The 55,284-nt window shown below is 63.2% G+C and carries 56 protein-coding genes and 1 pseudogene (1 of these 57 only partly in view); 28 read left to right on the top strand and 29 right to left on the bottom strand.

Going from position 1 to position 55,284, the window contains the following annotated elements:
* The 4 genes from ABE456_RS15910 to ABE456_RS15895 form a co-directional block, all read right to left on the bottom strand.
* Positions 1-224, bottom strand: partial view of an ABC transporter ATP-binding protein gene (locus tag ABE456_RS15910; RefSeq protein ID WP_346644766.1) — the start only. The gene continues 1,609 nt to the left of window position 1, outside the view; the window shows 224 of its 1,833 coding nt (coding positions 1-224); it begins with the start codon at positions 222-224; its stop codon lies beyond the left edge, outside the window.
* Between the two features lie 63 nt (positions 225-287).
* Positions 288-845 (bottom strand): peptidylprolyl isomerase, encoded by a 558-nt coding sequence (locus ABE456_RS15905; RefSeq protein ID WP_346644765.1) that lies wholly within the window; start codon positions 843-845, stop codon positions 288-290.
* Positions 839-1,651, bottom strand: coding sequence for an alpha/beta hydrolase (locus tag ABE456_RS15900; RefSeq protein WP_346644764.1), 813 nt, complete (start codon positions 1,649-1,651; stop codon positions 839-841). The genes ABE456_RS15905 and ABE456_RS15900 overlap by 7 nt, the downstream gene beginning before the upstream one ends.
* A 13-nt stretch (positions 1,652-1,664) precedes the next feature.
* On the bottom strand, positions 1,665-2,588 hold the full coding sequence (locus ABE456_RS15895) for a LysR family transcriptional regulator (protein WP_346644763.1): 924 nt from the start codon (positions 2,586-2,588) through the stop codon (positions 1,665-1,667).
* Between the two features lie 50 nt (positions 2,589-2,638).
* Here ABE456_RS15895 and ABE456_RS15890 point away from each other — a divergent pair, with 50 nt between their 5' ends.
* From ABE456_RS15890 to arfB, 5 genes are all read left to right on the top strand, one after another.
* On the top strand, positions 2,639-2,953 hold the full coding sequence (locus tag ABE456_RS15890; protein ID WP_346644762.1) for a 3-phosphoglycerate kinase: 315 nt from the start codon (positions 2,639-2,641) through the stop codon (positions 2,951-2,953).
* Positions 2,954-3,061: 108 nt separating this feature from the next.
* Positions 3,062-3,661: an FMN-dependent NADH-azoreductase gene (locus ABE456_RS15885; protein ID WP_003254608.1), complete on the top strand. Its 600-nt coding sequence runs from the start codon at positions 3,062-3,064 to the stop codon at positions 3,659-3,661.
* Positions 3,662-3,946: 285 nt separating this feature from the next.
* Positions 3,947-4,822 (top strand): carboxylate/amino acid/amine transporter, encoded by an 876-nt coding sequence (locus tag ABE456_RS15880; RefSeq protein ID WP_346644761.1) that lies wholly within the window; start codon positions 3,947-3,949, stop codon positions 4,820-4,822.
* Position 4,823: 1 nt separating this feature from the next.
* The gene (locus ABE456_RS15875; RefSeq protein WP_346644760.1) at positions 4,824-5,759 is read left to right on the top strand and encodes an AEC family transporter; all 936 of its coding nucleotides are present in this window, start codon (positions 4,824-4,826) and stop codon (positions 5,757-5,759) included.
* A 65-nt stretch (positions 5,760-5,824) separates the two neighbouring features.
* Positions 5,825-6,238, top strand: a complete 414-nt coding sequence (gene arfB / locus ABE456_RS15870) for an alternative ribosome rescue aminoacyl-tRNA hydrolase ArfB (protein WP_261872407.1) — start codon at positions 5,825-5,827, stop codon at positions 6,236-6,238.
* 105 nt (positions 6,239-6,343) lie between these two features.
* Here the strand turns inward: arfB and ABE456_RS15865 are convergent, their stop codons facing one another.
* Entirely contained in the window at positions 6,344-7,645 is a 1,302-nt protein-coding gene (locus ABE456_RS15865; RefSeq protein ID WP_346644759.1) for a mechanosensitive ion channel family protein, read from the bottom strand.
* A gap of 103 nt (positions 7,646-7,748) precedes the next feature.
* Here ABE456_RS15865 and ABE456_RS15860 point away from each other — a divergent pair, with 103 nt between their 5' ends.
* A complete protein-coding gene (locus ABE456_RS15860; RefSeq protein ID WP_346644758.1) occupies positions 7,749-9,110 on the top strand; it encodes a DEAD/DEAH box helicase in 1,362 nt (453 codons plus the stop codon).
* A gap of 121 nt (positions 9,111-9,231) precedes the next feature.
* Here ABE456_RS15860 and ABE456_RS15855 read toward each other — a convergent pair whose 3' ends face one another.
* Positions 9,232-9,504 (bottom strand): hypothetical protein, encoded by a 273-nt coding sequence (locus tag ABE456_RS15855; RefSeq protein WP_346644757.1) that lies wholly within the window; start codon positions 9,502-9,504, stop codon positions 9,232-9,234.
* A gap of 202 nt (positions 9,505-9,706) precedes the next feature.
* Between ABE456_RS15855 and ABE456_RS15850 the strand changes: the two are divergent.
* A pseudogene (locus tag ABE456_RS15850) lies at positions 9,707-9,906 on the top strand (3-oxoacyl-ACP synthase).
* A 60-nt stretch (positions 9,907-9,966) separates the two neighbouring features.
* On the opposite strand, the gene ABE456_RS15845 reads toward ABE456_RS15850, so the two are convergent.
* Complete coding sequence (locus tag ABE456_RS15845) at positions 9,967-10,260, bottom strand: addiction module antidote protein (RefSeq protein WP_346644756.1); 294 nt, start codon at positions 10,258-10,260, stop codon at positions 9,967-9,969.
* On the bottom strand, positions 10,253-10,555 hold the full coding sequence (locus tag ABE456_RS15840; protein WP_346644755.1) for a type II toxin-antitoxin system RelE/ParE family toxin: 303 nt from the start codon (positions 10,553-10,555) through the stop codon (positions 10,253-10,255). The genes ABE456_RS15845 and ABE456_RS15840 overlap by 8 nt, the downstream gene beginning before the upstream one ends.
* A gap of 177 nt (positions 10,556-10,732) precedes the next feature.
* On the opposite strand from ABE456_RS15840, the gene ABE456_RS15835 reads away from it, so the two are divergent.
* Positions 10,733-11,128: a transcriptional regulator gene (locus ABE456_RS15835; RefSeq protein WP_346644754.1), complete on the top strand. Its 396-nt coding sequence runs from the start codon at positions 10,733-10,735 to the stop codon at positions 11,126-11,128.
* A 106-nt stretch (positions 11,129-11,234) separates the two neighbouring features.
* On the top strand, positions 11,235-12,161 hold the full coding sequence (locus ABE456_RS15830; RefSeq protein ID WP_346644753.1) for a DMT family transporter: 927 nt from the start codon (positions 11,235-11,237) through the stop codon (positions 12,159-12,161).
* A gap of 64 nt (positions 12,162-12,225) precedes the next feature.
* On the opposite strand, the gene ABE456_RS15825 is transcribed toward ABE456_RS15830, so the two are convergent.
* Positions 12,226-13,398, bottom strand: coding sequence for an MFS transporter (locus ABE456_RS15825; RefSeq protein WP_346644752.1), 1,173 nt, complete (start codon positions 13,396-13,398; stop codon positions 12,226-12,228).
* Positions 13,399-13,504: 106 nt separating this feature from the next.
* On the opposite strand from ABE456_RS15825, the gene ABE456_RS15820 reads away from it, so the two are divergent.
* Together ABE456_RS15820 and ABE456_RS15815 are read left to right on the top strand one after the other, a co-directional pair.
* Entirely contained in the window at positions 13,505-14,398 is an 894-nt protein-coding gene (locus ABE456_RS15820; protein WP_346644751.1) for a LysR substrate-binding domain-containing protein, read from the top strand.
* Positions 14,399-14,522: 124 nt separating this feature from the next.
* Entirely contained in the window at positions 14,523-14,651 is a 129-nt protein-coding gene (locus tag ABE456_RS15815) for a PA1414 family protein (protein ID WP_009683677.1), read from the top strand.
* A gap of 139 nt (positions 14,652-14,790) precedes the next feature.
* Here the strand turns inward: ABE456_RS15815 and ABE456_RS15810 are convergent, their stop codons facing one another.
* Positions 14,791-16,170 carry a sodium:solute symporter gene (locus ABE456_RS15810; protein WP_346644750.1) on the bottom strand — a complete coding sequence of 460 codons (1,380 nt, stop codon included), beginning with the start codon at positions 16,168-16,170 and terminating at the stop codon, positions 14,791-14,793.
* Positions 16,171-16,435: 265 nt separating this feature from the next.
* Entirely contained in the window at positions 16,436-17,386 is a 951-nt protein-coding gene (speB, locus tag ABE456_RS15805; protein ID WP_041166556.1) for an agmatinase, read from the bottom strand.
* A gap of 225 nt (positions 17,387-17,611) precedes the next feature.
* Here speB and ABE456_RS15800 point away from each other — a divergent pair, with 225 nt between their 5' ends.
* The 3 genes from ABE456_RS15800 to ABE456_RS15790 all read left to right on the top strand — a co-directional run bounded on the left by ABE456_RS15800 (position 17,612) and on the right by ABE456_RS15790 (position 20,902).
* Positions 17,612-18,505 carry a LysR family transcriptional regulator gene (locus tag ABE456_RS15800; RefSeq protein ID WP_012273604.1) on the top strand — a complete coding sequence of 298 codons (894 nt, stop codon included), beginning with the start codon at positions 17,612-17,614 and terminating at the stop codon, positions 18,503-18,505.
* 136 nt (positions 18,506-18,641) lie between these two features.
* Positions 18,642-20,207: a PAS domain-containing methyl-accepting chemotaxis protein gene (locus ABE456_RS15795; RefSeq protein WP_346644749.1), complete on the top strand. Its 1,566-nt coding sequence runs from the start codon at positions 18,642-18,644 to the stop codon at positions 20,205-20,207.
* A gap of 95 nt (positions 20,208-20,302) precedes the next feature.
* Positions 20,303-20,902 carry a DTW domain-containing protein gene (locus ABE456_RS15790; protein ID WP_346644748.1) on the top strand — a complete coding sequence of 200 codons (600 nt, stop codon included), beginning with the start codon at positions 20,303-20,305 and terminating at the stop codon, positions 20,900-20,902.
* Between the two features lie 173 nt (positions 20,903-21,075).
* Here ABE456_RS15790 and ABE456_RS15785 read toward each other — a convergent pair whose 3' ends face one another.
* The 3 genes from ABE456_RS15785 to ABE456_RS15775 all read right to left on the bottom strand — a co-directional run bounded on the left by ABE456_RS15785 (position 21,076) and on the right by ABE456_RS15775 (position 23,707).
* Complete coding sequence (locus ABE456_RS15785) at positions 21,076-22,434, bottom strand: TolC family outer membrane protein (protein ID WP_346644747.1); 1,359 nt, start codon at positions 22,432-22,434, stop codon at positions 21,076-21,078.
* Positions 22,435-22,746: 312 nt separating this feature from the next.
* A complete protein-coding gene (locus ABE456_RS15780; RefSeq protein WP_346644746.1) occupies positions 22,747-23,112 on the bottom strand; it encodes a YbaN family protein in 366 nt (121 codons plus the stop codon).
* A gap of 7 nt (positions 23,113-23,119) precedes the next feature.
* Positions 23,120-23,707: a YecA family protein gene (locus tag ABE456_RS15775; RefSeq protein WP_346644745.1), complete on the bottom strand. Its 588-nt coding sequence runs from the start codon at positions 23,705-23,707 to the stop codon at positions 23,120-23,122.
* Between the two features lie 246 nt (positions 23,708-23,953).
* Between ABE456_RS15775 and recQ the strand changes: the two genes are divergently transcribed.
* Together recQ and ABE456_RS15765 are read left to right on the top strand one after the other, a co-directional pair.
* Positions 23,954-26,101 (top strand): DNA helicase RecQ, encoded by a 2,148-nt coding sequence (gene recQ, locus ABE456_RS15770; RefSeq protein ID WP_346644744.1) that lies wholly within the window; start codon positions 23,954-23,956, stop codon positions 26,099-26,101.
* A gap of 150 nt (positions 26,102-26,251) precedes the next feature.
* Positions 26,252-26,689 carry a MarR family transcriptional regulator gene (locus tag ABE456_RS15765; RefSeq protein WP_201206157.1) on the top strand — a complete coding sequence of 146 codons (438 nt, stop codon included), beginning with the start codon at positions 26,252-26,254 and terminating at the stop codon, positions 26,687-26,689.
* A gap of 53 nt (positions 26,690-26,742) precedes the next feature.
* Here the strand turns inward: ABE456_RS15765 and ABE456_RS15760 are convergent, their stop codons facing one another.
* Positions 26,743-28,929, bottom strand: coding sequence for a patatin-like phospholipase family protein (locus ABE456_RS15760; RefSeq protein WP_346644743.1), 2,187 nt, complete (start codon positions 28,927-28,929; stop codon positions 26,743-26,745).
* Between the two features lie 67 nt (positions 28,930-28,996).
* Here ABE456_RS15760 and ABE456_RS15755 point away from each other — a divergent pair, with 67 nt between their 5' ends.
* On the top strand, positions 28,997-29,278 hold the full coding sequence (locus tag ABE456_RS15755; protein WP_003259082.1) for a SelT/SelW/SelH family protein: 282 nt from the start codon (positions 28,997-28,999) through the stop codon (positions 29,276-29,278).
* Between the two features lies 1 nt (position 29,279).
* Here the strand turns inward: ABE456_RS15755 and ABE456_RS15750 are convergent, their stop codons facing one another.
* Positions 29,280-30,170 (bottom strand): DMT family transporter, encoded by an 891-nt coding sequence (locus tag ABE456_RS15750; protein ID WP_346644742.1) that lies wholly within the window; start codon positions 30,168-30,170, stop codon positions 29,280-29,282.
* Between the two features lie 165 nt (positions 30,171-30,335).
* Positions 30,336-31,103 carry an AraC family transcriptional regulator gene (locus ABE456_RS15745; protein WP_346644741.1) on the bottom strand — a complete coding sequence of 256 codons (768 nt, stop codon included), beginning with the start codon at positions 31,101-31,103 and terminating at the stop codon, positions 30,336-30,338.
* Positions 31,104-31,230: 127 nt separating this feature from the next.
* On the opposite strand from ABE456_RS15745, the gene ABE456_RS15740 reads away from it, so the two are divergent.
* Entirely contained in the window at positions 31,231-32,043 is an 813-nt protein-coding gene (locus tag ABE456_RS15740; protein ID WP_346644740.1) for a UDP-2,3-diacylglucosamine diphosphatase, read from the top strand.
* A gap of 38 nt (positions 32,044-32,081) precedes the next feature.
* Here ABE456_RS15740 and ABE456_RS15735 read toward each other — a convergent pair whose 3' ends face one another.
* Complete coding sequence (locus ABE456_RS15735; protein WP_346644739.1) at positions 32,082-32,393, bottom strand: DUF962 domain-containing protein; 312 nt, start codon at positions 32,391-32,393, stop codon at positions 32,082-32,084.
* Between the two features lie 152 nt (positions 32,394-32,545).
* Between ABE456_RS15735 and ABE456_RS15730 the strand changes: the two genes are divergently transcribed.
* The gene (locus tag ABE456_RS15730; protein WP_346644738.1) at positions 32,546-33,607 is read left to right on the top strand and encodes an AraC family transcriptional regulator; all 1,062 of its coding nucleotides are present in this window, start codon (positions 32,546-32,548) and stop codon (positions 33,605-33,607) included.
* On the opposite strand, the gene ABE456_RS15725 is transcribed toward ABE456_RS15730, so the two are convergent.
* Entirely contained in the window at positions 33,564-35,018 is a 1,455-nt protein-coding gene (locus tag ABE456_RS15725) for a TrkH family potassium uptake protein (RefSeq protein WP_346644737.1), read from the bottom strand. The two genes, ABE456_RS15730 and ABE456_RS15725, sit on opposite strands and share 44 nt — an antisense overlap.
* Before the next feature lie 102 nt (positions 35,019-35,120).
* On the opposite strand from ABE456_RS15725, the gene ABE456_RS15720 reads away from it, so the two are divergent.
* The gene (locus tag ABE456_RS15720; RefSeq protein ID WP_346644736.1) at positions 35,121-35,678 is read left to right on the top strand and encodes an NAD(P)H nitroreductase; all 558 of its coding nucleotides are present in this window, start codon (positions 35,121-35,123) and stop codon (positions 35,676-35,678) included.
* Positions 35,679-35,826: 148 nt separating this feature from the next.
* On the opposite strand, the gene ABE456_RS15715 is transcribed toward ABE456_RS15720, so the two are convergent.
* From ABE456_RS15715 to ABE456_RS15695, 5 genes are all read right to left on the bottom strand, one after another.
* A complete protein-coding gene (locus tag ABE456_RS15715; protein WP_346644735.1) occupies positions 35,827-37,167 on the bottom strand; it encodes a HAMP domain-containing sensor histidine kinase in 1,341 nt (446 codons plus the stop codon).
* Between the two features lie 58 nt (positions 37,168-37,225).
* Positions 37,226-37,642, bottom strand: a complete 417-nt coding sequence (locus ABE456_RS15710; protein ID WP_346644734.1) for an LTXXQ domain protein — start codon at positions 37,640-37,642, stop codon at positions 37,226-37,228.
* Between the two features lie 101 nt (positions 37,643-37,743).
* Entirely contained in the window at positions 37,744-38,421 is a 678-nt protein-coding gene (locus tag ABE456_RS15705; RefSeq protein ID WP_346644733.1) for a response regulator transcription factor, read from the bottom strand.
* A 213-nt stretch (positions 38,422-38,634) separates the two neighbouring features.
* A complete protein-coding gene (locus tag ABE456_RS15700; RefSeq protein ID WP_015271283.1) occupies positions 38,635-38,934 on the bottom strand; it encodes a YciI family protein in 300 nt (99 codons plus the stop codon).
* Position 38,935: 1 nt separating this feature from the next.
* On the bottom strand, positions 38,936-39,529 hold the full coding sequence (locus ABE456_RS15695) for a septation protein A (protein ID WP_346644732.1): 594 nt from the start codon (positions 39,527-39,529) through the stop codon (positions 38,936-38,938).
* Positions 39,530-39,596: 67 nt separating this feature from the next.
* Here ABE456_RS15695 and ABE456_RS15690 point away from each other — a divergent pair, with 67 nt between their 5' ends.
* From ABE456_RS15690 to ABE456_RS15665, 6 genes are all read left to right on the top strand, one after another.
* Positions 39,597-40,457 (top strand): PHP domain-containing protein, encoded by an 861-nt coding sequence (locus tag ABE456_RS15690; protein WP_346644731.1) that lies wholly within the window; start codon positions 39,597-39,599, stop codon positions 40,455-40,457.
* Positions 40,458-40,470: 13 nt separating this feature from the next.
* Entirely contained in the window at positions 40,471-41,100 is a 630-nt protein-coding gene (locus ABE456_RS15685) for an L-threonylcarbamoyladenylate synthase (protein WP_346644730.1), read from the top strand.
* A 125-nt stretch (positions 41,101-41,225) separates the two neighbouring features.
* Complete coding sequence (locus ABE456_RS15680; protein WP_346644767.1) at positions 41,226-41,951, top strand: ScpA family protein; 726 nt, start codon at positions 41,226-41,228, stop codon at positions 41,949-41,951.
* Positions 41,938-42,708: an SMC-Scp complex subunit ScpB gene (gene scpB, locus ABE456_RS15675; protein WP_346644729.1), complete on the top strand. Its 771-nt coding sequence runs from the start codon at positions 41,938-41,940 to the stop codon at positions 42,706-42,708. Before ABE456_RS15680 ends, scpB begins: the two co-directional genes overlap by 14 nt.
* Before the next feature lie 244 nt (positions 42,709-42,952).
* Positions 42,953-44,020: a 23S rRNA pseudouridine(2605) synthase RluB gene (gene rluB, locus ABE456_RS15670; RefSeq protein WP_346644728.1), complete on the top strand. Its 1,068-nt coding sequence runs from the start codon at positions 42,953-42,955 to the stop codon at positions 44,018-44,020.
* Positions 44,021-44,766: 746 nt separating this feature from the next.
* Positions 44,767-46,185, top strand: a complete 1,419-nt coding sequence (locus tag ABE456_RS15665) for an amino acid permease (RefSeq protein WP_346644727.1) — start codon at positions 44,767-44,769, stop codon at positions 46,183-46,185.
* Positions 46,186-46,357: 172 nt separating this feature from the next.
* On the opposite strand, the gene ABE456_RS15660 is transcribed toward ABE456_RS15665, so the two are convergent.
* Positions 46,358-47,242, bottom strand: coding sequence for a LysR substrate-binding domain-containing protein (locus ABE456_RS15660; RefSeq protein ID WP_346644726.1), 885 nt, complete (start codon positions 47,240-47,242; stop codon positions 46,358-46,360).
* Positions 47,243-47,393: 151 nt separating this feature from the next.
* On the opposite strand from ABE456_RS15660, the gene ABE456_RS15655 reads away from it, so the two are divergent.
* Positions 47,394-50,414 carry an FAD-binding and (Fe-S)-binding domain-containing protein gene (locus tag ABE456_RS15655; protein WP_346644725.1) on the top strand — a complete coding sequence of 1,007 codons (3,021 nt, stop codon included), beginning with the start codon at positions 47,394-47,396 and terminating at the stop codon, positions 50,412-50,414.
* Between the two features lie 157 nt (positions 50,415-50,571).
* On the opposite strand, the gene ABE456_RS15650 is transcribed toward ABE456_RS15655, so the two are convergent.
* The 4 genes from ABE456_RS15650 to phhA all read right to left on the bottom strand — a co-directional run bounded on the left by ABE456_RS15650 (position 50,572) and on the right by phhA (position 53,364).
* Positions 50,572-51,771: an MFS transporter gene (locus ABE456_RS15650; RefSeq protein WP_346644724.1), complete on the bottom strand. Its 1,200-nt coding sequence runs from the start codon at positions 51,769-51,771 to the stop codon at positions 50,572-50,574.
* Between the two features lie 90 nt (positions 51,772-51,861).
* Positions 51,862-51,990: a hypothetical protein gene (locus ABE456_RS15645; protein WP_346644723.1), complete on the bottom strand. Its 129-nt coding sequence runs from the start codon at positions 51,988-51,990 to the stop codon at positions 51,862-51,864.
* A 190-nt stretch (positions 51,991-52,180) separates the two neighbouring features.
* On the bottom strand, positions 52,181-52,537 hold the full coding sequence (locus tag ABE456_RS15640) for a 4a-hydroxytetrahydrobiopterin dehydratase (RefSeq protein WP_003254532.1): 357 nt from the start codon (positions 52,535-52,537) through the stop codon (positions 52,181-52,183).
* A gap of 38 nt (positions 52,538-52,575) precedes the next feature.
* Positions 52,576-53,364 (bottom strand): phenylalanine 4-monooxygenase, encoded by a 789-nt coding sequence (gene phhA, locus ABE456_RS15635; RefSeq protein ID WP_346644722.1) that lies wholly within the window; start codon positions 53,362-53,364, stop codon positions 52,576-52,578.
* Positions 53,365-53,620: 256 nt separating this feature from the next.
* Between phhA and ABE456_RS15630 the strand changes: the two genes are divergently transcribed.
* The gene (locus ABE456_RS15630) at positions 53,621-55,180 is read left to right on the top strand and encodes a sigma-54-dependent transcriptional regulator (RefSeq protein WP_346644721.1); all 1,560 of its coding nucleotides are present in this window, start codon (positions 53,621-53,623) and stop codon (positions 55,178-55,180) included.
* The last annotated feature ends 104 nt before the right edge of the window (positions 55,181-55,284 follow it).

The raw sequence follows: 55,284 nt of genomic DNA, 5'->3' as shown, positions 1-55,284 counted from the left end.
CTGGAATTGGGCGTGCCTTGGGCCAGGTCGATGATGCGGCTGAGGTAGCTGAACATCGCTACCTCTATCAGCGAGGCGAACAGGCCGACCACCAGCAAGGCCAAAAAGCTTGGCCATACCTGGCGCAGGTAATACAGGTAGAACGGCCACACCTGGCTGGGTGGCGCTTCGCTCGGCGCCTCACGGAAAATATCGATCAGTTGCTCGAAACGGCGGTACAGCATGGGAAACGACACTCCTGTTCCAGCCGACCCTCAGGCGGTTTCACGTCCCTGTGAAGCCTGCGGTCAGTCGATGCGTTTGGCCGACTTGATGTACACCGGGTCGGCTGGTACATCACGCATGCCTTTCTTGACGGTGGTTGGCGAGTTGACGATCTGGTCGACTACTTCCATGCCCTTGGTCACTTTGCCGAACACGGCATAGCCACGGTCACGCCCCGGGTTGAGGAAGTCGTTGTCGGCCACGTTGATGAAGAACTGGCTGGTGGCCGAGTTCGGGTCCGAGGTACGTGCCATCGACAGGGTGCCGCGGGTGTTCTGCAGGCCGTTGCTGGCTTCGTTCTTGATCGGGTCGTTGGTGTTCTTCTGCACCATCTGGTCGGTGAAGCCGCCGCCTTGCACCATGAAGCCCGGGATCACGCGGTGGAAGATGGTGTTGTTATAGAAACCACTGTCGACGTATTGCAGGAAATTCTTGGTACTGATCGGGGCCTTCTCGGCATTCAGCTCGATTTCGACCTGGCCGAAGCTGGTGTCCAGCAGAACGTGCGGGGTCTTGTCGGAGGCCATGACGCTGGTGGCGAAGGCGACCGAGCAGGCGGTGAGCAGGAGTTTTTTCAGCATGGGCTCAAAGATCCTTGAGAGGTGGAAGCGGCTGCAAGGAACTGCAGCAGGGTCTGGTTGAAGACCTCGGGTTGGTCGAGGGGGGTAGCGTGCCGGGAATCGTCGATGACGACCAGCCTGGCGTTTGGCATAAGGGCGACGTAGCGCTGTTTCAGTTGTATCGGGGTGTAATCGTGGTCGGCGGCGACCACCAGGGTAGGGCAGTGGATCTGCCCGATGCGCTCTTGCACGCCCCAGTCGACGATGGCGTCGAAACTCTTGAGGTAGGCGCGTTTGTCGTTGCGCGCCCAGCGCTGGGCCATTTTCTGCCGTAGCTCGGCCTGCCGGGGCTTGGGGAACAGGCGTTCAGCCAGGCCCTTGCCGACGGTTTCAACGCTTAGGATGCGCGCCAGGCCCCAACGTTTGACCCACCACAGCCAGTCACTGCGGGTGCGGCGCTTGACCTCGGGGGCGCTGTTGACGATGCACAGGCTGCGCAGCCATTGCGGGTGGTCGACGGCAAACTGGAAGCCGACCATGCCGCCCATGGACAGGCCAACAAGGTGCACCGGGCCGGTGCGCAAGTGTTCAAGCAGGGCCAGCAGGTCGGCACTGAAGGTGGCGATCTGGTAACCGTCGCGGGGCTTGTCGGAACGGCCGTGGCCGCGGATGTCCATGAGGATCACCCGGTACAGGCGGCTGAGTACCGGCACCTGCAACTCCCAGTCCTGGCAGCTGGAACCTAGGCCGTGCAGCAGCACCAGGGGGTCGCCCTGGCCATATTCCTCGTAATGCAGTGCGCATCCTTCGTGTTCGAAATAGGCCAAGGGCGCGGTCCTCTCAGGCTTGCGGGGGGGCTGCGAAGGGCACGTCCAGTGGCGCGGTGTCGAAGTTGCGCAGCAGGTCGATGAGGATCTGCGTGGCCGGGCCCAAGGTCTTCTCTTTGCTCGAATAAAGGTAGAACAGTGGGTGGCGGCTGCCACCCTGATCCAGCGCCAACGGCTTGAGCACGCCTTCACGCAGCTCGCGCTCGATCATGTGCCGAGGCAGCCAGGCAAAGCCCAGGCCACTGCTGACGAAGGTGGCGGCGGTGCCCAGGCTGCCGACAGTCCAGCGCTGCTCGGCCCCCAGCCAGCCGACGTCGCGCGGCTGGGCGCGGCCGGAGTCGCGGATCACCACCTGCAGCTGGCTTTCCAGGTCCTGGAAGGTGAGCTCGCGGCCCAGGCGGTGCAGGCTGTGTTCGGGGTGGGCGACGGCAACGAACTCCACCGCGCTCAGCTCGGCACCCAGGTAGCCGCCGATGCTGTAGCTGCTGATGGCCAGGTCGGCGATGCCTTCGTGCATCACTTCTTCGACGCCAGACAGCACTTCTTCACGCAGGCGCACCCGGCAGCCGCGGCTTTGCGGCATGAACGCCGCCAGCGCGCGCACCAGGCGGGCACTGGGGTAGGCGGCGTCGACCACCAGGCGCACTTCGGCTTCCCAGCCCTGTTCCATGTGGTGGGCGAGGTCTTCGAGCTGGCTGGCCTGCTTGACCAGGTGGCGCGAGCGGCGCAGCAGTACGTTGCCGGCTTCGGTGAGTACCGCTTTGCGCCCGTCGATGCGCAGCAGTGGCACGCCCAGTTGCTCCTGCATGCGGGCCACGGTGTAGCTGACCGAAGACTGTGAGCGGTGCAGTGCCTCGGCGGCCTGGGCAAACCCGCCGTGATCAACCACTGCTTGCAGGGTTCGCCACTGGTCAAGGGTTACGCGCGGCGCTTTCATCTTTCGCTCCTATTGTCCTAAGCTGCGCTCTTTCAAGGAGAGAGCGGCCCATGAAGAAATGTTGTGCGGCAATACTGATGTGCCTGCCCCTCGGGGCCATGGCGTACCCAATCGATGTGGAAAAGGAACTGACCGGGGTCAAGCTCGACTACACCGCCTATGACACGGCCTACGACATTGGTGCCATTACCCTCAACAACTATGGGCAGGTGCCGGCGGCATGCAAGGTGACTTTCCGCAATGGGCCAGAGGCACCACGGGTGCGCAGGGTCAATGTGCCGGCGGGTAAAAGCGTCGATGTCACCGCCAAATTCAACCGGCAGATCATCAAACTGCGGATCGCCTTGAGCTGCACCACGGAATAAACTGATTAATCGATATGTTGAACCCATTTTTTACGCTTTTTTATCGATAGGTCAAGCCTTAATCTCACCTCCATCGAATCGCAACCTTTTTGCCGATGGAGGCACCCCATGTCCCGCGTTCTGATCATCGAAAGCAGCGCCCGCCAGCAGGATTCCGTTTCCCGTCAGCTGACCAAAGACTTCATTCAGCAATGGCAGGCCGCCCACCCGGCCGATCAGATCACCGTACGCGACCTGGCGGTAAGCCCGGTGCCACACCTGGATGCCAACCTGCTGGGCGGCTGGATGAAACCGGAAGAACAGCGCAGTGCCGCTGAACTGGAAGCGCTGGCCCGTTCCAACGAACTGACTGATGAATTGCTGGCTGCCGACGTGCTGGTGATGGCTGCGCCGATGTACAACTTCACCATCCCGAGCACCCTGAAAGCCTGGCTGGACCACGTGCTGCGCGCTGGCATCACCTTCAAGTACACCCCGACCGGCCCACAAGGCCTGCTGACCGGCAAGCGCGCCATCGTCCTGACTGCCCGTGGCGGCATCCATGCCGGCGCCAGCAGCGATCACCAGGAACCGTACCTGCGCCAAGTCATGGCCTTTATCGGGATTCACGATGTCGACTTCATTCATGCCGAAGGCCTGAACATGAGCGGCGAGTTCCACGAGAAAGGCGTCAACCAGGCCAAGGCCAAACTGGCGGCGGTGGCCTGAGGTTTAACGAATTCCCAACCCTGACACCTGGTTTTGCTCCTTTGGGTGTACCTGCCCGGTCCTTTTGACCGGGCTTTTTTATGCCTGGGATTTGGTGGGGACCTGTACCGGCCTCTTCGCGGGTAAACCCGCTCCCACAGGGACACCACAGGCCTCAGGTGCTGTGATATCCCTGTGGGAGCGGTTTTACCCGCGAAAGGGCCAGCACAGCCCCCACATTCCTCATGGTTGAACACAAAGGCCGCAACCCGCTAAGGTCGCGGCCTTGATTCACGAGAGGCAACCATGGGCTACCTGATAATCGTCGCGCTGATCCAGGCATTTTCCTTCAGCCTCATCGGCGAGTACCTGGCCGGGCACGTCGACAGCTACTTCGCCGTGCTCGCGCGCGTGGTGCTGGCCGGCCTGGTGTTCCTGCCACTGACCCGCTGGCGCCAGGTCGAGCCACGCTTCATGCGCTCGATGCTGCTGATCGGCGCGCTGCAGTACGGCATCACCTATGTCTGCCTGTACCTGAGCTTCCGCGTGCTCACCGTGCCGGAGGTGCTGCTGTTCACCATCCTCACGCCGCTGCACGTGACGCTGATCGAAGATGCCATGAACCGGCGCTTCAACCCTTGGGCGTTGCTGGCCGCCCTGGTAGCCGTGGCTGGCGCCGCGGTGATCCGTTTCGACAGCATCAGTGGCGAGTTCTTCATCGGATTCCTGCTGCTGCAACTGGCCAACTTCACCTACGCCGCCGGCCAGGTGCTGTACCGCCACCTGGTTGCCCGCAACCCCAGCGACCTGCCGCACTACGCCCGCTTCGGCTACTTCTACCTCGGCGCCTTGCTGGTGGTGCTGCCGGCCTTCCTGCTGTTCGGCAATGCCCAGCACCTGCCGAGCACCGATGTGCAATGGCTGGTGCTGCTGTTCCTGGGCCTGTGCCCGACGGCGCTGGGCCTGTACTGGTGGAACAAGGGCGCGTGCCTGGTATCTGGCGGTACGTTGGCGGTGATGAACAACCTGCATGTGCCGGTGGGGCTGCTGCTGAACCTGTTGATCTGGAACCAGCATGAACCGCTGGGGCGGCTGTTCATCGGCGGTGCGATCATCCTGGCGTCGGTGTGGTTGAGTCGACTGGGCGGGCGCACGCAGACGCCGCTGGCCGGCAAGGCCTGAAATGCACACCATCTTCGTCATCGTGGCGCCGATCTTCGCCCTGATCCTGGTCGGCTACCTGTGCCGCAAGACCAACAAACTGGGCGACAAGGCCGCCGCTGAAATCAACAAGATGGTGGTCTGGCTGTGCCTGCCGGCGTTGCTGTTCAAGGTCACCGCCACGGCCACCTGGAGCGAGATCTGGCACCCAGGCTTCATCGTTGCCTTTGGCGCAGGCGCCCTGGCCATGTTCGTGGTCACGCTGCTGTGGCGCCTGTACGGCGGCCACGGCCTGGTTGCGGCGAGCATCGACGGGCTCAGTGCCGGCTATGCCAACACCGGCTATATCGGCATTCCGCTGTGCCTGTTGCTGTTCGGCCAGGCAGGGTTGGAGCCGGCATTGATCTCGTCGTTGATCGTGGTGTGCCTGGTGTTTGCCATATCGCTGACGCTGATTGAGGTCGGGCTACAGGCGGAGCGGCACATTGGTCGTGCCATCTTGCTGGTGAGCAAGGCGCTGGCGAAGAACCCGTTGGTGATTTCACCATTGGCGGGCGCTGCCTGGGCGGTATCCGGCGTGGGGCTGGCGGAGCCGGTCATGCACTTTCTCGACATGCTGGCGCTGGCGACCACGCCGTGTGCGTTGATATCGCTGGGCGCATTTCTGGCCGAAAAACGTACAGGGTCGCAGGCCAGCCCGTGGCCGTTGGTAACGTTGAAACTGATCGGGCAGCCCGCGCTGACGTGGGTGCTGGCGTTCAAGGTGTTCACCTTGCCGACCATGTGGGCGGCGTCGGCGGTGCTGCTGGCGGCACTACCGACCGGCACCGGGCCGTTCATGCTGGCGGAGTATTACAACCGCGAGGCGGGGCTGATTTCGCGGACGATCCTGTTGTCGACCGTGGCTTCGCTGGTGACCTTGACTGGCCTGTTGTACCTGCTGGGGTATGCGGGGTAGCGGCCGGTGTACTATGGGACAGCGGCGGAGGCTGTGATAATGGGCGCAATCACAAGGGCCATGGCATGCTGACCATCTCAAACAATGTGCATCTGCCGGATGCCGACATCGAACTGACCTACATCCGCGCACAAGGCGCGGGTGGGCAAAACGTCAACAAGGTGTCCAGCGCCGTGCACCTGCGCTTCGATATCCCGGCCTCGTCGCTGCCCGAGTTTTACAAGGAGCGGCTGCTGGCGCTGCGTGATAGCCGTATCACCGGCGACGGCGTGTTGATCATCAAGGCCCAGCAGTACCGCACCCAGGAGCAGAACCGCGCTGACGCACTGGCGCGTCTTGCCGAGTTGATCATCGCTGCCGGCAAGACCGAGAAGAAACGCCGCCCCACCAAGCCCACCCTCGGCTCGAAGACCCGCCGCCTTGAAGGGAAAGCCAGGCGCAGCACTGTCAAAGCAGGGCGGGGCAAGGTGGACTTCTAGTGCTGGTGGTGGAGCATTACAGTACTGCGCAGGTCTCGAATATTGCGCAGAATGTTGTTGAGCGGCCTTGTGTCGCGAAAGGGCCGCAAAGCGGCCCCGGCAATCTCAAGCCTCGCTCATCTCTTCCAGCCGACGCGGCACAGGCTCTTGCGCCACACGCCCGCTTAACCCCACCCGCATGTCATTGCCACTCGGCTGCTGATACAAGCTCAAGCCAAACTCCGGCAACACCGCCAGCAGATAGTCGAAGATATCCCCCTGGATCCGCTCATACTCCGCCCACACCGTGGTAGTGGTGAAGCAGTAGATCTCCAGCGGCACGCCCTCGGCGGTGGTTTGCATCTGCCGCACCATGCAGGTCATGTTCGGGTGCACGTTGGGGTGGTTCTTCAGGTAGGCCAGGGCAAAGGCACGGAAGGTACCGATGTTGGTCAGCTTGCGGCGGTTGGCCGACAGCTCGGCCACCGGGCCCAGCGCTTCGTTCCAGTTTTGCAGTTCCTGGCGCTTGCCGGCCAGGTAATCGCCCAGCAGGCTCACCTGGCTCAGGCGCTGTTCCTCTTCGCGGGTGAGGAAACGCACGCCGGCGGCGTCGATGAACAGGCTGCGCTTGATCCGCCGGCCACCGGACTGCTGCATGCCGCGGTAGTTGCGGAACGATTCGCTCATCAGGCGCCAGGTGGGGATCGAGACGATGGTCTTGTCGAAGTTCTGCACCTTCACCGTGTGCAGGGTGATGTCCACCACGTCGCCATCGGCACCCACCTGGGGCATTTCGATCCAGTCACCCACGTGCAACATGTCGTTGCTGGTCAGCTGCACGCTGGCGACGAACGACAGCAGGGTGTCCTTGTACACCAACAGCAGCACCGCCGACATGGCGCCCAGGCCGGACAGCAGCAATAACGGCGAGCGGTCGATCAGGGTGGCGACGATGACGATGGCGGCGAAGATCCACAGCATCATCTTGGCCAACTGCACATAGCCCTTGATCGAGCGGGTGCGGGCGTGTTCGGTGCGGGCGTAGATGTCGAGCAGGGCATCCAGCAGGCACGACAGCGCCATGGTCATGAACAGCAGGGTAAAGGCCAGGGCGACATTGCCAAGGAAATGCTGGGCGGTGTCGGACAGCTCCGGCACCAGCTTCAGGCCGAACTGCAGCACCAGCGACGGGGTGGTTTGCGCCAGGCGGTGGAACACCTTGTTGTGGCGCAGGTCGTCCAGCCACTTCAGTGCTGGCTGGCGGGCCAGCAGGCGGGCGCTGTGCAGTACCAGGAAGCGCGCCAGGCGGCCGACTACCAGGGAAATCAGCAGCAGCACCACCAGGCCAATGGCGGCGTGCAGCACTGGGTGTTGGTCGAGGGTGCCCCACAAGTCGAGGGAGTCACGCCAGATTCGTTGGATATCCATGGGCTTGCATACAGTCTTGTTGCGAAACGAAGTGCCATTAGAGCGCGGATGGCGACAAAGTTGCCAAAAGAAATTCGGCTAAGGCGGCAGAAAACGTTACCCTATGCAACTGAATTTCCCGCACTTGCCTGAGGTTACCTCCGTGTTCTCCCAATTCGCCCTGCATGAACGCCTGCTTAAAGCCGTGGCCGAGCTTAAATTTGTCGAGCCAACCCCGGTGCAGGCCGCGGCCATCCCCTTGGCCCTGCAAGGGCGAGACCTGCGTGTGACCGCGCAGACCGGCAGCGGCAAGACTGCAGCCTTCGTGCTGCCGCTGCTCAACCGCCTGGTCGACCTGAAAGGTGGGCGTGTCGAAATCCGCTCGCTGATCCTGCTGCCGACCCGCGAGTTGGCCCAGCAGACCCTCAAGCAAGTGCAGCTGTTCTCGCAGTTCACCTATATCAAGGCGGGCCTGGTTACCGGCGGTGAAGACTTCAAGGAACAGGCCGCCATGCTGCGCAAGGTGCCGGACGTGCTGATCGGCACCCCGGGCCGCCTGCTGGAGCAGCTCAATGCCGGCAACCTCGACCTGTCCCACGTGCAGGTGCTGATCCTCGACGAAGCCGACCGCATGCTCGACATGGGCTTTGCCGAAGACATGGAGCGCCTGTGCAAGGAGTGCGAGAACCGCGAGCAGACCCTGCTGTTCTCCGCCACCACCGGTGGCGCGGCCCTGCGCGACATCATCGGCAAGGTGCTGAAAGACCCTGAGCACTTGATGCTCAACAGTGTCTCGCAACTGGCCGAAGGCACCCGCCAGCAGATCATCATGGCTGACCACGATCAGCACAAAGAGCAGATCGTGCAGTGGCTGTTGGCCAACGAAACCTTCGACAAGGCGATCATCTTCACCAACACCCGCGCCCTGGCTGACCGTATCTATGGCCACCTGGTGGCCAAGGACGTAAAAGCCTTCGTACTGCACGGCGAGAAAGACCAGAAGGACCGCAAGCTGGCCATCGAGCGCTTCAAGCAGGGCAGCTCCAAGGTGCTGGTGGCCACTGACGTGGCAGCCCGTGGCCTGGACATCGACGGCCTCGACCTGGTGATCAACTTCGACATGCCACGCAGCGGTGACGAATACGTACACCGCGTGGGCCGTACCGGCCGCGCTGGCGGCGAAGGCCTGGCGATTTCGCTGATTACCCACAACGACTGGAACCTGATGTCGAGCATCGAACGCTACCTCAAGCAGCAGTTCGAGCGCCGGGTGATCAAGGAAGTGAAGGGCACCTACAGCGGGCCGAAGAAGGTCAAGGCTTCGGGCAAGGCGGCCGGCAGCAAGAAGAAAAAGATCGAGAAGAAGTCCGGCGACAAGAAAGCAGCCGCCAAGCGCAAGCCTACTGCCAAGCCGAAGGCCAATGCGCCGCTGGCCAGCGCCGACGGCCTGGCGCCGCTGAAGAAGCGCAAGCCTGCTGCTGAATAAGTAGCTCTCAATGGCCCTATCGCCGGCAAGCCAGCTCGCACAGGAATCACGCTGTATTCAGCATCTGTGATATCCCCGTGGGAGCTTGCTTGCCGGCGATAGGGCCATTGAAGTCAACCCATCACTCAGCCTTCTTCTCCGCCTGCTTCAACTCCTTGATCCGCTGGTCAATCAGCTGACACTTGTCGGGCAAGTCCTTGCTCGCCGTCTCCAAGTCCATCCCCTGAAGCTCGTCATTGATCTCCTTGGCCTTCTGCGGGTTCTGCTCGGTCAGCTGGGTGACCAACCCGGCCAGCTCTTCACGTTTCTGTGTCGCTTCTTCCGGTGTACAGGCCCAGGCGGGCAGGGCGCAGAGCAGGGCGGTGGCGTAGGCAATGGGTAGCAGTAGTTTCATCCTTTCTACCTCCAGCGGTGGCTATGCGCGGTGGAAGGTTGTGGGTGTAGGGAAGTTCAGCGCTCGCGACCAGTGGATCATTTTCATGTTGGAAGTAGTCCGTTTCTGAAATGCCTCCATCCCCCGCTTCACCGTTGAACAGCGCGCCACATGACTCTAGTCTCTAAAGAAAAGAAGGGGACCTGACGTGGGGCCAGAGATCATGACCAAACTATCGAGAACTGACTGGAGCCGGCTGGCTCAACAAGATGACAAGGATATCGACTTGTCAGATATCCCAGAACTGGAGCAGGACTTTTTCCGCCAGGCCGAGCTGCGCGTTCCCGCCGAGCAGGGGGCTACCAGCCCCGAATAAACCGGTTGCAGCGTCAGTACATGCCAGCTCAGCAGAAACTGTGCTGAGCTTTTTCTGACAAGTGTATCGAGATCGGGTATTCCCAAGATCACTGGAAAAGCAGTATGTCAGCCTGCGATGTGAGGACGCGCTGTCATGTCTATACCCAGTGCTTTCATCACGGTCAGGAACGATTTGAGGGTTGGGTTGCCATGCTCGCTGAAAGACCGGTAAAGCTGTTCACGAGACAGGCCGGTTTCTTTTGCCAACTCGCTCATGCCTTTCGCACGTGCTACCACGCCTACAGCTTTGGCGACATAGCTGGCATCACCAGTCTCAAGTGCGTCGGTCATGAACTGCGCGATTGCTTCGGGGGTGGTGAGGTATTCGGCGGGATCGAATTCAGAGAAGGTTTCAGTCATTTTGCATCCTCCACGAACGCAGAATCTGGTGGGCTGCCTTGATGTCTCGTTGTTGGCTGCTTTTATCGCCGCCGCACAAAAGAATGACGAAAGTGCTGCCCGCCTGGTGGAAATACACACGGTAGCCAGGCCCGTAGTGGACCCTGAGTTCACTGACGCCGTGGCCAACCGGTGATACATCGCCAGGTAGGCCCTCCATCAATCGGTTGATCCGAGAAACGATTCGGGTTCTGGCGCTAACGTCCCGGAGCCCGCTCACCCAATGTTTGAAACTGCTGGATTCGATTTTCTTCATCGAGTGAATGTAGTTTATAAACTACAGCTAACGAGCCAGCAAATGGTTTCTGCCTATTGCCGTACCGGTCGCTTCACACCCGCGCTTTCCATCCCTTCATATTTTTCTCGGAACACCGGGCCTCACCAATGAGTCCCACCTGTGTACCCCTTCCGTCCACAGCAGGAGCCCGTAGCCATGAGCATTGCCTACGACTGGGACCTGATCGAACGCTTGCTGCACGAGGTGCAGAACGGCGCCGGTCACAGCTTTACGCCACGCCCCTACGCCGAGCAGCACGCTGCCGCGCTGGCCGCCAAGGGTGAGCCGGTGGGTGACCTGGACCACCTGAAAACCCGTGCCTGCGAGTATGAAAAGCTGCTGTTCGAGCGCGGCTATATCGAAAGCCGGCCTGAAGAAGACGGCGGCAACGGCGAGAACTTCGTGCTGACCGAGCGCGGCTCGCGCCTGATGAGCCTGATCGACAGCAGCATCCCTGGCTTCGAGCACCCGCGCCAGGTGCTGGACGAGCAGGAGGATGCGCTGGACGAGACCACCTTCGAACAGGTGTCGGTGAAAGCGCAGATTGCTTGAGGTCGTTTTGAGGCTGGCAAGGGTGGCCATGGAAACCCGATAATCGGTAGTTCCTGAATGCTGCCGAGCGCTAGCCTATGCCCACGATCACCCCAGAGGCCCGCCCATGAGCGCGGTCCGCAAGAACCCTGACGCCTTTGCCTTCCAGGTAATGCTGGGGCTGTGCCTGATCTGGGGCTGCCAGCAGGTGCTGATCAAGACCGCCGCTGTCGATATCGCCCCGGTGATGCAGGCGGCCCTGCGCAATGGCATCGCCGCCGTGCTGGTAGGCGTAATGCTGTGCTGGCGCGGGGGCTGGGAGCAGGTAGGCAGCACCTGGCGCGCCGGGCTGGTCGCGGGCGGTCTGTTCGGCATCGAGTTCCTGTTCATTGCCGAGGGCCTCAAGCTGACCTCGGCGGCGCATATGTCGGTGTTTCTCTATACGGCGCCAGTCTTCACCGCATTGGGGCTGCATTTCCGGTTACCCAGTGAACGCCTGCGGCTGTTGCAATGGCTGGGGATTCTGCTGGCTTTCGGCGGTATTGCCATGGCCTTTGCCGGTGGCATGTCATTCGAACACATGGATGGCCGCACCCTGTTGGGCGATGCCTTTGGCGTGATCGCCGGGCTGGCCTGGGGGGCGACCACGGTGGTGGTGCGCTGCTCGCGGCTGTCGGAAGCGCCGGCAACCTTGACCCTGTTCTATCAGCTGGCGGTAGGCTTTGCCGGGCTGCTGTTGATTGCCTTGCTCAGTGGGCAGATCGGTGCGGTGTCGCTGACGCCGCTGGCAATGGGTAGCGTGCTGTTTCAGGGGATCGTGGTGTCGTTCGTCAGTTACCTGACCTGGTTCTGGTTGCTGCGCAAATACCTGGCCTCGAACCTGGCGGTGTTTTCCTTTATCACCCCGCTGTTCGGGGTGACCTTTGGCGTATTGCTGCTGGATGAACCGCTGAGCGTGAACTTCGTGGTTGGGGCGTTGATGGTGCTGTTGGGGGTGATCCTGGTGAGTGCCGAGCCATGGGTGAAGAAGCAACTGCGCAAGTTGGTGGGGTAATCGGTTGCCTGTTCTGGCCTCTTCGCGGGCTTGCCCGCGAAGAGGCCAGAACAGGCAACAACAATCAAGATGCAATTGAGGCCTGGCAGGCATTGCCGGCCGGCCTGCTGCGAGCCAGTTGCACCAGCCCGCCAGCCACTGCCAAGCCACCCGCCGCCACCATCAGCGCCGGTTGCAGGCCGCCGCTGTAATGGCTGCTGACCGCCGCCAGCAACGGCCCGCTCAACTGCCCCAGGGCAAAACACGCGGTCAGCAGCCCGGCATTGCGCTGAGTGGCATGCGGCGCCAGCTCCCGCGAGCGTTGCATCACCAGCTGCATGCAGGCCAGGAACGGCCCGCCGCACAGCACCACGCCCAGCGCCAACCCCACACCCCCGCCCATCAGGCAGGCCAGCACACCCAGCCCTTGCAGCCACAGGGTGGCGCTCAGCCATGCCGACGTGTGCCCGCTACGGCGCAGGCTCACCAGCAGCACCCCCAGCGCCGCCGCCAGGCCAAACGCCGGCCAGAACAGGTCGGCCAGCCACTGCCCGCGGAACTGCTGGTTGGCCATTTGCGACAGGAAGGTGGCCGGCAGGATGTAACCCACGCCGTACAGGGCATACACCACCCCCAGGCGGCCAATGCCGACACTGCGGGTAGGGCCCTGGCGAGCCGGCGATGGGGTTGCTGCCACTTGCAGAGCCCGTGGCAGCCAAGGCCGCACGGCCAGCAGCATCAGCAGCGCGGCCACGGCATAGATCAGCCACAGCGCTGCCGAGCCCAGCCCCAGCACATGCGCCACCAGTGCCAGCAGCCCGGTCACGGCAATACCCAGGCCGGGCCCGGCGAACACCAGCGCACCCAGGCGCTGGCGGTTGTGGGCATTGGCCACCTGCTGGCTGAGGCTGGTGATCATCACCAGCACCCAGGCGCTGGCCACGCCCGTGCCAAAGCGCAGCAGCAGGTGTGCCCAGAAGCCATCGGCGGCCCATGAAGCCAGGGTCAGCAGTACGCACAGCCACAACCCACCGTGCAGGCGCAGGCGCACCTGGCCTGGCGAGCGGGCGAACATCGCGTCCACCGCACCGATGAAGTAACCCAGGTAGTTGGCCGCCGCCACCAGCCCGGCGACCGTCAGGTCGAACTGGCCTTCGGCGATCAGCTGCGGCAGTTGCGGGGTGAGGGCGAAACGGCCGATGCCCATGGCCATCATCAGCGCCACGGCGCTGGCCAGCAATTGAATGAGTGGCGACATGACAGGTCTCCTGCACGGATGTAAGCGATGGTTGGCAGGTTAGGGCGGTTTCTTTTTCAATAAAATTGAATAATGATGATCAAGTTGTTCTGTTTTGGAGAATGCCGTGGAGTTCAGCCAGCTACGTATCTTCCAGGCGGTAGCCGAGGAGGGTTCCATTACCCGGGCCGCCGAGCGCATGCATCGGGTGCCGTCAAACTTGTCGACGCGCCTGCGCCAGCTTGAGGAACAACTGGGCGTCGAGCTGTTCCTGCGCGAACGCCAGCGCCTGCAGCTGTCGCCGGCAGGCAAGGTGCTGCTGGACTACGCCAACCGCATGTCGGCCTTGCGCGACGAGGCACTGGCCGCCGTGCGTGGCGGCCAGCCAGCCGGGGATTTTGTGCTGGGGACCATGTACAGCACGGCCGCGACCCACTTGCCGGCGTTGCTGGCGCGTTATCACCAGGCTTACCCGGCAGTTAACCTGCAGGTGCGCGCCGCACCCAGCGGCGAGTTGCTCGAAGGTTTGCTCAGCCACAGCCTGGACGCCGCCCTGGTGGACGGCCCGCTGAACCTGGCCGGGCTGGATGGCGTGCCGTTGTGCGATGAGCAACTGGTGCTGATCACCAGCCCCGAGCACCCGGCGGTGCACAACGCCAAGGATGTAGCGGGCAAGGCGGTGTTCACCTTCCGTCAGGGCTGTTCGTACCGCATGCGCCTGGAGGCCTGGTATGCCCATGCCCATACGCCGATGGGGCGGGTAATGGAGATCGAGTCGTACCAGAGCATGCTGGCGTGCGTGATCGCTGGCGCGGGCGTGGCGATGATGGCCCGGTCGATGCTCGACAGCCTGCCCGGGCGCGACCGGGTAAGGGTGCACCCGCTGCAGGCGCCGTTCGATCAGGCGGTCACTTGGTTGATGTGGCGCCAGGGTATGCGTGGGGCGAATTTGCAGGCGTGGATCGACCTGCAACAAAGCGAAACGAATAACCAGTCGTCGGAATGCGCCGCTACGGCTTGATCCGGGTCAAAATGGCCCTTATCTGTAAGATCAGAGGCATGCGTAGTACAGGACATCGGGCTATGATCTGTATGAAACATCGCAGGATTGATTTGCCGTGAGGCTGACCCGTCAAGGGGGCATTATGAATAAACCACTGTCCAACTGGCTCCACGACCTGGCGGTCGCCTTGGGGCTGATTCCACCACCCTTGCAGCCGGTGCCGATCCCGACTGATGAAGAGCAGCGCAAACGCCAACCGCGTCGTCGCTGATCCTACTGAAGAGCAAGACAAAGGCCGCAGCACCTGGGTGGGTGCAGCGGCCTTTTTGTGTCTGCTTTTTGTGTGTTGTTTGGGGTGGCCTCTTGGGGGTAAACCCCGCTATGTGGCCAGCACAGACAGCCAGGATCTATCAGGCCAGCTTCACCGCCGCCACCGATTTACGCGACACCAGGCTCACCACCACAAAGCTCACCAGGCCAATCGCCAGGCTGTAGTAGATCGGCGTGTTGGCCTCCAGCCCGTCCTTGAACATGAACAGCAGCGCGGTGGCAAAGCCCAGCGACATGCTGGCAATGGCCCCGGCGGTGGTTGCACGTTTCCAGAAGATGGCGCCAATCAGCGGGATCAGCATGCCGCCAACCAGCAGGTTGTAGGCCAGGGTCAGGGCATTGATCACATCGTTAACCATCAGCGCGATGCCCAGCACCACCAGGCCGGTGAGCAGGGTGAACAGGCGGCTCATACCCAGGCTCGACTGCTTGCCGCCACGCAGCTTGGGCAGCAGGTCTTCGGTCACGGTAGTCGAGGCAGCCAGCAGGCCGGCGCTGGCAGTGGACATCATGGCCGCCAGGGCAGCCGCCATCAGCAGGCCACGGATGCCATCGGGCAGGGTGGTCTTGATCATTTCGGCAAAGGCGTTGTTCGGGTTGGCCAGGTCGGGCATCAACACGTGTGCCGCCATGCCGATGGTGGCGCAGGCCAGGCCGTACAGCACGCAGTACACACCGGCGGTGGTGCCGGCACGCTGGCAAACCTTTTCGTCACGGGCAGTGAACACCCGCTGCCAGATGTCCTGGCCGATGAGGATGCCGAAGAAGTAGATCAGGAAGTAGGTGATGATGGTGTCCCAGCCGATGGTGGTCAGCTGGAAGCTGGCCGCCGGCAGTTTGGCCACCAGGGTGTCCCAGCCACCGGCCTTGTACAGGCATACCGGCAGCAGGATGAACATCAGGCCCACGGTCTTGATCACGAACTGGACGATGTCGGTCAGGGTCAGCGACCACATGCCGCCAATGGTCGAGTACAGCACCACCACACCGCCGCCGAGCAGCAGCGAAGCCCAGAATGGCAGGTCCAGCAGTACCTGCAATACGGTGGCCATGGCCAGGGTCGAGGTCACGCCGATCATCAGCGCGTAAGCCAGCATGATCACGGCGCTGGCCTGGCGTGCGGTCGGGTTGTAGCGCTGCTCCAGCACCTGGGTCACGGTGAAGATGCGCAGGCGCAGCAACGGCTTGGCCAGGAACAGGTTGATGGCGATGATGCCCAGGCCCAGCGCTGCGCACAGCCAGAAGCCAGAGATGCCGTGGACGTAGCCCAGGCGCACGGTGCCGACAGTGGAAGCGCCACCTAGCACGGTGGTGGCCATGGTGCCCATGTACAGAACCGGGCCGAGGTTGCGCCCGGCTACCAGGTAGTCTTCATGGGTTTTCGCGCGCCGCATGCCATACCAGCCAAGCCCGAGCATGCCGGCGGTATAGATCATTACAACAATGATGTCCAAGGCCATTGGGGGTCTCCCGATTATCTTTATTATGGCGAGATCGACCACGCGGGCGGGTTCACGGCGCCCGGCGGTCTTGTCGTGTGTTGGCGGGCCTCTATGGCCCTCCCTCATGGCTCCTGCCGGGGTACGTTCTAGAGACTTGCACTAACCGTCCTGTGGGAGCGGGCGTGCCCGCGAACAAGGGTGCAGCCCTTGCCTGCACAGATGTAGTAAGTGCCGGCCCCTTCGCGGGCATGCCCGCTCCCACAGGGGAAGGTGTCGCAATCGGTTAGCGGCGGACTACACCTGGCAGCACGCAGAGCATCTCGAACAGCAGGTTGGCACCGAGCAGCGAGGTGTTGCCGGTGGTGTCGTAAGGCGGGGAGACTTCGACAAGGTCACAGCCGATCAGGTCCAGGCCGTGGCAGCCGCGGATGATCTCCATTGCCTGGATGGTGGTCAAGCCACCGATTTCCGGGGTGCCGGTGCCGGGCGCCCAGGCCGGGTCGATGCCGTCGATGTCGAACGACAGGTACACCGGGCCGCCGCCGACCTTTTCCCGCACTTCGGCCATCAGCGGCTCCAGCGATTTGTGCCAGCACTCTTCGGCCTGCACCACGCGGAAGCCCTGGCGGCGGCTCCAGTTGAAGTCGTCGGCGGTGTAGCCCTGGGCGCGCAGGCCAATCTGCACCACGCGGTCGCAATCGAGCAGGCCTTCTTCCACGGCGCGGCGGAAGGTAGTGCCGTGGGCGATCTTCTCGCCGAACATGTGGTCGTTGACGTCGGCGTGGGCGTCGATGTGCACCAGGCCGATCTTGCCGTGCTTCTTGTGCAGCGCGCGCAGGATAGGCAGGGTGATGGTGTGGTCGCCACCCAGGGTCATCGGGATGACGTTGTGCTCGACGATTTCGTCGTAGGCCTCTTCGATGATGCGCACGGCGTCCAGCAGGTTGAAGGTGTTGATCGCCACGTCACCGATATCGGCCACCGACAGCGAGTCGAACGGGGCGGCACCGGTGGCCATGTTGTACGGGCGGATCATCACCGATTCGGCGCGGATCTGCCGTGGGCCGAAGCGGGTGCCGGAGCGCAGCGAGGTGCCGATGTCCAGCGGCACGCCGATGAAGGCAGCATCCAGGCCTTTGGCGCTTTGCAGGTGGGGCAGACGGAGCATGGTGGCGATGCCGCCGAAACGCGGCATTTCGTTGCCGCCCAGTGGTTGGTGGAGAGTCTTGTCCACGGTGGGCCTCATCAGTCGGTCGATTGTTCTGTTTGTTCGAACCTGTGCCGCCGCGCGCCTTTAAACTGTGCTTTTGCCGGCGGGCAGGGACATTTCGGCCAAGTCTGCTCAAGGTAGTGCCGAGGAAGAATCGCTACCGACAAATACTTAGTTCAGGAATTTCTGAACTAAAGGCCGGCATAGCGGTTAGACTGCGCGCACATACTGTTGCGGAACCGTTGCACCATGGCCTCGACCTTGCCCGACCTGAAACTGCTGCGCATCTTCATCAGCGTGGTGCGCCACCAGGGCTTCGCCAACGCCCAGCGCGAGCTGAACCTGTCGACCTCGGCCATCAGCACCTACATGAGCCAGCTCGAGGGCGCCCTGGGTATCGTGCTGTGCCACCGCGGCCGCGGTGGTTTCAGCCTGACCAGCAAGGGCGAACTGTTCCACCAGGAGACCCTGCGCCTGCTGGCCGAACTGGATGGCTTCGAGCAGTATGCCGCCGCCCTCAAGGGCGAGTTGCGCGGCACCCTCAACCTCGGGGTGATCGACTCCACGGTCGGTGACCGCGCCCTGCCACTGGCCGAGGCCATCGGCGCCTACAGCCAGGAACACCCGGCGGTGCACCTGCACCTGTCGGTGTCCAGCCCCTACGAGTTGCAACTGGGCGTGCAGGACAACCGCCTGGACTTGGCCATTGGCGCGTTTTCCTCGCGCATGAGCGGCCTGCTGTACCAGCCGTTGTACCGCGAACAGCATTGGCTGTACTGCAGCAGCCGCCACCCGTTGTATACCGAGCGGCGCATCCCCGAGCAGGTGGTGACCCAGCAGCGCATGGTCGGGCGCGGCTACTGGAGCCAGGCCGAGCTGGCCCGACATGGCTTCAAGCACAGCGCGGCGACTGTGGAGAGTATGGAAGCGCAACTGATCCTGATCCTTTCCGGGGCCTATATCGGCTACCTGCCCGAACACTACGCCCAGGCCTGGGTCGACAAGGGCGATTTGCGCGTGCTGTCGCCGTCGACCTTCGGTTACCAGGCGCCGTTCTCGCTGATCATCCGCCGTGGGCGCAGCCGCGAGCCCCTGATCCAGACCTTCCGCGACCTGCTGAAAAGCCAGCTCAACGTGGGCTGAGTTGCGACGCATTCATGCATTCCGTCGGGCGGCGCTAAATTCCGGCAAAAGCTGACCGCTAACCTGATAGCGCTCTGCTACATATCAACTTGCGCTGATGATTTTCCCTCATTTCATCCTGCAAGGATCGCCCAAGATGCGCATGAATTTGCCCGTCACTGAGCACGAAAGAACTTTCTCCCGCGATCAACGCCTGATCTCCACCACCGATATCAACAGCCGCATCACCTACTGCAACGACGCCTTCGTGGCGATCAGCGGGTTTACCTACGATGAGCTGGTCGGCCAGCCCCACAACCTGGTGCGCCACCCGGACATGCCGCCAGCAGTGTTCGGCCATATGTGGGAAACCATCAAGCAGGGCAAACCGTGGATGGGCGTGGTCAAGAACCGGGCGAAGAACGGCGATTATTACTGGGTCAGTGCCTATGTCACGGCGATCTACGAGCAAGGCCGCATCAGCGGCTACGAGTCGGTGCGCTCGGTGCCCACGCGCGAGCAGATCCGCCGTGCCGAGGCGTTGTACGCGCGCTTGCGCGATGGCCGCACCCCGGTGCCGTGGGCGGCACGCCTGGGGCATGGCCTGGGGCACGGCTGGCCGCTGATCGGTGCGGGGCTGCTGTCGGCGGCGGGCTACCTGTGGCTGCCGCCTTACGCGGCGCTCGGGGTGCTGATGGCCAGCCAGCTGCTGGCCTGGTACCTGGTCGAGCACCGGCAGAGCCGGGCCATTCGGCGCACGTTGGCCGAGCACCCCAAGGCTTTCACCAGCCCGCTGGTGGCGCTGACCTATAGTGACAACCCTGGCCTGCAAGGCCAGCTCGACCTGTCGATCATCAGTGAAGAAGCGCGCCTGCAAACGGCCCTGACCCGGCTGGTGGATGCCGGGGTTGGGGTGAAGTCGCGGGCGGCACAGTCGTCCGACTTGTCCGATGCCCAGGCGCAGATGCTAGACCGCCAGCGCAGCGAGACCGACCAGTCGGCCGCGGCCATTGCGCAGATGGCGGCGACGATCCAGCAGGTCACCCATAACGTGCAGAGTACGGCGCATGCCGCGGGTGATGCTGACCAGTTGGCGCAGCAGGGCAGTGAACTGGCGCTGCAGAGCCTGAAAGCCATGGGCAGCATGAGCGATGCGGTGAGTGACATCGGCCAGGCGGTGAATGCCCTGGCCGAGCAGACCCAGTCGATTGGTAGCGTGGTCGATGTGATTACCTCGATTGCCGAGCAAACCAACCTGCTGGCGCTCAACGCTGCGATTGAGGCGGCGCGCGCCGGTGAGCAGGGGCGCGGGTTTGCGGTGGTGGCGGATGAAGTGCGTTCCCTGGCCCGGCGTACCCGAGCCTCGACCGAAGAGATTCACCAGATCATCGCCTCATTGCGCGCCGGGGCAGAGCGAGCGGTGAGCACCGCCAACCGTGGCGAGCAGATCTCGCGGGACAGCGTGCACAGTGTCGAGGCGGTGCAAGCGGCGTTGACCGGGATTGCCCAGGCGGTCAGCCGCATTACCGGCATGAGCCAGCAGATGGCGACGGCGTCGGAGCAGCAGAGCCATGTGGCCGAAGACATCAACCAGCAGATCGTGAGGATTGCCCAGCTGTGCGACCAGAGTGCCGGGCAGGCGCGGCAAGGGGCGGAAATCAGCCAGGACCTGGAGCGCATGGCGGAGTACCTGCATAGCCTGGCGGAGCGGTTCAATCGCTGAAATCGCAGGGGGCCGCCTCGCGGCCCGATCGCGACACAAGGCCCGCAGAGCGGGCCCATGATCTGTGGCAAAATTGTCCCGCCAAGGAGACCCCCATGCCCAGACCCCGTTGCGAGCGCTGCCAGCGCCCGCTCGATCATTGCCTCTGCCCACTGATCCCCGCGCTCGACAGCCGCACCCGTGTGATCTTGCTGCAGCACCCCAGTGAAACCGCCCACGCGCTCAATACCGCGCGCCTGGCTGCCCTTGGGCTGAATAATGCAGAGCTGCGGATAGGTGAGGTGTTCACTGACCTGGAGCACTTGCTGGCCATGCCTGGCTACCGCCCGGTACTGCTGTTCCCGGGTGATGATGCTCAGGTGCTGACGGCCTATGGTGAGGCCGACGACAAGCCCTTGCTGCTGATAGTGCCCGACGGCACCTGGCGCAAGGCGCGCAAGTTGCTGTACCTGAACCCGATGCTGGAGGCATTGCCACGGGTGACGCTGGGTCAAGTGGCAGCTTCACGCTATCGCTTGCGCAAAGCACCGGAGGCGGGGGCGTTGTCGACCATCGAGGCGGTGGTGGGGGCGCTGAATGCGCTGGAGCAACCGGCCTGTTTCGATGCGCTGCTGACGCCGTTCGAAGCGTTGATCGAGGGGCAGATCAGGGCCATGGGCGAGGAGACGTTCCAGCGTAACCATGGCACCGAGTAAGGGCAGGGGGCTGCTGCGCAGCCCATCGCGACACAAGGCCGCTCCCACAGGGATCGCGCAGGCTTTTCAAATTTTGAGCAAGACAGTTGCTCCCACAAGGGATTGCGGTTTCCTGTGGGAGCGGCCTTGTGTCGCGATAGGGCCGCAAAGCGGCCCCGGCAATCCAAAGCCGATCAACGCATATCAGGCAAATGCGCTTCGGTGCGTACCTCGGTAGTCGCCAGCGCTTCCGGCGGCAGCGAAATACGTTGCTTGCTCAGCAGCTCACCCATGGTCGCCAGCACGCGGTAGCGTGAGAACTCCTCGGTGTAACGCACTTCGGTGTAGCGGCGGTCGGCGTTGTACAGCTCGTTCTCACTGTCGAGCACGTCCAGCAGGGTACGCTGGCCCAGGCCGAACTGGTCCTGGTAGGCCGCACGCACACGCTTGGTGGTTTCGGCGTATTCACGCGCGGTTGGCAGCTGCTTGCTGGCGTTGTTCATGGCGTTCCACGCCAGGCTCAGGTTCTCGGTCAGCTCGCGCAGGGCGTTGTTGCGGATGTCCAGGGCCTGGTTGATCTTGTGTGCGTCGGACTGCAGGCGGGCCTTGTCACTGCCGCCGCGGAACAGGTTGTAGTTCATCTCAACGCCGGCTTGCCAGTCGTTGTTGTTGTGACCTTTCTCGCCGCCGGTGTTGTTGTTGGCACCGGTGGCCAGGATGGCGTCGAAGCGCGGGTAGAAGGTCGACTTGCCAACTTCGTATTGCTGCTCGGCAGCGTTCACGTCAGCCTGGGCCGACTTGATGTACGGGTTGTTCTGGCGCATGCCGTCGCGGGCTTCGTCGAGGGTGCCGGGCACTTCGCCCTTGATCGATTGCGGGCTTTCCAGTTCGTCCGGCATGCGGCCGATGACGCTGAAGAAGTTGGCCTCGGCATCGGCCAGGTCGACTTCGGCGGTGTCCAGGTTGTTTTCCGCCAAGGCGCGACGTGCGCGGGACTGGTCAAGGTCAGCGGTGCTGCCGACGCCGCGCTCGTTGCGCAGGCCGATCTGGTCGTTGACCCGCAGGTGAGCTTGCAGGTTGTTCTTGGCCAGGGTTACCAGTTCACGGCGCTTGAGCACTTCCAGGTATACCTCGACCGCACGCAGGGCGACATCCTGGGCAACGGCCTGGGTGTAGTAGGCGCGGGAGGTGGAAACCGCTTCGGTGCGGCCCACTTCGTTCGAAGTGTTGAAGCCGTCGAAGATCATCTGCCGCAGGCGCAGTTCGGACTGGGTGTAGTTGAGGGTTTCCTTGCTGTGGTTACCCTCGGCGCGAGTGGTGGTGTTGTCCGAACGCTGGCGGCCATAGCCAGCAACCAGGTCCACGGAAGGGTAGTAGCCACCACGCGCAAATTTCACATCTTCATCAGCCGACAGCTTGCTGTTGCGGTTGGAGCTGACTTGCGGGTGGTAGTCCACGGCGTTCTGGACGGCCTCGGTGATCGACATCGCCTGAACGTTGGCACTCGCCAGGGCCAACAGTAATGCACTGGTGATGGGGTTCAAAACGCGCATGGTACATCTCCCTGATCCTGGAATTTATCCTGCTTTTCGCCAAAAAAATGACGATAAAAATTATCGCGTATAGTGTTGCAGGTTTTTAACAACACAGCTAAGTACATTCAATGCGATAGATAAGAAGATTTATTCATATCAAATTGCCATATAAGACTGATATTGTCTAATGTGGTTGGGTTAAATCACCGGAAATGTGTGCGGCAATGGCCATGAAAGCCAATGGACACAAGGCTTGCGCGCAGTTTCAGAACGAATTCAGATAAATAAAATCGCACTTAGGCGAAATTGATATTTGGCGACAATATATTGTCACTTTGGCTTTTGCAGGGTTTTCTGTTTGAGGATGTACAGGCTCACCAGCACGGCACTGGTCAACATGAAGGTGCGTGCCCAGAACAGTGGGACCAGGTAGCACGACAGACTAATGCTGGCCCACATCAGGCCGATGGCATAGACCTTGCCCTTGAGGGGGATGCCCTCACCACTGAGGTAGTCGCGTATCCATGGCCCGAGTTTGGGGTGATGGACCAGCCAGTGGTGAAAGCGCGGCGAGCTGCGGGCAAAGCAGGCCGCCGCCAATAGCAGGAACGGGGTGGTGGGCAATACCGGCAGGAATATCCCCAACACCCCTAACGCGACGCTGAGCCAGCCGGTGGCCAGCAGCAGGTAGCGCACAGGCGAATCAGTGGTGGCGTGGCTTGAGCAGCGCCGGTTTCTCGTCAGGGGCGTGCAGCAGCAGGAACAGCGCGGTCAGCGCTTCGGGGATCTGCACGATCATGTCGTCCTGCAGGTTGGCGTTGCTGGCGATGTCGGCGAACTCTGGTTGTTCGTCAAACAGGCCCGAGCCGACCATGATCGGCAGCAGCATCTCGCTGACTTCTTCCTCGGCGTTCTCGAACCAGGCCTCTTCACGCAGGAACACGCCTTCCATGAAGCCGATGCACCAGCCGCGCAGGTCGGAGTCGTCCGGCTCGTCGGTCAGGTCGAGGTCGCACGGCAGTTCGAATTCGTCGTCACTGGCCAGCTGGCGGGCGATGTGCGCCTTGAGCGCCACCAGGGTGGCCTCGATTTCAGTGCGCTGGGCTTCGCTGGCGTAGTGCGGCTCTTCGGCAAACAGGGCGTCGATCCACTCGCGCTCAGGCACGTCCTCGGCGTTGATGGAGAGGGCAGTGAGGTAGCCGTGGGCGGCGACATAGTCCAGCGCTTCTTCGTGCAGCTCGTCGGCGTCGAGGAAGGCTTGCAGGCGGGTCAGTTGCTCGGCGAAGGACATTACAGGGCTACCTTGGGGAATAAACGATAACGAATTCTAGCACCTTGCAGCGGCAGCGGGGGAAAGGGAACGTCTATCGCCGTGGTGCCCTGCGCGGGGCGGGGCTGCGGTATACTCCGCGATTTTTCATCCAGGGGCAGGCTTTGCCAGCTGCCTGGCAAAAACCGCTTACGCATTCGGCGTGTGCGGGGCGGGTTTTTCGTCCAGCCTGTATCCAGGATGGTACGGCGATTTGTGGAGTTGCACATGCTCGAACAGGCTCAGCGCGTTCTCAAGGACATCTTCGGTTACGACAGTTTCCGAGGGCGCCAGGCAGCGATCATCGAATGCGTGGCCAATGGCGGCGATGCCCTGGTGCTGATGCCAACCGGTGGCGGCAAGTCGTTGTGTTTCCAGGTGCCGGGGCTGCTGCGCCCGGGGCTGACGGTGGTGGTCTCGCCACTGATTGCGCTGATGGACGACCAGGTTGCCACGCTCGACGAACTGGGCGTGCCGGCCGCCGCGCTGAACTCCACGCTGACGGCGGAGCAGCAGCGTGACCTGGCCGGGCGCCTGCGCCGTGGCGAAGTGAAGATGCTGTACCTGGCGCCAGAGCGTCTGGTGCAACCGCGCATGCTCGACTTCCTGCGCGACCTGGACATCTCGCTATTCGCCATCGACGAGGCCCACTGCGTGTCGCAATGGGGCCATGACTTCCGCCCCGAATACCTGCAGCTGGGGCAGCTGGCCGAGTTGTTCCCGCATGTGCCGCGCATCGCCCTGACCGCCACCGCCGACATGCGCACCCGCGAAGAGATCGTCCAGCGCCTTCACCTGCAAGGTGCCGAGCGCTTCCTGTCGAGCTTCGACCGGCCCAACATCTTCTACCGCATCGTGCCCAAGGAGGCGCCGCGCAAGCAGCTGATGGCCTTCCTTGGCGAGCGCCGCGGCAACGCCGGCATCGTCTACTGCCTGTCGCGCAAGAAGGTCGACGAAACCGCCGCCTTCCTCTGCGAGCAGGGCTTCCCGGCGCTGCCGTACCATGCCGGCCTGGCCGCCGAGACCCGTGCGGCCAACCAGCACCGTTTCCTCAATGAGGAAGGGCTGATCATGGTCGCCACCATTGCCTTCGGCATGGGCATCGACAAGCCCAACGTGCGCTTCGTTGCCCACCTCGACCTGCCCAAGTCGCTTGAGGCCTATTACCAGGAAACCGGCCGTGCCGGCCGTGATGGCTTGCCGTCCGATGCCTGGATGGCCTACGGCCTGCAGGACATGGTGATGCTCAAGCAGATGCTGCAGAACTCTGAAGGGGACGAGCGCCACAAGCGCATCGAGCAGCACAAGCTCGACGCCATGCTGGCCTTGTGCGAAGAAACCCGCTGCCGCCGCCAGTCGTTGCTGGCCTATTTCGACGAAACCCTCGAGCAGCCCTGTGGGCACTGCGATAACTGTGTCGACAAGATCCAGACCTGGGACGCCACCGAGCCGGCTCGCCAGGCGCTGTCGGCGGTGTTCCGCACTGGCCAGCGCTATGGCGTCGGTCACCTGGTCGACGTGCTGCTGGGCAAGGACACCGAGAAGGTGCGCAATTTCGGCCACGAGAAGCTTTCGGTATTTGGCGTTGGCAAAGGCCTGGCCGAGGTCGAGTGGCGTTCGCTGTTCCGCCAGCTGGTGGCGCGCGGCCTGGTGGACATTGACCTGGAAGGCTACGGCGGCCTGCGCCTGTCCGACAGCTGCCGGCCGCTGCTGCGTGGCGAGGTGGCCCTGCAGCTGCGCCGCGATCTCAAGCCGCAGACTACCGCCAAGACCTCGTCGTCCAGTGGTGGCAGCCCGGCCAGCCAGCTGGTGCGTGCCGAAGAGCGCGAACTGTGGGAAGCGCTGCGCACCCTGCGGCGCAAGCTGGCCGAGGAGCACAGCGTGCCGCCCTACGTCATCTTCCCCGATTCGACCCTGCTGGAAATGCTGCGCAGCCAGCCGGTCAGCCTCAGCGACATGGCCCAGGTCAGCGGCGTGGGCGCGCGCAAGCTGGAGCGCTATGGCCAGGCATTCCTCGAAGTGCTCAACAACAGTGGCGGCACCGACGAGGCGCCGAAAGTGGTGCTGGACCTGCGCCACGAGCTGGTCAGCCTGGCCCGCGCCGGCATGACCCCGGCGCAGATCGCCGGGCAGCTCAACTGCAGCGAGAAGAACGTCTACAGCCTGTTGGCCGAGGCACTGGGCCGCCAGGAGTTGAGCCTGGACCAGGCCCTGGACCTGCCGGAAGACCTGCTGATGGAAGTGCAGGACGCCTTCCTCGATGGCGAGGGCGAGCTGCCCCCGGTGTCGGCCATTGCGCCGCTGTTCGGGGCGCGGGTGCCGGAGGGTGTGCTGTATTGCGTGCGGGCGGCGTTGGCGGCCGAGTTCGAGTTGTAATCAGCGGCGGGACCGAGGGCAGAACCGCCATCTGCTGACCCTTGTCATGCTTTTTGACGATTATCGAACGTTCGACGGTGCCCGAGCCTTGCCTCGTGGGGCCGGGCATGGTTAGCTGCCTAATAATTAGATCTATTCAATGAGTTGCTTATGCCCCTGACCGACAACCAACACCGTTTCGGCATGCAGCTGGCCCAGATGTCCCGGGGTTGGCGTGCCGAACTGGACCGCCGCCTGGCCGGGCTCAACCTGTCCCAGGCGCGCTGGCTGGTGTTGCTGCACCTGGCCCGTTTTGAAGAAGCCCCCACCCAGCGTGAGCTGGCCCAGAGTGTGGGCGTCGAAGGCCCGACCCTGGCGCGTTTGCTCGACAGCCTGGAGGCGCAAGGCCTGGTACGGCGGCAGGCGGTTCTGGAAGACCGGCGGGCGAAGAAGATTGTGCTGTGCCCGCCGGCCAAGCCGCTGATCGAGCAGATCGAAACCATCGCCAACCAACTGCGGATCGAGCTGTTTACCGGGGTGGATGAGGCCGACCTGCAGGTGTGCATGCGGGTGCATGCCAAGATCCTGGCCAACCTCGAGAAATCCTGAGGACCATTGGGGCCGCTTTGCGGCCCATCCGACCGGTCCGGCGCCCCGGCAATCTAGAAGGTATGCCCCAGGTTCAGGTACACCGCCTGCTCATGCGCACTGTTGGCGCCATAACTCAGGTTCAACGGCCCTAACGGCGTCTCCAGCCCGAGGAAGATGCTTGCAGCATTGATGTAGCCACTGTCAAACTCGTTGTCGTTGTTCCACGCCCGCCCACGCTCCAGCGAGCCGCCGATGTACAGCGGGAAGTCCAGCGGGACATAGGCCCGCGGCGTCAGCCGGCGATAGTAGACCACGCGCATCAGGCTCACGTTCTGCCCCGACACCGAGTCCTGGCGGAAGCCTGACAGCTCACGCGCCCCACCCAGCACGAAACTTGACGTCACCACTTCGGTGTCGTCCAGCGTGCGCCCGTAGCGCCCGCCCAGCACGAAGGTGTTCGGTCCGCTGCTAAGGGCCTTGTCCAGGTTGAACATCCACTGCCGGTAGTCCTGGTCGGAATCCAGTGACTTGTCGTACTTGCGCAAGGTCAGGCCGATGTCCTCGCCACGGTGTGGGAAGTACACGTTGTCGAGGGTGTCGAACGAATACTTCAGCTCGTAGAAGCCTTCGTTGAAACTGACGCTGGGCAGGTCCTGGTCGCCAATGCGCACCTCGGCCTCACCCCAGGCCTTGCCCACGCCCAGGCGCACTTCGCCGTTGGTGCCGATCTGCCGGCCCACGTTCAGGCCAAAACCGTAGCGTTCCAGGCGGTACTCGGCTACGGGGTCGTTGTCCAGGGTGGCCTCGATGTTCTGCGAGCTGAAGTCCAGGTACGGCGCGATGAAGTAGCGCGAACCCACGTCCAGTGGCTGATAGAACTCGCTGTACAGCTCCTGCTGGTCGCCGATCTGGCCACGGGTCAGCCACTCTGCACCCAGGCTGTTGATGCCATTGACCCGGTAGCTGGCACCCAGGTTGAAAGCGCTGTCGCCGCGCAGGTCGTCCGATAGGTTCAGGCCCAGGCGCAGGTAGTCGGTGCCGCCGCGTCGGCCGCGGGCGTTGATCACCAGGGTGTTGTCGTCGCCCTTGTGCACCACGCGGTACTGCACCCGGTCGAAGTAGTCCAGGCCGTACAGCGTGCCCATGTCGGTCTGCAGGCGGTCCAGCTCCAGCGGGGCATCGATCGGCTGGCGGATGTACGAGCGGATGACATCGTCGCTGACCTTGGAGTCGTTCTCGATCCTGATTGCAGTGATTGTCGGCGTGCGCTGGCGCGGCGAACGGGCCACGGCCAGGCTGCTGTCGCCTTCGGGCTGGCGCAGGCCAGCAAGGCGCGAGTCGAGCAGGCGGGTAGCATGGTAGCCGGCGTCGATCATTTCCCGGGCACGGCCAAAATCAGTCACGCCGAAGGTATTCAGTGGCGGTTGGATGAGGATGTCGTCACTGTGCAGGCTGGCCAGTTGTTCTTCCGAGTTGCGCCGGGTCATCAGGGTGATCGACTGGTTGAGTACGTCGACCACCGTGGCCAGTTGCTTGCGGTCACGCAGCGGGGTGCCGATGTCGACCACGATGGCCAGGTCCACACCCATTTCGCGGGCCACGTCCACCGGGATGTTGTCGACCATACCGCCGTCCACCAGCAGGCGGCCATCCAGCTCGACCGGGGCGAACACCGCGGGGATCGACATGCTGGCGCGGATTACCTGGGGCAGGTGGCCGCGACGGAACACAACCTTTTCGCCACTGGCGATGTCGGTGGCCACGGCGCGGAAGGGGATGGGCAGCTTGTCGAAGTCACGGGTGTCGGCGGTGTGCGCCAGCTTGCTTTCCAGCAGCAGCGCCAGGTTCTGGCCCTGGATCACCCCCAGCGGCAGGCCCAGGCTGCCGTCGTCGCGAAAGCTGAGCTTCTGCTTGACCAGGAAGTCACGGTCATCCTGCTTGCGCCGAAATGGCACGTCCTTGCGTGGCGGAGCATCGGACAGCGCCTGTTGCCAGTCGAGGGTGGTGGCGAGCTTTTCCAGCTCTTCGACACTGTAGCCCGAGGCATAAAGCCCGCCGACTACCGCGCCCATGCTGGTGCCGGCGATGGCGTCGATGCGCACACCCTGTTCCTCCAGCGCCTTGAGCACACCGATGTGGGCCAGGCCACGGGCCGCGCCGCCAGACAGCACCAGGCCGACCTTGGGCCTGGCCGGCTCGGCGGCGATTGCCGTGAGGGAGGTGAGGGCAAGCAGAAAACAGAACAGCAAACGGTGCATCGTGAGTCTCAAACCGTGGGCTAAAGACCGCTAGTATAAGCGGCCCCTAACCTGGAGATGCTTCACCATGGCCGACAGCAAACCGGAAATCGTCATCACTTATTGCACGCAGTGCCAGTGGCTGCTGCGTGCTGCCTGGCTGGCCCAGGAACTGCTCAGCACCTTCGCCGACGACCTTGGCCGGGTAGCGCTGGAGCCTGGCACCGGTGGCATCTTCCGCATCACCTGCAATGGTGTGCAGATCTGGGAGCGCAAGGCCGACGGTGGCTTCCCCGAGGCCAAGGTGCTGAAGCAGCGGGTGCGCGACCAGATCGACCCACAGCGTGACCTTGGCCACAACGACCGCTGAATCAGGCGCCCTCGGCCAGTGGCCGCTGCTTGGGCGGTTGCTCAGCGGCCAGGCGACTGGACAGCACGATGGCGAAGATGATCAGCGCGCCACCCAGCAGCATGCGCAGGGTCGGGGTTTCGGCGAACACCGCCCAGGCCACGGCAATGCCGTAGACCGGCTCCATGGCGAACACCACGGCGGCAGTGCGCGCCTTGATCACTGCCAGGCTGGCGACGAACAGGCTGTGCGCCACACCGGTGCAGAAGATGCCGAGCAGGGCGATCCACAGCCAGTCCATGGTCGCGACGCCGGCCAGGCCAGGGGCTGCGAACGGCAGCAGGCACAGGCCGACCACCAGGTTCTGCCACAGCGCCGCCTGTACCGCCGGCAGGCGGCCGGAGCCGGCACGGTTGGTGAGTGACAGCAGCGAGAACAGCAGCCCCGAGAGCAGTGCCCAGAGCAGGCCGCCGGTAGCTTCGCTGGCCAGGTCGAATGCCGGTGTGACCAGCACCAGGCCGACGCTGACCAACAGCACCAGTACGGCCTCGTTGCGGCGGATGCGTTCGCGGAACAGCAGGCCTTCAAGAATTACGGTAAAGGCCGGGAAGCTGGCGAAGCCGAGGGTGGCGATGGCTACGCCGCCGACTTTGACGGCGATGAAGAAACTGACCCAGTGGCCGGCCAGCAGCACCCCGCCGAGCAGCAGGCGGCGCACGTCCTGGCCGCTCAGGCGTTGCCAGCCCGGGCCGGCCAGGCTGGCGAACAGGGCCAGGGCGATGACCGCGAAGGCGGCGCGGCCGAACACGATGATCGCCGGGCTGGCACTGGCGGCCAGCTTGCCGAAGACGCCGGTCAGGCCGAAGAACAGTGCGCCAATGTGCAGGGCGCCGAGGGCGGAGCGGTGGTTCATGGAGGGTCCTTGCTCAAGATCTCTACTGGCTGTACCGGCCTCTTCGCGGGTATTGCACAACCTTCAGGTCAGCGAAAACCCTGTGGGAGCGGGTTTACCCGCGAAGAGGCCAGCGCAGGCAAAGTGTAAAGGCTCAGGCAAACAAGTTCTGTCGCCAGTCTGCTGTCAATTGTCGCCAGGCTCTCGCCGCAAAGCCAAAGGCGTACAGCCAAACGCCCGCAACATCGCCGCCGAAAACGCACTCTGCGAGCTGTACCCCACTTGCGCCGCAATCTCACCCATCGGCAGCAGGGTCTGCACCACCAGCCGGCGCGCCTTGAGCAAGCGCCGCTGGCGAATGTAGTCCATCGGCGTCATCCCGCATTCTGCGGTAAAGCGCGCATGCAACCGGGCACTGGACAGCCCGGCAATGCGCGCCAGGTCGGCGACCTGCAGCGGGTAGGCGGCATGTTGCTCGATATGCGCATCGAACGCGGCATAGGGCAGGCGCTGGCTGGCGCGGACGCTGGCAGCTGCCGTGGGGTTCAGGCTGGCGAGCAGCAGCGCCGCGCCTTGCCTGGCAATCAGCGGGTCGTTAATGGGGCTGGCCGCCAGCCAGTCCACCAGCTGCTGCTGGCGGTCATCCAGGCCCAGGGCGGCGGGGTGGTCAAGCAGGCGGCGGCTGGCATCGGCATGTTCGCCCAACTGCTCGCGCAACCAGTGTTCCCCAGGTACATCGAGCACCAGGCAATCGCTGCCGCCATCGCTGGCGCAGGTGTGGTGAGCACCGGCCGGCACCACGATCAACCCTTGCCGATCGACCCCGGCGCCATGCCCCTGTACCTCGAACTCCAGGCGGCCGCGCAGGCCGAACACCAGTTGCGGGTGTTCGTGGCTGTGGGCGATCAGGCTGTCGCGGTAATGGCGCAGCGAGAGGATCGGGCCAGTGGTCATGGGAGGGTCCTCGCGAGGCAGGCAGGTATTGTGCCTCAATCCAGGCAGCCCATCACTCGTAACTGTTTTGCCACCGCACTGTCATCCGCGCCTGCCAGTCTCCAGCAAACTGCGCCGGAGCCTGCCCATGACCCATGCCGAACTGTCCCGTCCCTCGCGCAAACAGCGCGTGCGTACCCTGTGGATCTCCGATGTGCACCTGGGCACCCGTGACTGCCAGGCCGAACACCTGTCGCAGTTCCTCAAGGGCTACCAGGCCGACCGCGTGTATCTGGTGGGCGACATCATCGATGGCTGGAAGCTGCGCGGCGGGATCTACTGGCCGCAGGCCCACACCAACGTGATCCGCCGCCTGCTGACCATGAGCAAACGCGGCACCGAGGTGATCTATGTCACCGGCAACCATGACGAATTCCTGCGGCGCTACTCCAAACTGATCCTGGGCAACATCCAGTTGGTGGACGAGGCCGAGCACCTGACCGCCGATGGTCGCCGCCTGCTGGTGATCCATGGCGACCAGTTCGACGTGATTACCCGGTACCACCGCTGGCTGGCGTTCCTGGGGGACCGTGCCTATGAGTTCACCCTGGTGCTCAACCGTTGGCTGAACCACTGGCGTGCCCGCTACGGCTATGGCTACTGGTCGCTTTCGGCCTACCTCAAGCACAAGGTCAAGGGGGCGGTGAACTTCATCAGCGACTTCGAGGATGCGATTGGCCACGAATGCACCCGCCGCGGCTTTCATGGGGTGGTCTGTGGGCACATCCACCATGCCGAGATCCGCAAGGTGGGGGAGGTGGAGTACCTTAACTGCGGGGATTGGGTGGAGTCATGCACGGCGCTGATCGAGCACTGGGATGGCACGATTGAGCTGTACCGGCTGGCGGAGGCGCAGGCGCGTGAAGCGCAGGCAGCAGCGGCGGTGCGTGAGCTGGCGTAAAGCTTGAGGGTCATGGGGCTGCTTCGCAGCCCCACAATCTACAGGCTGATCTTGCCCAGCAGGATATCGCGGAACATCACGAAATCCCCGATCAGGCTATACAGCGGATGGGTAAAGGTCGCTGGCCGGTTCTTTTCAAAAAAGAAATGCCCGACCCAGGCGAAGCCGTAGCCGAACACGGGCAAGGTCAGCAGTAGCCACCATTTGCCACTGCCGATGGTATAGGCCAGCAGGGCAATCACCAGGCTAGTGCCGACAAAGTGCAGCCGGCGGCAGGTGGGGTTGCTGTGCTCCCCCAGGTAGTAAGGATAGAACTCGGCAAAACTGCGAAACTGCGCTGTGCGGTTCATGGCAGTGCTCCAAGGTGGATACTTTTGGACAAGATGTACGGCGTGGAGCCTGATTCGAGTCTAGAGTGACTGGCAGGACCTACCAGTGACAATAGGCGCCAATTGAGTATCCTTGGGGTTCACCGCAGGAGCGGTCAGCATAAGAGCCTGTCATGAGCGAAAGAACCACGTCAGCCAGCTGGACATCAGGGATTGTGAAGGCGCTTGAGCTGGAGGGGCTCGATTGCCCTGCCATGTTCAAGCAGCTGGGGCTGGACTTCGCAGCCCTTGACGACCCCGACGCGCGCTTTTCCCAGGACTCCATGACCCGGCTCTGGCAATTGGCGGTGGAGTTGTCGGGCAACGAGGCCATCGGCCTGAACATGGCGCGGGTGGTGCGCCCGGCATCGTTCCATGTGGTGGGCTATGCGCTGATGTCCAGCCGCACCCTGGCCGAGGGTTTCGAGCGCCTGGTACGTTACCAGCGCATCATTGCCGAAAGCTCAGACCTGAGCTTCGTTCTTGGGCCCGAGGGCTACTCATTGATTCTGACCGTGCACGGCGATCATCTGCCGCCGACCCGGCACAGCGCCGAAGCGTCGCTGGCTTGCGCGTTGTCACTGTGCAAATGGCTAAGCGGGCGGCCGGTGCAGCCGCGGCGGGTGCTGGTGCAGGGGCCACAGCCGAAGAACATCGAGCCCTACAAGACTGCCTTCCATTCGCCGCTGGTGTTCGGTGCGCCGCATGATGCGCTGCTGTTCGAACGGGCCGACATGGAGGCGCCGCTGCCGACGGCCAACGAGGCCATGGCGGTGCTGCACGACCGTTTTGCCGGGGAGTACCTGGCACGTTTTTCCGAAAGCCGGGTCACCCACCGCGTGCGCCAGGTGCTGTGCCGCATTCTGCCGCAAGGGGAGCCCAAGCGCGAAACCCTGGCCCAGGCGCTGCACTTGTCGCAGCGCACCTTGCAGCGGCGGCTGCAGGAAGAGGGCACCAGCTTCCAGACCTTGCTTGACGACACCCGCCGCGAGCTGGCCGAACAGTACCTGGCCCAGCCGGGCATGACCCTGCTGGAAACCGCCTACCTGTTGGGCTTTGCCGACCCCAGCAACTTCTTCCGGGCGTTCCGCCGCTGGTTCGATACCACGCCCAGCGAGTACCGCGCCCGCCTGGGCGCGGAAGCCGATGTGCTCAGTGACGCCAGAACGCCGGCATACACAGCACCAGCACCGTAATGATTTCCAGTCGACCGAGCAGCATGCCGGCCGCGAGAATCCACTTGGCCGCGTCTGGCAGCGTGGCGTAGTTCCCCGAAGGGCCGATCACTTCACCCAGGCCCGGGCCCACACCCGAAACCGTGCCGGCGGCACCGGTCAATGCGGTCATCCAGTCTACGCCAAGCAACGACAGCAGCAGGGCCATGACGCAGATGGTGATGGCGAAGAAGAACGAGAACGTCAGGATCGAGCGCACGATCTCTTCGTCGAGGCGGTGGCCGTTGTATTTCTGCTTGATCACCGCACGCGGGTGGATCAACTGGTTGAGGCTGGCCTTGAGCAGGATGTAGGCCACCTGGAAGCGGAAGATCTTGATACCGCCCGCGGTCGAGCCTGAGCAGCCGCCAACGAAGCCCAGGTAGAAGAACAGCATCAGCGAGAAGTTGCCCCACAGGCTGTAGTCGCCCAGGGCGAAACCGGTTGTGGTGACCACCGAGGTCACGTTCAGCGCCACGTGGCGCAGCGCGTCGAGCCAGTGCAGGCTGGTGGTGTACCAGTACCAGGTGCCCAGTACCAGCCAGGTCACCACCAGCATGCCTAGCAGCCCTTGTACCTGCTGGTCACGAATGAGTGCCTTGCGGTTGCCGCGCAGGGTTGCCACGTACAGCGTAAAGGGCAAGCTGCCAAGGATCATCACCACCACCGCGACCCAGTGCACGGCCGGGATGTCCCACTTGGCCAGTGACTGGTCCGACGTCGAGAAGCCGCCAGTAGAGATCGCCGACATGGCATGGTTGATTGCATCGAACGGGCTCATGCCGGCCCACCAGAAGGCCAGCGAGCCCAATATCGAGAAGCCGACGTAAACCCCCACGATCGACTTGGCGACCATGTGCGAGCGCGGCATGACCTTTTCCGAACGGTCGGACGATTCGGTCTGGAACAGGCGCATGCCACCGATGCGCAGCAGCGGCAGGATCGCTACCGCCATGGCGATGAAGCCGATACCGCCGAGCCAGTGCAGCATCGAGCGCCACATCAGGATGCCCGGCGACATGTTATCGAGCCCGCTAAGCACGGTAGCACCGGTGGCGGTGATGCCCGACATGCTTTCGAAGAAGGCGTCGGTGTAGCTGATGTGCTGGGTCAGCAGGAACGGCAGGGCGGCGAACACGCACACCACCAGCCAGCTGCTGACGGTGAGCAGGTACATGTCACGCGGGCGCAGGTGCACATGCTCGGGGCGGCCCTGGACCACCAGGGCCAGGCCGGCGATGAAAGTGATCAGGCTCGACCAGAGGAACGACGGCATGTCACCGGTGCGCTCGAAGACCACCAGGGTTGCCATGGGCACGGCCATACCGACGGCGAGGGTAATCAGGAAGATGCCGATGATGAAACCAATTATCCTTAAGGTCGGCAACGCCATGTGATCTGCTCTGACTCGAAACGGAAGGGCGCCATTCTACCTATGGGTCTGGTGATGTAAACGCTAGAATGGCCGCACATTTACCTGCCAGGAGGGTAGCCGATGGAGGCTCTCGACGCATTGCTCAACCGTGTATCCGTGCCACGCCTGACCGACCCGGCGCCCAATGCCGCCCAGCGCGAGGCGTTGTTCCAGGCCGCCTTGCGGGCCCCGGACCATGGCCAGCTGCGGCCGTGGCGGTTTCTGACCATCGAAGGCCAGGGCCGCGACAAACTGGGTGAGCTGTTCGCCGAAGCGCTGCAGCACAAGGGCGATGCCAGCCAGGCTGCACTGGACAAGGCCCGTGCCATGCCGTTGCGGGCGCCGTTGCTGATCGTGGTGGTGGCTAAACTGCAAGACCACTTCAAGGTACCCAAGTCCGAGCAGCGCCTGGCGGCGGGCTGTGCGGCGCACGGTATTTTGATTGCTGCGCATGCGCAGGGGATCGGTGCGGTGTGGCGCACTGGTGACATGGCCTTTGATGCCCATGTGCACAAGGGGCTGGGGCTGGCCGAGAACGAGGAATTGATCGGCTACCTGTACGTCGGCACGCCGCTGGCCGAGCCGCGCACGGCGCCGATTCTGGAAACCGCCGATTTTGTCAGTGGTTGGGGTGAGTAACGCAGCCTTGGGCTGATTGCTGTATCAAGGCACCCGGCCCTTTCGCGGGTAAACCCGCTCCCACAAGGTACTGTGCAAGGATTGAAACCTGCGCCGCACCTGTGGGAGCGGGTTTACCCGCGAAGAGGCCGGGTGCCTTTACATCACATCAACTGCCTGCCGCTTCAGCCAAGGGCAACTCCAGCCTGGCGACAAACCCACCCTGTGGATGATTGTCCAGCACCAGGCTGCCGCCATGGCGCTCCGCCGCCTTGCGCGCAATCGCCAGCCCCAGCCCATGCCCCGGCGCTTCCTGCCCCGGCGCGCGGAAGAACGGTTCACCCAACTGCGCCAGGTGCTCTGCGGGCGCCCCCGGCCCATGGTCACGTACACTGATCACGATCAGCTCCTGCTCACGCACGGCGCTGACCTCGACTGGCTGGCCCACCGGGTTGAAGCGCAGGGCGTTGCGCAGCAGGTTATCCACGGCGCGCTCGATCAGCGTTGGCCAGCCCTGCAAGGTCAACCCCGGCTGCGCCTCCAGGCGCACGTCCTGCTCGGGCGCGCTGAGCAGGGCGTCCTTGCGCACGCTGCCGAGCAGGGCATTGAGGTCGACCGGCTCGGCATGGGCCTGTTCGGCATCCACCCGGGCCAGGGCGAGGATTTCGCTGATCAGGGCTTCCAGGCGGTCGCATTCGCGGGTCAGGCGTGGCCACAGGCCCTCGCGCTGCTCGGGCCCGGCGCGCTCGGCCAGGGCCAGGGCAATGCGCAGCCTGGCCAGCGGCGAGCGCAGCTCATGGGACACGTCGCGCAGCAACTGGCGCTGGCTGCCGATGGTGCTTTGCAGGCGCGACCCCATCTTGTTGAAGTCCTTGGCCAGTACGCCGAACTCGTCGCGCCGCGCCGCCAGCCGCGCCAGGCTGTTCTGCTGGTAGGTGGTCTGGCCAAGGTCATGCACGGCGCTGCGCAGGCGGCTTAGCGGGCGGGTGATGGACAGCGTCACCAGCAGGCTGAACAGGGTCAGCACTACCAGCGCAATACCCAAGGCACTCAGCGGCCACAGCAGGCTTTCGCGGTGCCAGGCATCCAGCGCGGGATGGGGGATGCGGTAGATCAGCAGGTAGGTTTCGCCGGTGTCGGGGCTTGTGTATTCCTCGGTCAGCCGGCGCCACGGCAGGCGCCGCTCGTCATTGTGCTGGCGTGCCTCGAAGGCCGCCGCACGGCGCGGGAAGGTGCCGGGCACCACCGCTTCGCCACTGTCGTCGAGCACCTGCACGTCGATCTTGTAGCGGTCTTTGCGCCGCTCAAGGAAGTGCTGTGCCGATTCCAGGCCTTCCTGTTCGTAGTGCTTGGCCCACTTGCTGGCCAGGGTATTCAGGCCTGGGTGGCGGCTGAGGATCCAGGCGTCCTGATTGAGCATGTGGCCGAGCAGGATCGACAGGCCGGCGACCAGGGTGATGGCCAACCAGAAACTGGCCAGGATGCGCCAGAACAGTGAACGCAAGTGCACCTCCTAAACGGGAAAAGCCCGGCCCGCACATAGGCGGGCCGGGCATTGGGCGGACAGCTTACTGGGCCTTGGTGCCTTTTTCAGCTTTCCAGGCCTGGAACTCCTGCCACTCGGCTTTCTGTGCGGCGCGTTCCTTTTGCAGTTCGTCGAACTTCTTCTGCTGGTCAGGCTTGAGCAGGTTGCGCACCGCGCTGTCGGTCTTGTCGCGGTTGGCCTGCAGTTCGTCCTTCATGGCCTTCTGGTCGGCGGCCGGCAGCTTGGACAGGTAGCGCTCGGTGATGTCGCGGCGCTGTTTCATCTGCTCGCCCATCAGCTTGCCGATCTGCTGGCGCTGGTCGCGGCTCAGGTCCAGTTGGTGGAAAGGCGCATCACCGCGATGATGCGGGCCGTCGTGACGCTGGCCGCCGTCAGGCATGGCCATGGCCACGGTCGGCAGGGCGGCGGCAAACATCAGGGCGATAAGGGTCTTGCGCATGGTGTCTCTCCTTTCATAGGCCGGTGGTTACCGGATGAGCACAGTCTAGGGAGATCACCGTCAAGCGCAGTCAGCGGATGGTAAAGGCTCGGTAAAGATGTTCAGAGGCAGTAGTAATAGCCACGGCTGCGCAGCGCCACGATGCGTGGCCGGCCATCGGCGTGCGGGCCGATCTTCTTGCGCAGGTTGCTGACATGCATGTCCAGGCTGCGGTCGTACAGGGTCAGTTTGCGGCCCAGGCCGATCTGCGCCAGTTCCTGCTTGTCCAGCGGCTCGCCGGGCTGGCGCAGCAGGGCCTCGAGAATGCGGCTTTCGGAGAGGGTCAGGGTCATTTCGCGGCCATCGATGCTGGCCACGCCGCGTGCCGGGCTGTAGACCAGGTCGCCCAGCTCCACCTGGCTAGTGGTGGCAGTGGGGTGGCTGCGGCGCAGTACCGCGCGCAGGCGGGCGGTGAGTTCACGCGGGTCGCAGGGTTTGGCCAGGTAGTCGTCGGCGCCCAGTTCCAGGCCGAGGATGCGGTCCAGCGGCTCGCCGCGGGCCGACAGCATCAGCACCGGCAACTCGGCATGCTCGCTGCGCAACTGCTTGAGCAGTTCCAGGCCACTGCCGTCGGGCAGCATCACGTCCAGCACCACCGCAGCGGGGGCGTGCTCGGCCAGGGCCTGGCGTGCGCTCTGGCCATCGTGGCAGGCCCGGACGGAAAACCCTTCCTGGGTCAGCCAGCTGCCGAGCAGCTCGCACAGTTCCTGGTCATCATCAATCAGTAACAGCTCGCTCATGACTCACTCAATTCAACCATTGACGGCGGCTATTCGGCCCGCCAGTGGCAAAGATACCGCAGACTGATGGCAACAGTATAACTGCCAGTACTGCGTCGGGGGGGGGGGGGGGGGGGGCCGCCCGGACACCCCCCCCCACGACGCGAAAAGCGGGCCTGGTGGGGTGGGTGGCGGGGGGGGGGGGCCCCCCCCCCCCCCCGACGCAGTCTCAGCTCAAGGCAGCACTTGCTTGAACGGCTTGACCACAACCTTGTCGTACACGCCCGCAGCAATGTACGGGTCGGCATCGGCCCAGGCCTGCGCCGCAGCCAGCGAATCGAACTCGGCAACGATCAGGCTACCGCTGAAACCCGCTTCGCCCGGGTCATTGCTGTCGATGGCCGGGTGCGGGCCGGCCAGCACCACGCGGCCTTCGGCCTTGAGCTGTTGCAGGCGTTCGATGTGCGCCGGGCGGGCAGCCAGGCGCTTTTCCAGGGAGTTTGCGACGTCGCTGGCGATAATGGCGTAGAGCATGTCAATCCTTGGGTTTGGAGGTAGAAGGGTCGTCGTGCAGGTGGCGCGACAGGTAAACACCTTGCGCCACCAGGAAGATAACGGTCATGCCCAGGCTGCCGAACACCTTGAAGTCCACCCAGAAGTCCTGGAAGGTGAAGGCGACAAACAGGTTGGCCGCACCGCAGAACAGGAAAAAGCCGATCCAGGCCAGGTTCAGGCGCGACCAGACGGCATCGGGCAGGCTCAGGGCATGGCCCATGATGCGCTTGATCAGCACCCGGTCGCCGATGAAGTGGCTGCCGGCGAAGCCCAGGGCGAACAGCCAGTTCACCACCGGCGCCTTCCACTTGAGGAAGGTTTCGCTGTGGAAGGTCAGGGTCAGGCCGCCAAACACCAGGCAGGCCACCAGGGTAAGCCACTGGCCCTTTTCCAGCTTGCGCTGGCGCAGGAACAGAGCGCCGTACACCACCAGCGAGCTGATGATCAGCATGGCCGTGGCGCTGTAGATACCGCCGAATTCGAAGCTGTGACCGGCGACTTCCATGGGGCGCGGGTCGAGCTTGTAGACGATGAAGAACAGCAGCAGCGGGATGAAATCGATGAATTGTTTCACAATGGCAGCCAGAATCGGGATGTGACGGCATAATAACAAACATCGATTCCAGCGAAAGCGCTCCTCCATGAATGTTGATCTGCACTGTCACAGCACGGCCTCCGACGGCGCCCTTTCGCCGTCGGTACTGGTTGCCCGGGCCCATGAGCACGGGGTGCAAACGTTGGCACTGACCGACCATGACACCATCGAAGGCCTGCCCGAAGCGCGCCAGGCCTGCGTTGAACGGGGCATGCGCTGGGTCAGCGGGGTGGAGCTGTCGTGCACCTGGGGTGGCGCGACCATCCATGTGCTGGGCTATGACTTCCCACTCGACGCGCCGCCATTGCTGGCAGCGATTGAAGCACTGCACCGTGGCCGCTGGCTGCGCGCCGAAGAAATCGACAAACGGCTGGCGGCCAAGGGCATGCCCGGTACCCTCGAAGGCGCCCGCGCCGTGCAGCATGAGCTGGGCGACAGCGGCAACGCCCCGGCGCGCCCGCATTTTGCCGAGTACCTGGTGCGCGCCGGGCACGTCAAGGACCGCGGCGAGGCGTTTCGCAAGTGGCTGGGAGCCGGCAAGCTGGGCGACGTCAAGCAGCACTGGCCGACCCTCGACGAAACCGTCGCCACCCTGCGCCAGTCCAACGCATGGGTGAGCCTGGCGCATCCGATGCACTACGACCTGACCCGCAGCAAGCGCAGAAGGCTGATTGCCGACTATATTCAGGCAGGCGGGCAGGCGCTTGAAGTGGTCAACGGGATGATGCCGGCCGAGCAGGTGGGCACGATGTCCATCCTTACCCGTGAGTTCGGCCTGCTGGCAAGTGCTGGCAGTGACTTCCACGGCCCCGGCACCTGGGGTGAGATCGGTGCCTACCGGCCATTGCCCGAGGACCTGCCACCTCTGTGGCGCCGATTCAGCCATGAACAGCCTTTGGCGGTATGAACAGGACGACTACGTGAGCCAATTTTTCCAGATTCATGCGGAGAATCCGCAGGCGCGCCTGATCAAACAGGCCGTCGAGATCATCCGCAAGGGTGGCGTGGTGGTGTATCCGACCGACTCGGCCTACGCCCTGGGTTGCCAGATCGGCAACAAGACGGCAATCGAGCGGGTGCGGCGCCTGCGCGGCCTGGACAAGACCCACAATTTCACCTTGATGTGCTGCGACATGTCGCAGCTGGGCCTGTATGCCAAGGTCGACACTGGCACCTTCCGCTTGCTCAAGGCCCATGTGCCCGGGCCTTACACCTTTATCCTCAATGGCACCCGGGAGGTACCGCGCCTGTTGCTGCACGAGAAGCGCCGCACCATCGGCCTGCGCGTGCCAGACCACGCCATTACCTTGGCCTTGCTGGCCGAACTGGGCGAGCCGCTGATGAGCGTCAGCCTGATCCTGCCCGGTGACGACGAGCCGATGACCGACCCTTACGAGATCCGTGAGCGCCTGGAACACCACGTCGACCTGGTGATCGACGGTGGTTTTGGCGACCTCAAGGCGTCGACCATCATCGATCTTTCCGGCGACGAGCCGGAGCTGATCCGCGAAGGCTGCGGCGACCCCACGCCGTTCCTGGTCAGCGCGTGAACCTGGTGGAAACGCCCGAGGCACCGGCTGAACAGGTCGACTTGCCTCGGCAGCTGCAACTGGCCTTGGTCTACGGCGAAGCCCTGACCGAAATGCCGCTGGACCTGTACATCCCGCCGGACGCCCTGGAAGTCATCCTCGAAGCCTTCGAAGGCCCGCTGGACCTGTTGTTGTACCTGATCCGCAAGCAGAACATCGACATCCTCGACATCCCCGTGGCGGAAATCACCCGCCAGTACATGGGCTACGTGGAGCTGATGAAAAGCGTGCGCCTGGAGCTGGCCGCCGAATACCTGGTGATGGCTGCCATGCTCGCCGAGATCAAGTCGCGCATGCTGCTGCCGCGCTCGGCCGAGGTCGAGGAAGAGGAGGGCGACCCGCGCGCCGAATTGATCCGGCGGTTGCAGGAGTACGAGCGTTTCAAGGCCGCTGCCGAAGGCATCGATGAGTTGCCGCGTGTCGGCCGCGATGTCGTGGTACCGCGCCTGGAAGCGCCTCAGGCCAAGGTGCGCAAGCTGTTGCCACAGGTCAGCCTGGAAGAATTGTTGATGTCCATGGCCGAGGTAATGCGCCGCAACGACCTGTTCGAAAGCCACCAGATTACCCGCGAGACCCTGTCCACCCGCGAGCGCATGAGCCAGGTGCTGGAACGCCTCAAGGGCGGTGCTTTCGTACCGTTTGTCGAGCTGTTTACCGCCGAGGAGGGCAAGCTGGGCGTGGTGGTGACCTTCATGGCGATTCTCGAGCTGGTGAAGGAGTCGCTGATCGAACTGGTGCAAAATGAACCTTTCGCCGCCATTCACGTGCGGCTTCGCCCGGCGCTAGTTGAAGAACCTGATGAATTTGAATGAACCCCGCGACCTGGCGTCGCTGATCGAAGCCTTCTTGCTGGCTTCGGGCAAGCCGCAATCCCTGGAGCGCCTGTACGAGCTGTTCGAAGAGGCCGAACGCCCGGAACCCACGGTGTTCAAGCAGGCCCTGGAAGTACTGGGCAAGTCGTGCAGCGGCCGTGCTTTCGAACTCAAGGAAGTGGCCAGCGGGTACCGCCTGCAGATCCGCGAGGACTATGCCCCCTGGGTAGGGCGCTTGTGGGAAGAACGCCCGCAGCGCTACTCACGGGCGCTGCTCGAAACCCTGGCCCTGATCGCCTATCGCCAGCCGATCACCCGTGGCGAGATCGAGGATGTGCGGGGCGTGGCGGTGAACAGCAACATCATCAAGACCATGATGGAGCGCGAGTGGATACGTGTGGTCGGCTACCGCGAAGTGCCCGGGCGCCCGGCGATGTTCGCCACTACCAAGGCGTTTCTCGACCATTTCAACCTCAAGAGCCTCGATGAGCTGCCGGCTTTGGCCGAGTTGCGCGAGATGGAACCCGAACCGCTGCTTGATCCGGATGATGCGCCAGTGCCGGCGCACCTGCAGGCCTTGGCCGATGCCAGCCTTGGGGAAGAGGAGGAAGTCGCGGAGCCGAAGGAGGAGACCAGCTTCCGTAGCCTGTTGGTGGAGCTGGATGCCATGGAGGAGGGGCTTAAGACTGACTTTGATGATTTGCGTGAAGAAGAGCCTGAGGTTTCTGTGGAAGAAGAGGGCAAGTTACAGCCCTGATTCTTCTGTCGCCTATACAGGGAAACCATAGGTTCTGAAGGTAGCGCGGTACCTGTAGGAGCGGGTTTACCCGCGAAGAGGCCGGCACTGCCAATACACCACCATTAGGCAGAAATCCCTCGCAAAGCCTACAAAACCCTCTACCCTGCAGTGCGTTCCCTCACCGAACCGCGTATGATGCGCGGCCTTTTGGCGCGCTCGTCGCCAAAAAACCTATTTCATTCCTACACCGGGAGGTGCCCAGATGAGTGAGCAAGACCTGCAAGATACCGAAATCACCCCGCCATCCGGCGAAAAGCTGCAGAAAGTGCTGGCACGCATTGGCGTGGGCTCGCGCCGTGACGTCGAGGCCTGGATCAGCCAGGGCCGCATCAAGGTCAACGGCGTCGAGGCTACCCTCGGCCAGCGTGTCGACCTGCACGACGCCATTGCCGTGGACGGCAAGCTGATCAAGCGCGAAGAGGCCGCCGAGGCCACCCGCCGGGTGATCATGTACAACAAGCCCGATGGCGAAATCTGCACCCGTGACGACCCGGAAGGCCGCCCGACCGTGTTCGACCGCCTGCCACGGCCGAAAGAAGGCCGCTGGATCAACATCGGCCGCCTCGACATCAACACCACCGGCCTGCTGCTGTTCACCACCGACGGTGAACTGGCCAACCGCCTGATGCACCCATCCTACGAGATGGACCGTGAGTACGCGGTACGTGTGCGTGGTGAAGTCGACGACGAGATGATCGAACGCCTGAAGGCCGGCGTGATGCTGGAAGACGGCCCGGCCAAGTTCACCGACATCCAGAAGGCACCGGGGGGCGAAGGCTTCAACCACTGGTACCACTGCGTGGTGATGGAAGGCCGTAACCGTGAGGTGCGTCGCCTGTGGGAGTCCCAGGGCATGGTGGTCAGCCGCCTGAAGCGCGTGCGTTTCGGCCCGGTGTTCCTCAACTCCGACCTGCCGATGGGCCGCTGGCGTGAAATGACCCAGGGCGAAATCGACATCCTGGCCGCCGAAGTGGGCCTGCAGCCGGTTGCGCTGCCAGCCCTGAAGCTCAAGGCCAAGGACAAGATGGAGCGCCTGCAGCGCAAGTCGACCCGCCCGCTGGGCCGTGGCGAGCGCGTGCGCAACCTGCGCCCGGCCCACGAAGGTGCCGCTGCTGGCGAACGCCCTGCGCGTCAGCCGCGTGAAGAAGCCCCGCGCAAGGGCAGCCGCGGCAGCGCCGTGGCCGAGCGCCCGAGCGAGATGCGCAAGCGCCCGGGCAAACCTGAAGGTGACAAGCCGGCAGGCCGTGGCCGCGGCAAGCCGCGTGGCTGATGGGCCCGTGTGGTAATCAGGAAACCAGCCTTCGGGCTGGTTTTTTTATGCCTGTGAGAATTTGGGGCTGCTGCGCAGCCCATCGCGACACAAGGCCGCTCCTACAGCTACCACGTCAATTTCCGGTGTTGTGCGGTCCCTGTAGGAGCGGCCTTGTGTCGCGATGGGCCGCAAAGCGGCCCCAAGATATTGAACCAAAAGAATTTTTCGGACGACTGGCAAGTTCCCGAACCACTATGTAAAGAAATTTATACAAATCTGGCCGATTTCAGTCCCAATTTCAGAACAAGCCCAATCCTGTAAATAAACCTTGCCGCTGCCCAAGCGCAAAAGCCGCCGCCCCGGTGCTGCCCACCCTTGCCCAAACCCCCGCCCCACGGTGTTATAGCCGCCATTGCCGTGTGCAAGAGCCCGTCCAAAGAGCCTGGCTGACAAAACAACAAATGGAGGCGCCATGTACGCCGATCACTCCGCCTTTCAAGGCCCATACCACAGGATCGCTGCGTTTTTTCCAGATGGAAGGACGCAACGCGTTGACGCCTGCGCGCTTGCAGGGGTATACAGTGCGCCGCGTTTTACCTGTGACCCCTTTGCGTACCGCGCACTCTTGATCACGCCTGGTTGATCCGCCCCGGCGGCACCCTCGGTCAAGAAACCCAAGGTAACCACCTTGCCCATTCCGCTGCGCCACGAGCGCGGTGGGTCCGATTCCGTCACAGATAAAAACAATGCAGGTGACTTCGTTCATGAGTGGACAAAACATGCATTCAGGCGAGCTCAAGCGGGGCCTGAAGAACCGCCATATCCAGTTGATCGCCCTCGGCGGCGCGATTGGTACCGGTCTGTTCCTTGGCTCGGCAGGCGTGATGAAATCCGCCGGCCCGTCGATGATCCTTGGCTACGCCATCTGCGGTTTCATCGCCTTCATGATCATGCGCCAGCTTGGCGAAATGATCGTCGAAGAGCCGGTGGCCGGCTCGTTCAGCCATTTCGCCCACACCTACTGGGGTGGTTTCGCCGGCTTCCTGTCGGGCTGGAACTGCTGGGTGCTGTACATCCTGGTGGGCATGTCGGAGCTTTCGGCGGTTGGCAAGTATGTTCACTACTGGTGGCCGGAGATTCCTACCTGGGTCACGGCAGCCGCGTTCTTCGTGCTGATCAACGCCATCAACCTGATGAACGTGAAGTTCTTCGGTGAAGCCGAATTCTGGTTCGCCATCATCAAGGTCGTGGCCATCGTCAGCATGATCGGCCTGGGTGCCTACCTGCTGACCAGCGGCAGCGGCGGCCCGGAAGCTACCGTAGCCAACCTGTGGTCGCATGGCGGCTTCTTCCCGAACGGTGTCAGCGGGCTGGTAATGGCCTTGGCCTTCATCATGTTCTCCTTCGGTGGCCTGGAAATGCTCGGCTTCACCGCCGCCGAGGCCGACAAGCCGAAGACCGTGATCCCCAAGGCGATCAACCAGGTCATCTACCGCATCCTGATCTTCTATGTTGGTGCCCTGGTGGTGCTGCTGTCGCTGACCCCATGGGACAACCTGGTCGCCAGCATCGACGCCTCGGGTGGCAGCTATGGCAGCAGCCCGTTCGTGCAGGTGTTCTCGCTGCTGGGCAGTGACGTGGCCGCCAACCTGCTGAACTTCGTGGTCCTGACTGCGGCGCTGTCGGTGTACAACAGTGGCACCTACTGCAACGCCCGCATGCTGCTGGGCATGGCCGAGCAGGGCGATGCCCCGGCGTCGCTGGCCAAGGTCGACAAGCGTGGTGTGCCAGTGCGTTCGATCCTGGTGTCGGCTGCCGTGACCTTCGTTGCCGTGCTGCTCAACTACCTGATGCCGCAGAACGCCCTGGAGCTGCTGATGTCGCTGGTAGTGGCGACCCTGGTGATCAACTGGGCGATGATCAGCTACTCGCACCTGAAGTTCCGCCAGCACCTGGACCGTACCGGCCAGAAGCCGCTGTTCAAGGCGCTGTGGTACCCGTACGGCAACTACGTGGTGCTGGCCTTCGTGGTGCTGATCCTTGGCATCATGCTGATGATCCCGGGCATCCAGGTTTCGGTGTATGCAATCCCGGTGTGGCTGTTTGCGATGTTCGTGATCTACATGGTCAAGCCGCGGCGCAAGATGAATGCCGGTGGGGCTGCTGGTACTGTGGCCAAGTAAGGCGCTGTAACTAGTATGCAGAAACCCGAAGTCAGGTGACTGGCTTCGGGTTTTTTGTTGCCTGCTTGGGCCCTATCGCCGGCAAGCCAGCTCCCACAGGTACAGCGCAGCCCTCAAGATCGGTGCGGTCGGTGTGGGAGCTGGCTTGCCGGCGATAGGGTCGGGACAGGGTTCAGATCTGCTCCAGCAACCAGCTCCTGAATGCCCGCAACGAAGGCAAGGCCTCATTCCTGGGCGGGTAGATCAGGTAATAACTGCGCTGGCTGGCAAACGCCCCCCCCGGGCTGTACAGCTCACCCTTGGCCAGTTCCTCCTCCACCAGTATGCGCGGTACCAGCCCGATACCAATGCCGGCCCGCACCGCCTGGATCAGATGCGAGGTCAGCTCGAAGCTCGGCCCCAAACGCATCGCCCGGTGCGCCAGGCTGTGGTGGGAGAACCATTCACCCCAGGCATGCGGGTTGTTGGCCACGTTGAGCAGCACTTCTTCACTGATTCGCGCCGGGCTCCAGCCCTGGCTGTCGACGCCAGCCTCCGGCGGCAAAATCACCACCAGCTCTTCGGCATGCAGGCGATGGCAGATCAGCCCCGGCAGGTCGTGGCTGGCCACGCCAATAGCAGCGTCAATCTCGCTGGTGTCGAAATTGATGGCTTCGATGCGTGAATGAATGTGCACCAGCATGCCCGGGTGGGCGCTGTAGAACGCATGCAGCCGCGGCAGCAGCCATTTCGAGCCGAACGTGGGCAGGGTGGCCAGGCGCAAGGTGCCAACCCCCGACTGATAGGCCAACGCCTGCAGGGTAGCGCTGCGGATACGCCCCAGCGCCTCGCTGAGCTCGCGCTGGTACAGGCGGCCGACATCGGTCAACTGCACCTGGCGCCCCTCGCGGCGGAACAGGGTCAGGCCCAGTTGCTGCTCCAGCGCCTGTACCTGGCGGCTGACCGCACTCTGGGTCAGCGACAGTTCGGCGGCGGCGCGGGTGTAGCTTTCATGCCGGGCGGCGGCCTCGAATGCCAGCAGCAACGACATGGACGGTGTCAGGTGGCGGTAATTCATTCATAAAAGTCATTGATAGCGGCAGGATTATCCGTTTGCCCCTGAAGCCAAACTACAGGAACATTGGCCTATACGTCATCCCTGCATGCTTGACCCATGCCGGAGCGACAGGAATCCCGTGAATTAGCCAATATCAAGAGGCCATCCTTCGATGATCGCCCAGCTGCCGACCGTTGCACCAAGCGCCAACTACCCCGAATTCCTCGAAGCCCTGCGTAACAGCGGCTTCCGTGGCCAGATCAGTGCCGACTACGCTACCCGCACGGTACTGGCCACCGACAACTCGATCTACCAGCGCTTGCCGCAAGCGGCAGTATTCCCGCTGGACGCCGACGATGTGGCACGGGTCGCCACGCTGATGGCCGAGCCGCGCTTCCAGCAGGTCAAGCTGACCCCACGCGGCGGCGGCACCGGCACCAACGGCCAGTCGCTGACCGACGGTATCGTCGTCGACCTGTCGCGGCACATGAACAACATCCTCGAAATCAACGTCGAGGAGCGCTGGGTGCGGGTGCAGGCCGGTACCGTCAAGGACCAGCTCAACGCTGCGCTCAAGCCGCACGGGCTGTTCTTCGCCCCTGAGCTGTCCACCTCCAACCGCGCCACGGTCGGCGGCATGATCAACACCGACGCCAGCGGCCAGGGCAGCTGCACCTATGGCAAGACCCGCGACCATGTGCTGGAGCTGCACAGCGTGCTGCTCGGTGGCGAGCGCCTGCACAGCCTGCCAATCGACGATGCTGCGCTGGAGCAGGCATGCGCCGCGCCTGGCCGGGTTGGCGAGGTGTACCGCATGGCCCGGGAGATCCAGGAAACCCAGGCCGAACTGATCGAAACCACCTTCCCCAAGCTCAACCGTTGCCTGACCGGCTACGACCTGGCGCATTTGCGCGACGAGCAAGGGCGCTTCAACCTCAACAGCGTGCTGTGCGGTGCCGAGGGCTCGCTGGGCTACGTGGTCGAAGCCAAGCTCAATGTGCTGCCGATCCCCAAGTACGCGGTGCTGGTCAACGTGCGCTACACCAGCTTCATGGATGCCCTGCGTGACGCCAATGCGCTGATGGCGCACAAGCCGCTGTCGATCGAGACGGTCGACTCCAAGGTGCTGATGCTAGCGATGAAGGACATCGTCTGGCACAGCGTTGCCGAATACTTCCCGGCCGACCCCGAGCGCCCGACCCTGGGCATCAACCTGGTGGAGTTCTGCGGCGACGAGCCGGCCGAGGTCAATGCCAAGGTACAGGCCTTTGTCGAACACCTGCAGGCGGACACCAGTGTCGAGCGCCTTGGGCATACCTTGGCTGAAGGCGCCGAGGCCGTGACCCGTGTCTATGTCATGCGCAAGCGTTCGGTTGGCCTACTGGGCAACGTAGAGGGCGAAGTGCGCCCGCAGCCGTTCGTTGAAGATACCGCGGTACCGCCGGAGCAACTGGCCGACTACATTGCCGACTTCCGCGCGCTGCTCGATGGCTATGGCCTGGCCTATGGCATGTTCGGCCACGTTGACGCTGGCGTGCTGCACGTGCGCCCGGCACTGGATATGAAAGACCCGGCCCAGGCCGCGCTGGTCAAGCCGATTTCCGATGCGGTGGCGGCGCTGACCAAAAGCTACGGCGGCCTGCTGTGGGGCGAGCACGGCAAGGGCCTGCGCTCGGAATACGTGCCGGAATACTTCGGCGAGCTGTACCCGGCACTTCAGCGCCTGAAGGGCGCCTTCGACCCGCACAACCAGCTCAACCCAGGCAAGATCTGCACCCCGCCAGACAGCACCGAAGGCCTGACCCCGGTGGATGGCGTGACCCTGCGCGGTGACCTCGACCGCACCATTGACGAGCGCGTGTGGCAGGACTTCCCCAGCGCCGTGCACTGCAATGGCAACGGCGCCTGCTACAACTACGACCCCAACGACGCCATGTGCCCATCGTGGAAGGCCACCCGTGAACGCCAGCATTCACCCAAAGGCCGTGCCTCGCTGATGCGCGAATGGCTGCGCCTGCAGGGCGAAGCGAACATCGACGTGCTGGCCGCAGCGCGCAACAAAGTGTCGTGGCTCAAGGGCCTGCCGGCACGCCTGCGCAACAACCGTGCGCGCAACCAGGGCCAGGAAGACTTCTCCCATGAAGTGTACGACGCCATGGCTGGCTGCCTGGCGTGCAAGTCGTGCGCCGGGCAGTGCCCGATCAAGGTCAACGTGCCGGACTTCCGCTCGCGCTTCCTCGAGCTGTACCACGGCCGCTACCAGCGCCCGCTGCGTGACTACCTGATCGGCTCGCTGGAGTTCACCATCCCTTACCTGGCCCATGCGCCAGGGCTGTACAACGCGGTGATGGGCTCGAAGTGGGTGAGCCAGCTGCTGGCCGACAAGGTCGGCATGGTCGACAGCCCGCTGATCAGCCGCTTCAACTTCCAGGCCACCCTGACCCGCTGCCGTGTAGGCGTGGCCACGGTGCCGGCCCTGCGCGAGCTGACCCCGGCCCAGCGCGAGCGCAGTATCGTGCTGGTGCAGGACGCCTTCACCCGCTACTTCGAGACGCCGCTGCTGTCGGCCTTCATCGACCTGGCGCACCGCCTGGGCCATCGGGTGTTCCTGGCGCCGTACAGCGCCAATGGCAAGCCACTGCATGTGCAGGGTTTCCTCGGTGCGTTCGCCAAGGCGGCGATCCGCAATGCCACCCAGCTCAAGGCCCTGGCCGACTGTGGCGTGCCGCTGGTGGGCCTGGACCCGGCGATGACCCTGGTGTATCGCCAGGAGTACCAGAAGGTGCCGGGCCTGGACGGTTGCCCGCAGGTGCTGTTGCCGCAGGAGTGGTTGATGGATGTGTTGCCGGAGCAGGCGCCGACCGCGCCGGGCAACTTCCGCCTGATGGCGCACTGCACCGAGAAGACCAACGTGCCGGCCAGCACCAAACAGTGGGAGCAGGTGTTTGCCCGCCTGGGGCTGAAGCTGGTGACCGAGGCCACCGGCTGCTGCGGCATGTCCGGTACTTATGGGCATGAGGCGCGCAACCAGGAAACCTCGCGGACCATCTTCGAGCAAAGCTGGGCGACCAAGCTGGACAAGGAAGGCGAGCCACTGGCGACCGGTTATTCGTGCCGTAGCCAGGTCAAGCGCATGACCGAGCGCAAGATGCGCCACCCACTGGAAGTGGTGTTGCAGTACGCCCAGCGCTGACCAACAGGGCGCCTAGGGGCTGCTTGGCAGCCCCATTCGCGGCGGTTCGACGCCTCGATGAACCCGCTCCCACAGGGATATCACAGGGCCTGAGGGCAGTGTTGTACCTGTGGGAGCGGGTTCACCCGCGAAGAGGCCCGCCCCGGCAATACAACTGTCAGCCTTCTGCTGTACGGTCTCTACCCCGACGCGCCTGCCGATACAGATACAGGCTCAACACCAACCCACAAGCCGCCGCAGCCGCCGCAAACAGAAACATCGAAGCAAACCCGAACCCCGCCGCCACCGCGCCCACCAATGGCCCGGTCACCCCCAGCGACAAGTCGATGAACAGCGAATACGCCCCCACCGCCGCCCCGCGGTTGGCCGCCGATACCTGGTTCACTGCCTCAACGCCCAACGCCGGGAACACCAGCGAAAAACCAAACCCACTCAGTGCTGCACCTGCCAGCGCCAGCTCGGCGCTGGGTGCCAGCCACAGCATCAGCAGCCCCAGGGTTTCCACCGACAAGCAGGCAATGGCCACGCGAAACCCGCCAATCCGGTTGATCAAGTTGCCGAACAGCAGCCGCGCACTGATGAAGCTGGCACCGAACAGGCTCAGAGTCAGCGCTGCATTGGCCCAGCCACGGCTGGCGTAATACAGGGTGATGAAGGTGGCGATGGTGCCAAAGCCGATCGAGCCCAGGGCCAGCCCCGAGCCATGCGGGAACACCTTGCCCAGCACCTGCATGAACGGCAGGCGCCTGCCACTGACGATCGGCGCGGCGCGCTTCGGCCAGGCCAGCAGCAGGCCGAGCGCACACAACAGGATGATGCTCACACCCATGCTCCACAGCCCCAGGCCTTTGACCATCAGTACCCCCAGCGGGGCGCCGATGGCCAGCGCGCCATAGCTGGCGATGCCGTTCCATGAGATGACCTTGGCGGTGTGTTCGGCGCCCACTCGGCCAATGCCCCAGCCGATGGCGCCGGAACCCACCAGGCTTTCGGCGCTGCCCAGTACCAGGCGGCCGACCAGCAGGCAGGCCAGGCTCAGCCAGGGCAGGTGGGTGAAGAACGCACAGGCCAGCATGAACACACCGCTCAGGCCGCAGCCAGCCAGGCCATACATGACTGCCTTCTTGCTGCCGTGGTTGTCGATGATGCGGCTGGAGGTGGGGCGGCTGAGCAGGGTGGCGAGGTATTGCACGCTGATCACCAGGCCGGCGACCACGGCGCTGAAACCCAGTTCGTTGTGCACATAGCCCGGCAGTACGGCCAGCGGGATGCCGATGTTCAGGTAGCCGATGAAGGTGAAGAGGACGATGGAGACGACTTGCAGGGTGACCGCAAGGGGGCGCGGTGAGTCGGGCATGGGGGCCTACGTGGGGTCAGGACGGTGTGAAAACGTGATGACGGGGGTGGTCCGCAGGTCAGCCGTTTTCACACAGTCGGGGATGCGCAGTTATTCCTGGTCAGCGCTGGATTGATCGTCACCATCCTGCTCGAAGGCAGGCGCCGGTTCGGCGTGAACGGTCACGGTTGGCTCTTCTGGGTTCAGGCTTGGGAAGGGAAGATTCGGGATCTCATGCATCTCGTCGTTCCTCGCAAGTGTGAGTGAAAAGTCTGCGCCAGGCGCGGTTGGAGCTTCGCAAAGCAGGGGGCAGGATACACAAGTCTGGATGACAGTTTGGATTTTTTACCGTTCGCTTGTCGGTTTTGCGGGCGAACAGCGGACATCTTTCCCATAAAGAATGGGGCCGCCGGGCCCCATTTTTCAGTGCTTACTTACGGCCTTCGGCCGTTTCCGCCACCTTGTCAGTGCGTGCGCACATGATGAAGTCATTACGGTGCAGGCCCTTGATCGAGTGGCTCCACCAGGTCACGGTGACCTTGCCCCACTCGGTCAGCAGCCCCGGGTGGTGGCCTTCGGCCTCGGCAATCTCGCCCACCGCATTGGTAAACGCCAGGGCGTGCTTGAAGTTCTTGAACAGGAACACGCGCTCCAGCTCCATGTGGCCGTCACGTACTTCGATGTTCCAGTCCGGGATTTCGCGAATCAGCTCGGCCAGCTCTTCGTCAGTGACTTTCGGGGCGTCGGCGCGGCAGGCTTCGCAATGGGCTTGGTTCAAGGCGTTCATGGGTGTTTTCCGGTTCGAGTTGTTATCGGCAAGGGCGCTCAGGCAGCGACCTTGGGTGGAAACTTCGGTGCGTGCAGGCCCAGCTGCATGGCTTTGTGGACCATGCCCATGATGTCTTCGTGGGCCAGGTCGAACAGGTGCTTCATGTTTGGCAGCACGAAATACAGTGGCTGCAGGATGTCGATGCGGTACGGCGTGCGCATGGCTTCGATCGGGTCGAAGGCCTGGTGCTCAGGCTCGCCAGACAAACTGTAGACGGTCTCTTTAGGCGACGAGAGGATGCCGCCGCCATAGATCTTGCGGCCCTGCGAGGTTTCCATCAGGCCAAACTCGATGGTCATCCAGTACAGGCGCGCCAGGTACACGCGTTGTTCCTTGGTCGCGGCCAGGCCGAGCTTGCCGTAGGTGTGGGTGAATTCGGCGAACCAGGGGTTGGTCAGCAGCGGGCAGTGGCCGAAAATCTCGTGGAAGATATCTGGCTCTTGCAGGTAGTCCAGCTCTTCCGGGGTGCGGATGAAGGTGGCAACCGGGAAGCGCTTGCTGGCCAGCAGTTCGAAGAAGGTCTGGAAGGGTATCAGTGCCGGTACCCGGGCAACTTGCCAGCCGGTGGTGGCGCCCAGCACCTTGTTGACTTCGCCCAGTTGCGGAATGCGGTCATGCGGCAGCTTGAGCTGGTCGATGCCGTCCAGGTATTCCTGGCACGCGCGGCCTTCGATCACTTTCAGCTGGCGGGTGATCAGGGTGTTCCATACCGCATGCTCTTGCTGCGGGTAATCGATAAAACCATGCGCATCGGGCTCGCGGGCCACGTATTGCGTCTGTTTCATAAGGCTCTCCTGGTGAGGGCTTTTCTTGTTATGTGCAGGACATGCCTTAGGAATATCCCTTCACTGGCCGCTTTGCACCGGGGGCAGGGCAGTACTTGGGCTGGCTGCTAGCTGCTTTTCGTAACGATAATTTTACAAAATGACGCAGGTGTCGGAAAATCCGCGGCATCTGGCTGATGGTTACGCTGTTTTTGTCAGCTTATCTTTACGACTTTTCCGCGCGATGTTGAAAAACATTGGCGCTACGAGAGCCCTCATGCGTATCAAAGTGCATTGCCAGAACCGCATTGGCATCCTGCGTGACATCCTCAACCTGCTGGTGGAGTACGGCATCAACGTGCTGCGCGGCGAGGTGGGTGGTGACCATGGCAACGCCATCTACCTGCACTGCCCGAACCTGATCAACCTGCAGTTCCAGGCGCTGCGGCCCAAGTTCGAAGCCATCGCCGGGGTGTTTGGCGTCAAGCGCGTGGGGTTGATGCCCAGTGAGCGCCGGCACATGGAGCTGAACGCATTGCTGGGGGCGCTGGACTTCCCCGTATTGTCGATCGACATGGGCGGCAGCATCGTCGCCGCCAACCGTACCGCGGCGCAGCTGCTGGGGGTGCGGGTGGATGAAGTGCCGGGCATGCCGCTGGCGCGCTACGTGGAGGACTTTGACCTGCCGGAGCTGGTGCGGGCCAACAAGTCACGCATCAATGGCCTGCGTATCAAGGTAAAAGGTGATGTGTTCCTGGCCGATATCGCGCCGCTGCAGTCGGAGCATGATGACAGCGAGGCGCTGGCCGGTGCGGTACTCACCCTGCACCGCGCCGACCGCATCGGCGAGCGCATCTACAATGTGCGCAAGCAGGAGTTGCGCGGCTTCGACAGCATCTTCCAGAGCTCGCGGGTAATGGCCGCGGTGGTGCGTGAGGCGCGGCGCATGGCGCCGCTGGATGCACCGTTGCTGATCGAGGGTGAAACGGGCACTGGCAAGGAGCTGCTGGCGCGCGCCTGCCACCTGGCCAGCCCGCGCGGCCAGTCGCCGCTGATGGCGCTGAACTGCGCCGGGTTGCCCGAGTCGATGGCCGAGACCGAATTGTTCGGTTACGGCCCTGGGGCGTTTGAAGGCGCGCGCGCCGAGGGCAAGCTGGGGCTGCTGGAGCTGACCGCTGGCGGCACACTGTTCCTCGACGGGGTAGGGGAGATGAGCCCGCGCCTGCAGGTGAAGCTGTTGCGCTTTTTGCAGGACGGTTGCTTCCGCCGCGTAGGCAGCGACGAAGAGGTGTACCTCGACGTGCGGGTGATCTGCGCAACTCAGGTGGATTTGTCCGAGCTGTGTGCCCGCGGCGAGTTCCGCCAGGACCTGTATCACCGCCTCAACGTGTTGTCGTTGCACATTCCGCCATTGCGCGAGTGCATGGATGGCCTGGAAGGGCTGGTGCAGCACTTTCTCGACCAGGCCAGCCGGCAGATCGGTTGCGCCATGCCACGGTTGGCGCCGGCGGCGATGGACAAGCTTGGGCAGTACCATTGGCCGGGTAATGTAAGGCAGTTGGAAAACGTCTTGTTCCAGGCGGTTTCGTTATGCGAGGGCGGCGTGGTTAAAAGCGAGCATATTCGTTTGCCGGATTATGGTGCGCGCCAACCGTTGGGCGAGTTTTCGCTGGAAGGGGATCTTTCGCAGATTGTCGGGCGCTTTGAAAAAGCAGTGCTGGAAAGTTTGATGGGGGAGTTTTCCAGTAGCCGGGCGCTGGGGAAAAGATTGGGTGTTTCGCATACCACAATTGCCAACAAGTTGAGGGATTATTCGCTCAACAAGTCTGGCGATTAGTTGTCGGGCAACAAGCTTGGGACTGCTTCGCAGTCCTATCGCGACACAAGGCCGCTCCTACAGGTATTGCATCTGGTTTAAAACCTGCGCAATACCTGTAGGAG

The sequence above is a fragment of the Pseudomonas sp. TWI929 genome, from assembly GCF_039673335.1.
GTDB lineage: Bacteria > Pseudomonadota > Gammaproteobacteria > Pseudomonadales > Pseudomonadaceae > Aquipseudomonas.
The sequence above is the reverse complement of the archived record's forward strand: the minus strand, read 5'-3'. Positions and strand labels throughout refer to the sequence as shown.

Excerpts from the sequence above, each read along its gene's own strand:
- ABE456_RS15660 (WP_346644726.1), bottom strand. The coding sequence starts at position 47,242 with ATGAATTACCGCCACCTGACACCGTCCATGTCGTTGCTGCTGGCATTC.
- ABE456_RS15745 (WP_346644741.1), bottom strand. The coding sequence starts at position 31,103 with ATGACCACTGGCCCGATCCTCTCGCTGCGCCATTACCGCGACAGCCTG.
- ABE456_RS15765 (WP_201206157.1), top strand. The coding sequence starts at position 26,252 with ATGCCCCTGACCGACAACCAACACCGTTTCGGCATGCAGCTGGCCCAG.
- ABE456_RS15835 (WP_346644754.1), top strand. The coding sequence starts at position 10,733 with ATGAGCATTGCCTACGACTGGGACCTGATCGAACGCTTGCTGCACGAG.
- ABE456_RS15880 (WP_346644761.1), top strand. The coding sequence starts at position 3,947 with ATGGGCTACCTGATAATCGTCGCGCTGATCCAGGCATTTTCCTTCAGC.
- ABE456_RS15775 (WP_346644745.1), bottom strand. The coding sequence starts at position 23,707 with ATGTCCTTCGCCGAGCAACTGACCCGCCTGCAAGCCTTCCTCGACGCC.
- ABE456_RS15720 (WP_346644736.1), top strand. The coding sequence starts at position 35,121 with ATGGAGGCTCTCGACGCATTGCTCAACCGTGTATCCGTGCCACGCCTG.
- arfB (WP_261872407.1), top strand. The coding sequence starts at position 5,825 with ATGCTGACCATCTCAAACAATGTGCATCTGCCGGATGCCGACATCGAA.
- ABE456_RS15790 (WP_346644748.1), top strand. The coding sequence starts at position 20,303 with ATGCCCAGACCCCGTTGCGAGCGCTGCCAGCGCCCGCTCGATCATTGC.
- ABE456_RS15710 (WP_346644734.1), bottom strand. The coding sequence starts at position 37,642 with ATGCGCAAGACCCTTATCGCCCTGATGTTTGCCGCCGCCCTGCCGACC.
- ABE456_RS15830 (WP_346644753.1), top strand. The coding sequence starts at position 11,235 with ATGAGCGCGGTCCGCAAGAACCCTGACGCCTTTGCCTTCCAGGTAATG.
- ABE456_RS15810 (WP_346644750.1), bottom strand. The coding sequence starts at position 16,170 with ATGGCCTTGGACATCATTGTTGTAATGATCTATACCGCCGGCATGCTC.
- ABE456_RS15815 (WP_009683677.1), top strand. The coding sequence starts at position 14,523 with ATGAATAAACCACTGTCCAACTGGCTCCACGACCTGGCGGTCGCCTTG.
- ABE456_RS15890 (WP_346644762.1), top strand. The coding sequence starts at position 2,639 with ATGAAGAAATGTTGTGCGGCAATACTGATGTGCCTGCCCCTCGGGGCC.
- ABE456_RS15665 (WP_346644727.1), top strand. The coding sequence starts at position 44,767 with ATGAGTGGACAAAACATGCATTCAGGCGAGCTCAAGCGGGGCCTGAAG.
- ABE456_RS15640 (WP_003254532.1), bottom strand. The coding sequence starts at position 52,537 with ATGAACGCCTTGAACCAAGCCCATTGCGAAGCCTGCCGCGCCGACGCC.
- rluB (WP_346644728.1), top strand. The coding sequence starts at position 42,953 with ATGAGTGAGCAAGACCTGCAAGATACCGAAATCACCCCGCCATCCGGC.
- ABE456_RS15865 (WP_346644759.1), bottom strand. The coding sequence starts at position 7,645 with ATGGATATCCAACGAATCTGGCGTGACTCCCTCGACTTGTGGGGCACC.
- ABE456_RS15875 (WP_346644760.1), top strand. The coding sequence starts at position 4,824 with ATGCACACCATCTTCGTCATCGTGGCGCCGATCTTCGCCCTGATCCTG.
- ABE456_RS15750 (WP_346644742.1), bottom strand. The coding sequence starts at position 30,170 with ATGAACCACCGCTCCGCCCTCGGCGCCCTGCACATTGGCGCACTGTTC.
- ABE456_RS15855 (WP_346644757.1), bottom strand. The coding sequence starts at position 9,504 with ATGAAACTACTGCTACCCATTGCCTACGCCACCGCCCTGCTCTGCGCC.
- ABE456_RS15725 (WP_346644737.1), bottom strand. The coding sequence starts at position 35,018 with ATGGCGTTGCCGACCTTAAGGATAATTGGTTTCATCATCGGCATCTTC.
- ABE456_RS15785 (WP_346644747.1), bottom strand. The coding sequence starts at position 22,434 with ATGCGCGTTTTGAACCCCATCACCAGTGCATTACTGTTGGCCCTGGCG.
- ABE456_RS15795 (WP_346644749.1), top strand. The coding sequence starts at position 18,642 with ATGCGCATGAATTTGCCCGTCACTGAGCACGAAAGAACTTTCTCCCGC.
- ABE456_RS15800 (WP_012273604.1), top strand. The coding sequence starts at position 17,612 with ATGGCCTCGACCTTGCCCGACCTGAAACTGCTGCGCATCTTCATCAGC.
- ABE456_RS15755 (WP_003259082.1), top strand. The coding sequence starts at position 28,997 with ATGGCCGACAGCAAACCGGAAATCGTCATCACTTATTGCACGCAGTGC.
- ABE456_RS15730 (WP_346644738.1), top strand. The coding sequence starts at position 32,546 with ATGAGCGAAAGAACCACGTCAGCCAGCTGGACATCAGGGATTGTGAAG.
- ABE456_RS15655 (WP_346644725.1), top strand. The coding sequence starts at position 47,394 with ATGATCGCCCAGCTGCCGACCGTTGCACCAAGCGCCAACTACCCCGAA.
- recQ (WP_346644744.1), top strand. The coding sequence starts at position 23,954 with ATGCTCGAACAGGCTCAGCGCGTTCTCAAGGACATCTTCGGTTACGAC.
- ABE456_RS15650 (WP_346644724.1), bottom strand. The coding sequence starts at position 51,771 with ATGCCCGACTCACCGCGCCCCCTTGCGGTCACCCTGCAAGTCGTCTCC.
- ABE456_RS15700 (WP_015271283.1), bottom strand. The coding sequence starts at position 38,934 with ATGCTCTACGCCATTATCGCCAGCGACGTCGCAAACTCCCTGGAAAAG.
- ABE456_RS15840 (WP_346644755.1), bottom strand. The coding sequence starts at position 10,555 with ATGAAGAAAATCGAATCCAGCAGTTTCAAACATTGGGTGAGCGGGCTC.
- ABE456_RS15845 (WP_346644756.1), bottom strand. The coding sequence starts at position 10,260 with ATGACTGAAACCTTCTCTGAATTCGATCCCGCCGAATACCTCACCACC.
- ABE456_RS15895 (WP_346644763.1), bottom strand. The coding sequence starts at position 2,588 with ATGAAAGCGCCGCGCGTAACCCTTGACCAGTGGCGAACCCTGCAAGCA.
- ABE456_RS15905 (WP_346644765.1), bottom strand. The coding sequence starts at position 845 with ATGCTGAAAAAACTCCTGCTCACCGCCTGCTCGGTCGCCTTCGCCACC.
- phhA (WP_346644722.1), bottom strand. The coding sequence starts at position 53,364 with ATGAAACAGACGCAATACGTGGCCCGCGAGCCCGATGCGCATGGTTTT.
- ABE456_RS15825 (WP_346644752.1), bottom strand. The coding sequence starts at position 13,398 with ATGTCGCCACTCATTCAATTGCTGGCCAGCGCCGTGGCGCTGATGATG.
- ABE456_RS15630 (WP_346644721.1), top strand. The coding sequence starts at position 53,621 with ATGCGTATCAAAGTGCATTGCCAGAACCGCATTGGCATCCTGCGTGAC.
- ABE456_RS15690 (WP_346644731.1), top strand. The coding sequence starts at position 39,597 with ATGAATGTTGATCTGCACTGTCACAGCACGGCCTCCGACGGCGCCCTT.
- ABE456_RS15735 (WP_346644739.1), bottom strand. The coding sequence starts at position 32,393 with ATGAACCGCACAGCGCAGTTTCGCAGTTTTGCCGAGTTCTATCCTTAC.
- ABE456_RS15740 (WP_346644740.1), top strand. The coding sequence starts at position 31,231 with ATGACCCATGCCGAACTGTCCCGTCCCTCGCGCAAACAGCGCGTGCGT.
- ABE456_RS15885 (WP_003254608.1), top strand. The coding sequence starts at position 3,062 with ATGTCCCGCGTTCTGATCATCGAAAGCAGCGCCCGCCAGCAGGATTCC.
- scpB (WP_346644729.1), top strand. The coding sequence starts at position 41,938 with ATGAATTTGAATGAACCCCGCGACCTGGCGTCGCTGATCGAAGCCTTC.
- ABE456_RS15705 (WP_346644733.1), bottom strand. The coding sequence starts at position 38,421 with ATGAGCGAGCTGTTACTGATTGATGATGACCAGGAACTGTGCGAGCTG.
- ABE456_RS15645 (WP_346644723.1), bottom strand. The coding sequence starts at position 51,990 with ATGCATGAGATCCCGAATCTTCCCTTCCCAAGCCTGAACCCAGAAGAG.
- ABE456_RS15760 (WP_346644743.1), bottom strand. The coding sequence starts at position 28,929 with ATGCACCGTTTGCTGTTCTGTTTTCTGCTTGCCCTCACCTCCCTCACG.
- ABE456_RS15860 (WP_346644758.1), top strand. The coding sequence starts at position 7,749 with ATGCAACTGAATTTCCCGCACTTGCCTGAGGTTACCTCCGTGTTCTCC.